The organism is Paenibacillus sp. 23TSA30-6 (assembly GCF_014858585.1).
Lineage (GTDB): Bacteria > Bacillota > Bacilli > Paenibacillales > Paenibacillaceae > Paenibacillus.
This window is the reverse complement of the sequence record NZ_SLTL01000012.1, coordinates 115,343-168,556: the sequence shown is the minus strand read 5'-3', so window position 1 is coordinate 168,556 and position 53,214 is coordinate 115,343. Positions and strand designations below refer to the sequence as shown.

Annotated in this window: 48 protein-coding genes, 1 other RNA gene and 2 pseudogenes (1 of these 51 running past the window's edge); 44 read left to right on the top strand and 7 right to left on the bottom strand. The window is 47.2% G+C overall.

The genetic code is table 11. The features are described from left to right. Positions 1-76: 76 nt before the first annotated feature. Both E0698_RS27480 and E0698_RS13625 read left to right on the top strand, forming a co-directional pair. Positions 77-1,564 (top strand): annotated as a pseudogene (locus tag E0698_RS27480) (SbcC/MukB-like Walker B domain-containing protein); the annotation flags it as partial. A 264-nt stretch (positions 1,565-1,828) separates the two neighbouring features. Beyond that, positions 1,829-2,227, top strand: a complete 399-nt coding sequence (locus tag E0698_RS13625; protein ID WP_149093279.1) for a hypothetical protein — start codon at positions 1,829-1,831, stop codon at positions 2,225-2,227. Between the two features lie 273 nt (positions 2,228-2,500). Here the strand turns inward: E0698_RS13625 and E0698_RS13620 are convergent, their stop codons facing one another. Then, on the bottom strand, positions 2,501-3,448 hold the full coding sequence (locus tag E0698_RS13620; protein ID WP_149093280.1) for a DMT family transporter: 948 nt from the start codon (positions 3,446-3,448) through the stop codon (positions 2,501-2,503). 226 nt (positions 3,449-3,674) lie between these two features. On the opposite strand from E0698_RS13620, the gene E0698_RS13615 reads away from it, so the two are divergent. From E0698_RS13615 to rnpB, 28 genes and pseudogenes are all read left to right on the top strand, one after another. Then, positions 3,675-5,024 carry an aminotransferase class I/II-fold pyridoxal phosphate-dependent enzyme gene (locus tag E0698_RS13615; protein ID WP_192511906.1) on the top strand — a complete coding sequence of 450 codons (1,350 nt, stop codon included), beginning with the start codon at positions 3,675-3,677 and terminating at the stop codon, positions 5,022-5,024. A 162-nt stretch (positions 5,025-5,186) separates the two neighbouring features. Then, the gene (locus tag E0698_RS13610; RefSeq protein WP_134913438.1) at positions 5,187-5,546 is read left to right on the top strand and encodes a histidine triad nucleotide-binding protein; all 360 of its coding nucleotides are present in this window, start codon (positions 5,187-5,189) and stop codon (positions 5,544-5,546) included. Positions 5,547-5,715: 169 nt separating this feature from the next. Next, positions 5,716-5,889: a 30S ribosomal protein S21 gene (gene rpsU / locus E0698_RS13605; protein ID WP_005547957.1), complete on the top strand. Its 174-nt coding sequence runs from the start codon at positions 5,716-5,718 to the stop codon at positions 5,887-5,889. Between the two features lie 16 nt (positions 5,890-5,905). Continuing rightward, on the top strand, positions 5,906-6,349 hold the full coding sequence (locus tag E0698_RS13600; protein ID WP_013311146.1) for a GatB/YqeY domain-containing protein: 444 nt from the start codon (positions 5,906-5,908) through the stop codon (positions 6,347-6,349). A gap of 279 nt (positions 6,350-6,628) precedes the next feature. Next, the gene (locus E0698_RS13595) at positions 6,629-7,996 is read left to right on the top strand and encodes an NfeD family protein (RefSeq protein WP_192511905.1); all 1,368 of its coding nucleotides are present in this window, start codon (positions 6,629-6,631) and stop codon (positions 7,994-7,996) included. Between the two features lie 45 nt (positions 7,997-8,041). Beyond that, complete coding sequence (gene floA, locus E0698_RS13590; RefSeq protein ID WP_192511904.1) at positions 8,042-9,043, top strand: flotillin-like protein FloA; 1,002 nt, start codon at positions 8,042-8,044, stop codon at positions 9,041-9,043. A gap of 44 nt (positions 9,044-9,087) precedes the next feature. Continuing rightward, positions 9,088-9,678, top strand: a complete 591-nt coding sequence (locus tag E0698_RS13585) for a hypothetical protein (RefSeq protein ID WP_192511903.1) — start codon at positions 9,088-9,090, stop codon at positions 9,676-9,678. 453 nt (positions 9,679-10,131) lie between these two features. Beyond that, on the top strand, positions 10,132-11,541 hold the full coding sequence (locus tag E0698_RS13580; protein ID WP_192511902.1) for an amino acid permease: 1,410 nt from the start codon (positions 10,132-10,134) through the stop codon (positions 11,539-11,541). Positions 11,542-11,923: 382 nt separating this feature from the next. Then, positions 11,924-12,217, top strand: coding sequence for a sporulation protein YqfC (gene yqfC, locus E0698_RS13575; RefSeq protein ID WP_192511901.1), 294 nt, complete (start codon positions 11,924-11,926; stop codon positions 12,215-12,217). Continuing rightward, a complete protein-coding gene (gene yqfD / locus E0698_RS13570; RefSeq protein WP_192511900.1) occupies positions 12,214-13,407 on the top strand; it encodes a sporulation protein YqfD in 1,194 nt (397 codons plus the stop codon). Before yqfC ends, yqfD begins: the two co-directional genes overlap by 4 nt. Before the next feature lie 6 nt (positions 13,408-13,413). After that, positions 13,414-14,385 (top strand): PhoH family protein, encoded by a 972-nt coding sequence (locus E0698_RS13565; protein ID WP_134913443.1) that lies wholly within the window; start codon positions 13,414-13,416, stop codon positions 14,383-14,385. Between the two features lie 90 nt (positions 14,386-14,475). Continuing rightward, positions 14,476-16,722 (top strand): HD family phosphohydrolase, encoded by a 2,247-nt coding sequence (locus E0698_RS13560; RefSeq protein WP_192511899.1) that lies wholly within the window; start codon positions 14,476-14,478, stop codon positions 16,720-16,722. Positions 16,723-16,776: 54 nt separating this feature from the next. Continuing rightward, positions 16,777-17,274, top strand: coding sequence for an rRNA maturation RNase YbeY (ybeY, locus tag E0698_RS13555; protein WP_192511898.1), 498 nt, complete (start codon positions 16,777-16,779; stop codon positions 17,272-17,274). Then, positions 17,274-17,648 carry a diacylglycerol kinase family protein gene (locus E0698_RS13550; RefSeq protein ID WP_192511897.1) on the top strand — a complete coding sequence of 125 codons (375 nt, stop codon included), beginning with the start codon at positions 17,274-17,276 and terminating at the stop codon, positions 17,646-17,648. Before ybeY ends, E0698_RS13550 begins: the two co-directional genes overlap by 1 nt. A 92-nt stretch (positions 17,649-17,740) precedes the next feature. Beyond that, positions 17,741-18,643: a GTPase Era gene (gene era, locus E0698_RS13545; protein WP_192511896.1), complete on the top strand. Its 903-nt coding sequence runs from the start codon at positions 17,741-17,743 to the stop codon at positions 18,641-18,643. Between the two features lie 536 nt (positions 18,644-19,179). Continuing rightward, positions 19,180-19,317 (top strand): YqzL family protein, encoded by a 138-nt coding sequence (locus E0698_RS13540; RefSeq protein ID WP_134913448.1) that lies wholly within the window; start codon positions 19,180-19,182, stop codon positions 19,315-19,317. 42 nt (positions 19,318-19,359) lie between these two features. Beyond that, a complete protein-coding gene (gene recO, locus E0698_RS13535; protein ID WP_192511895.1) occupies positions 19,360-20,112 on the top strand; it encodes a DNA repair protein RecO in 753 nt (250 codons plus the stop codon). A gap of 129 nt (positions 20,113-20,241) precedes the next feature. After that, the gene (locus E0698_RS13530) at positions 20,242-20,397 is read left to right on the top strand and encodes a hypothetical protein (RefSeq protein WP_161797151.1); all 156 of its coding nucleotides are present in this window, start codon (positions 20,242-20,244) and stop codon (positions 20,395-20,397) included. Positions 20,398-20,516: 119 nt separating this feature from the next. After that, entirely contained in the window at positions 20,517-21,404 is an 888-nt protein-coding gene (glyQ, locus tag E0698_RS13525) for a glycine--tRNA ligase subunit alpha (protein WP_014282485.1), read from the top strand. Then, complete coding sequence (glyS, locus tag E0698_RS13520) at positions 21,397-23,472, top strand: glycine--tRNA ligase subunit beta (protein WP_192511894.1); 2,076 nt, start codon at positions 21,397-21,399, stop codon at positions 23,470-23,472. Before glyQ ends, glyS begins: the two co-directional genes overlap by 8 nt. A 114-nt stretch (positions 23,473-23,586) precedes the next feature. Then, positions 23,587-24,069 (top strand): YaiI/YqxD family protein, encoded by a 483-nt coding sequence (locus E0698_RS13515; RefSeq protein ID WP_149093292.1) that lies wholly within the window; start codon positions 23,587-23,589, stop codon positions 24,067-24,069. Next, on the top strand, positions 24,062-25,933 hold the full coding sequence (dnaG, locus tag E0698_RS13510) for a DNA primase (protein ID WP_025683257.1): 1,872 nt from the start codon (positions 24,062-24,064) through the stop codon (positions 25,931-25,933). The genes E0698_RS13515 and dnaG overlap by 8 nt, the downstream gene beginning before the upstream one ends. A 43-nt stretch (positions 25,934-25,976) precedes the next feature. Beyond that, positions 25,977-27,110 carry an RNA polymerase sigma factor RpoD gene (gene rpoD / locus E0698_RS13505; protein ID WP_134913454.1) on the top strand — a complete coding sequence of 378 codons (1,134 nt, stop codon included), beginning with the start codon at positions 25,977-25,979 and terminating at the stop codon, positions 27,108-27,110. A gap of 86 nt (positions 27,111-27,196) precedes the next feature. Then, positions 27,197-28,036 carry a hypothetical protein gene (locus E0698_RS13500; protein WP_192511893.1) on the top strand — a complete coding sequence of 280 codons (840 nt, stop codon included), beginning with the start codon at positions 27,197-27,199 and terminating at the stop codon, positions 28,034-28,036. Then, the gene (locus E0698_RS13495; protein WP_192511892.1) at positions 28,033-28,794 is read left to right on the top strand and encodes a tRNA (adenine(22)-N(1))-methyltransferase; all 762 of its coding nucleotides are present in this window, start codon (positions 28,033-28,035) and stop codon (positions 28,792-28,794) included. The genes E0698_RS13500 and E0698_RS13495 overlap by 4 nt, the downstream gene beginning before the upstream one ends. Next, a complete protein-coding gene (locus E0698_RS13490; RefSeq protein ID WP_192511891.1) occupies positions 28,770-29,885 on the top strand; it encodes a Nif3-like dinuclear metal center hexameric protein in 1,116 nt (371 codons plus the stop codon). Before E0698_RS13495 ends, E0698_RS13490 begins: the two co-directional genes overlap by 25 nt. Before the next feature lie 64 nt (positions 29,886-29,949). Beyond that, positions 29,950-30,112: pseudogene (locus E0698_RS27680) on the top strand (flavin oxidoreductase); the annotation flags it as partial. 185 nt (positions 30,113-30,297) lie between these two features. Next, an RNA gene (gene rnpB / locus E0698_RS13480) (RNase P RNA component class A) lies at positions 30,298-30,696 on the top strand. Between the two features lie 341 nt (positions 30,697-31,037). Here the strand turns inward: rnpB and E0698_RS13475 are convergent. Next, on the bottom strand, positions 31,038-32,258 hold the full coding sequence (locus tag E0698_RS13475; protein WP_192511890.1) for an aminotransferase-like domain-containing protein: 1,221 nt from the start codon (positions 32,256-32,258) through the stop codon (positions 31,038-31,040). Positions 32,259-32,315: 57 nt separating this feature from the next. On the opposite strand from E0698_RS13475, the gene E0698_RS13470 reads away from it, so the two are divergent. Continuing rightward, positions 32,316-32,735 carry a hypothetical protein gene (locus E0698_RS13470; protein WP_192511889.1) on the top strand — a complete coding sequence of 140 codons (420 nt, stop codon included), beginning with the start codon at positions 32,316-32,318 and terminating at the stop codon, positions 32,733-32,735. A gap of 53 nt (positions 32,736-32,788) precedes the next feature. On the opposite strand, the gene E0698_RS13465 is transcribed toward E0698_RS13470, so the two are convergent. The 3 genes from E0698_RS13465 to E0698_RS13455 form a co-directional block, all read right to left on the bottom strand. After that, positions 32,789-34,639 carry an ABC transporter ATP-binding protein gene (locus E0698_RS13465; protein WP_192511888.1) on the bottom strand — a complete coding sequence of 617 codons (1,851 nt, stop codon included), beginning with the start codon at positions 34,637-34,639 and terminating at the stop codon, positions 32,789-32,791. Continuing rightward, a complete protein-coding gene (locus tag E0698_RS13460) occupies positions 34,632-36,395 on the bottom strand; it encodes an ABC transporter ATP-binding protein (protein ID WP_149093300.1) in 1,764 nt (587 codons plus the stop codon). The genes E0698_RS13465 and E0698_RS13460 overlap by 8 nt, the downstream gene beginning before the upstream one ends. A gap of 79 nt (positions 36,396-36,474) precedes the next feature. Further along, a complete protein-coding gene (locus E0698_RS13455; RefSeq protein ID WP_134913462.1) occupies positions 36,475-36,885 on the bottom strand; it encodes a MarR family winged helix-turn-helix transcriptional regulator in 411 nt (136 codons plus the stop codon). Between the two features lie 328 nt (positions 36,886-37,213). Here E0698_RS13455 and pdxR point away from each other — a divergent pair, with 328 nt between their 5' ends. Next, a complete protein-coding gene (gene pdxR / locus E0698_RS13450; RefSeq protein ID WP_192511887.1) occupies positions 37,214-38,689 on the top strand; it encodes a MocR-like pyridoxine biosynthesis transcription factor PdxR in 1,476 nt (491 codons plus the stop codon). Between the two features lie 87 nt (positions 38,690-38,776). Next, positions 38,777-39,019, top strand: coding sequence for a hypothetical protein (locus E0698_RS13445; RefSeq protein ID WP_192511886.1), 243 nt, complete (start codon positions 38,777-38,779; stop codon positions 39,017-39,019). A 58-nt stretch (positions 39,020-39,077) separates the two neighbouring features. Here E0698_RS13445 and E0698_RS13440 read toward each other — a convergent pair whose 3' ends face one another. Further along, on the bottom strand, positions 39,078-40,961 hold the full coding sequence (locus tag E0698_RS13440) for a S8 family peptidase (protein ID WP_192511885.1): 1,884 nt from the start codon (positions 40,959-40,961) through the stop codon (positions 39,078-39,080). A gap of 184 nt (positions 40,962-41,145) precedes the next feature. Here E0698_RS13440 and E0698_RS13435 point away from each other — a divergent pair, with 184 nt between their 5' ends. The 6 genes from E0698_RS13435 (at position 41,146) to thiI (ending at position 45,954) form a co-directional block, all read left to right on the top strand. After that, positions 41,146-41,652 carry a YpuI family protein gene (locus E0698_RS13435; RefSeq protein ID WP_149093303.1) on the top strand — a complete coding sequence of 169 codons (507 nt, stop codon included), beginning with the start codon at positions 41,146-41,148 and terminating at the stop codon, positions 41,650-41,652. A 181-nt stretch (positions 41,653-41,833) separates the two neighbouring features. Next, on the top strand, positions 41,834-42,061 hold the full coding sequence (locus E0698_RS13430) for a DUF1540 domain-containing protein (protein WP_149093304.1): 228 nt from the start codon (positions 41,834-41,836) through the stop codon (positions 42,059-42,061). A 45-nt stretch (positions 42,062-42,106) separates the two neighbouring features. After that, positions 42,107-42,502, top strand: coding sequence for a hypothetical protein (locus tag E0698_RS13425; RefSeq protein WP_134913466.1), 396 nt, complete (start codon positions 42,107-42,109; stop codon positions 42,500-42,502). Positions 42,503-42,728: 226 nt separating this feature from the next. Beyond that, the gene (locus E0698_RS13420) at positions 42,729-43,424 is read left to right on the top strand and encodes a lytic transglycosylase domain-containing protein (RefSeq protein ID WP_192511884.1); all 696 of its coding nucleotides are present in this window, start codon (positions 42,729-42,731) and stop codon (positions 43,422-43,424) included. A 153-nt stretch (positions 43,425-43,577) separates the two neighbouring features. Then, positions 43,578-44,726, top strand: coding sequence for a cysteine desulfurase family protein (locus E0698_RS13415; RefSeq protein ID WP_192511883.1), 1,149 nt, complete (start codon positions 43,578-43,580; stop codon positions 44,724-44,726). 1 nt (position 44,727) lies between these two features. Continuing rightward, the gene (thiI, locus tag E0698_RS13410; protein WP_134913469.1) at positions 44,728-45,954 is read left to right on the top strand and encodes a tRNA uracil 4-sulfurtransferase ThiI; all 1,227 of its coding nucleotides are present in this window, start codon (positions 44,728-44,730) and stop codon (positions 45,952-45,954) included. Between the two features lie 112 nt (positions 45,955-46,066). Here the strand turns inward: thiI and E0698_RS13405 are convergent, their stop codons facing one another. Further along, entirely contained in the window at positions 46,067-46,753 is a 687-nt protein-coding gene (locus E0698_RS13405; RefSeq protein ID WP_223264089.1) for a TerC family protein, read from the bottom strand. Between the two features lie 253 nt (positions 46,754-47,006). Between E0698_RS13405 and E0698_RS13400 the strand changes: the two genes are divergently transcribed. From E0698_RS13400 to E0698_RS13380, 5 genes are all read left to right on the top strand, one after another. Next, positions 47,007-47,666, top strand: a complete 660-nt coding sequence (locus E0698_RS13400; protein ID WP_192511882.1) for a TerC family protein — start codon at positions 47,007-47,009, stop codon at positions 47,664-47,666. 163 nt (positions 47,667-47,829) lie between these two features. Further along, a complete protein-coding gene (locus tag E0698_RS13395; RefSeq protein ID WP_192511881.1) occupies positions 47,830-48,321 on the top strand; it encodes a hypothetical protein in 492 nt (163 codons plus the stop codon). 294 nt (positions 48,322-48,615) lie between these two features. Then, positions 48,616-50,457: a translational GTPase TypA gene (gene typA, locus E0698_RS13390; RefSeq protein ID WP_134913473.1), complete on the top strand. Its 1,842-nt coding sequence runs from the start codon at positions 48,616-48,618 to the stop codon at positions 50,455-50,457. A 124-nt stretch (positions 50,458-50,581) separates the two neighbouring features. Beyond that, on the top strand, positions 50,582-51,646 hold the full coding sequence (locus E0698_RS13385) for an LCP family protein (protein ID WP_192511880.1): 1,065 nt from the start codon (positions 50,582-50,584) through the stop codon (positions 51,644-51,646). A 380-nt stretch (positions 51,647-52,026) separates the two neighbouring features. Then, positions 52,027-53,214 carry the 5' portion of a PhoH family protein gene (locus E0698_RS13380; protein WP_134913475.1) on the top strand. Its footprint extends 144 nt past the window's final position, so 1,188 of the gene's 1,332 nt are visible here — the first part of the coding sequence; the start codon lies at positions 52,027-52,029; the stop codon falls past the right edge of the window.

The window sequence follows — 53,214 nt, the reverse complement described above, 5'->3', positions numbered from 1 at the left end:
CTGGAGGCCGAAATTGCCCATAAGGGTGAGGAAGCAGAGCGTCATCTAGAGCAATATGGCGAGCTGATGGATGAGTATTGCCGCCCGTGCGCGTGCGCTGCCTGCAGAGGCGCACGCGTTACGCGAGGCGGACGCCGCCGGACAGCAGCGGCGTATTCGCGCAGCCGCCGAGCAAGAGGCGGCTGTTGCAGCGCTAACGCATGCGCGGAGCAAGCGCGAGGCGTGCACCACGCGCAGCGGGGCATTGCGCGCCGAATGGGCGGCGCAGCTGCCGGACGTCGCTCCGGGCGAAGCCGCGGAGCGCTACCGCGCCATGCAGGAGCGCGACGCGCGCGCGGAAGAGCTGCGGTCCCGGCTGGAGACGAGCGTGACTTTCCTCGAAGAGAAGGCGGCACGTGTTCAGCAGATTCAGCAGAACATCATCGAGGAAGACAAAGTTATCATCGCCCGCCGTACCGGACTCCAAAACAAAGATGATTCGCTGCGTGAAAAAATGGATCGCCTCCGGCAGTGGGTTGGAGAAGGCCATGCGTCTTCCTTGCTGGAAGAAGCAAACTCGCGTCTTCTGGGGCTGAAAAACGGAGCCGAGACCGCCGCACGCCGCCGCGCTGAAGCGGAGGAACGCAAGCAGCAAGCCGTTCATGCTTCGCTGATTGCCCGGCAGGCATCCGATTCGGCAGAAGAAAGACGGCAGGTATCGGAGTCCCGCTGGAGTAGTCGTTTGGAAGCCTCCCTCTTTGCTACGGAAGCAGAGGTCGTGGAATGCTGTCTCGGACCCGATGAATTGGCACGTTATGAACGTGAAGTGAGCCTGCATCGGGAACGTGAAAAAGAGCTGTCCTCCCGTTTAAAACATGTGGAAGAACAGCTGGATGGAGCAACAGTGACCGAGGAACAGTGGGAATCGGCCGCCGCGCAGCTGCGTGATTGCCGTGCACGCGACGAAGAGGCACTCCAGAATCGTGCCAAGGCTGAGCGTGATTTGGAGGATTTGCAGCATCGGCATGTCCGCTGGATGGAGCTGGAGTCCAATCGCGCTCATTTGCGCAGCGAGGCAGAAAAGATGTCCAAGCTCCAGTCCGTTTTCCGGGGCAACGCCTTCGTCGAATACATTGCCGAGGAACAGCTAATGCAGGTCAGTCAGTCGGCCTCACGCCGTTTACGTTTTCTGACCAAGCAGCGTTATGCGCTAGAGGTAGACTCCAGCGGTGGCTTTGTCATTAGTGACGATGCCAACGGCGGAGTCAAGCGTCCGGTATCGACCTTGTCCGGTGGCGAGACGTTCCTGACCTCCTTGTCGCTTGCGCTCGCGCTGTCGGCCCAGATTCAATTGCGCGGCCAATACCCGCTGCAATTTTTCTTTCTGGATGAAGGCTTTGGAACGTTGGACCCTGAACTGCTGGACACCGTCATCACCTCGCTGGAAAAACTGCATCACGATCAACTGTCAGTCGGCGTGATCAGCCATGTACCCGAGCTACGGGCTCGTCTGCCGCGTAAGCTGGTCGTTCTTCCCGCAGAGCAGGCCGGAGGCGGCTCCCGCGTGGTTATGGAAACATTTTGAAGCGACGTGATACAGATCACAGATACAGTTTCAAAGTATTGTTATAATACAGTTAAGCCGACAAGTTAATCATACAGCACCCCGGCGGACGTATGCTGCGGAAGGAAACTTCCCGTCATACGTCCGTTCAGAGGGGCTCTGCCAAGAGCCTCCGGGGTGCTTCTTTTTTTGTTTGCAAGCCGGAATTCGCCCAATTTGATGTAACACATAGCCCATTTTTGAATAACATACGGTATACATGCAAGAGCCTAGGAGGAAACAACCATGGAAAAAAGCCTGACGAACGTAAAAGGAATAGCACCGGAAAAAACGGATGCCAAAACGCTATGTCAACAGCATATGCACCGCTACGTATGCGTATGGGTGAAGGATGGAACGATGTATGACGGAATTGTGGAGCATGTGGATGATGAAAAAATATATTTGGCAGTTCCAATGGGCGAAGCGGAGAACGTAAATCTCCCTTATCCGCCTAACAATTGCGGCTGTGGTTCCCGTGCTTATGGCGGCTTTGCATCCTACCCACCATATCCGTACCCTGCTCCGGTACCAGGCTATGGATATGGATATGGATATGGATTCCCTTATAGACGTCGGCGCTTTAACCGTCTGATTCTGCCGCTTGCTGCGCTGACCGCGATCAGCCTACTGCCTTATTATTAAACCCCATTTCTTTAATCGCCCTAGTGTGTATCCTCTCAGTCCTCTTCTAACCATCCATAGTCACTTTCTTAGATGTGCAGCTATAGCACAAGCGGCTTACTGAAGCATTCATACATCATGACATACTTAAGGCTGCTTCTTCCGGTGAGAAGAAACAGCCTCTTTTTTTTACCTATGCCATTCCAAATCTAATCTCAACATGCGATCTACCTCATAACATGCTCTCTGCTATCTCGACAATCATTCTTTTCCAGCTCACTTCTCTAAGAGTGATTACGTCTTAAGCGTGTCTGCACGAAGCGGTACTGTCTTTTTCCGGCCCAAATAATTGGTTCCGATCACCCCGGCTATAATCAGTAGTGAGCCAATCAGATGATACACTGTTATCTTTTCTCCAATAAACAAAGCCCCGGCTGCGATAGACACGATGGTCGACAGATTGGTAAATACGCTCATTTTTGACGCCTCTATTTTCGACAAAGCATAATTTGCAGTCAGTGAAGTGATAAGCGAGGCCACCACGCCAAGATATATAATGGACAGTACGAAGGTACCGTTGCTGGACAAGGCTACAAATGTGCCCAGTGTCCCATTTTGAATATGGTTAGTGAGCGATATGGTCAGAAATGTAATAAATCCGATACCCATCATAAAATAACTGATTTCCGCCGGACTAAAATGCTTCGAAAGAGAGCGTGCCAAAACGCTGTATCCGGCAAACGCTACACACGTCAGGAAAAGCATGGAGAGCCCGCCCAAATTGGACAAGTTAAAGCTGCTTCCTTTCATGATAAAGATGAACACAACGCCGAAAACAGATAAAAAGATCGACAGCTTCTGTAAAAGGGTCGTTGTTTCTTTTAAAAATAGGGAAGCAATGATCATTGTTACAACGGGTGTGAAGGCATACATAATACCTCCCTCGGCGGAAGTTGCGTGCTGTAATCCAAATGCTTGTAGGGTGAAAAAACCCAATGGGTACATTAGAGCCAGCAGCAGTGCTTTAAATAAGGGTTTGCCCCGATAAGACAGCTTGATCCACCCCAAGGCCACCGGAATGGACAGGACTATAAAAGAAGCTGCAAATCGATAGGTCAGCGTATCGATGGGATGAGCATGCACTAACGCCATTTTAGTAAATAAAAACGAAAATCCAATAATTGCAGCATTCAGCACCGCAAAGAAATAAGCCAGTTTTAATCCTTTGGTTTGGGTGTCCATAAGTTGCCTACCTCTCTTTCATCCTTCGGGACCATGTTTGCGAACGTCCCCTCCGATGAACTAAAGGTACAACAATGGACGAGCCTGCGGGATATCAAATTATCGTAACTGTATCGGTACAATTTTATAAATTGGGGCATTCTGCTTACATATAAAGCATGTTAACATCAACCGTATAAAGAAGTAGCAGAAATAGAAAGTGAAATAAGCAGGCAGGAGGATCATTGTGAAAAAATATATTTCGATTCTATTGGATATAGAGCTTAAAATCTGTGAGGGGCAATACAGCTCGGGTCAAAAGCTGCCTTCTATCCGGGATGCTTCAGAATTGTACCAGTGCAGCAAAAGCACGATTTTGCGGGCATATGCCGAGCTTGAAAAGAAGCACGCCATCTATTCCATTCCGCAAAGCGGATATTATGTGGTGGAGAACTCCGGAGATTTGCGTCATAGCCGTAGCCATATTCAGGCCTCGATTGATTTTGCTTCGGCCTCCCCGGATTTAAACGTATTTCCGTATCTGGACTTTCAGCACTGTCTGAATCAGGCCATTGATACGTACAAATATCATCTGTTCACCTACGGAGATTCTCAAGGACTGGAGACATTGCGTCATACGCTTGTTTCTCACTTGGCCGATAATCAGGTATTTGCCAAAATGGAGCGGATTATCGTCACTTCTGGTGTTCAGCAGGCACTGGAAATCCTTGCAAAAATGCCGTTTCCAAACGGCAAAAAGACGGTTTTGGTGGAGCAGCCGAGCTACGATATTTATTTGCGTTTTCTGGAGGGAGAGAGTATACCCGTCAGCACTATCGCCAGAACAGCGGCAGGTATGGATTTGCAGGAATTGGAGCATCAATTTAAGAACGGTAGCATCAAGTTTTTTTATACCATGTCAAGATATCATAATCCCCTGGGGACCTCATACAACACAGAGGAACGCAAGGCTATAGCCGCATTAGCTGCCAAATACGATGTGTTCATCGTGGAGGATGATTACATGGCTGATTTGGGGATCGACCACCTGTTTGATCCTATATATGCGTACGATCAGACAGACCATGTTATTTATTTAAAAAGCTTCTCGAAAATCATTTTCCCAGGCTTGCGCTTAGGCGTGGTGGTTTTGCCGGAAATCCTGTTAAAGACGTTCAGCGCATACAAAAGATACGTCGATACCTCCATTTTATCTCAGGCCGCACTCGATATTTATATTAAAAATGGAATGTATGAACGCCACAAGCACACGATATGCAGCCTGTATGCGGAACGCATTCGCATTTTAAACCAGGCAGTAGAGCGATATAATCAGGACGGCGTGATTGAAGTGTCGGCTGTAAGCTCGGGAGTGTATATGCAGTTGAAGCTACCCCGGACGGTGAATATGGAGCGTTTGGTACAGCGTCTTGCCGTGAGGAAGGTGCTGGTGTTATCCGGTAAAGGATTTTATTTATCCGATTATAAGGAACACGAAAAGTTTTTACGCATCAGTATTTCGCGTGCCCAGCCGGATCAAATTGATGAAGGGGTAAAAGCTATTATAGAGGAAGCGGGGAGAGGGAACTGGTATTAAGCCCCTTTTTCCGTTATGATACATATAGAAACATAGGTATAACAAACCATAACTGTATATGTTCAATTCGGTTGTGGGGAAATACATAACTTTGAATGCCGAGAGCATGGGTTCTACACTTTCGAACCTGATGATCGGCTCACTGCCAAAGGAGGGTTTTGAATGGACGATCTGTTTTTGAAAATTGTGGATGGAACCATCCCCAGCAAAAAAGTGCTGGAAACCGACAATGTGCTCGCATTTCATGACATCCAGCCTGCGGCGCCAGTACACGTGCTCATTATTCCGAAGAAATATATTCCTTCAATGAATGCTGTGACAGAGGAGGATCTGCCTTTGATTGCGGAGATTCATCGTGTTGCGGTTGAGGTGGCGAAAAAACTGGGTGTTGCTGAATCGGGTTACCGGTTGATTAACAACTGCGGTCCGGATAGCGGGCAAGCGGTTGGACATCTACATTATCATCTGTTGGGCGGTGCCCCATTGGGTGCCTTGACGGGTATTTCGGACTCACATTCTTAAAAATGACAGTGCTTGTCTTTCAGTAATACGGCGTGAATGGAGAAATATGTATCCATTATTTATTCATTTTTTCTTATAGGTTGACACCCGGTTTCCGTTTCACCTATAATAAAATTTGATGAACCGTGTTATTGCTCTTGGACGGTCTGGTCGGAGGGAGGGAAAACTGGTGTCTGAAACTAAAGTTCGCAAAAACGAGACAATTGATGCTGCACTTCGTCGCTTTAAACGTTCCATTGCTAAGGATGGCGTATTGGCTGAGGTGAAGAAACGCAAGCATTATGAAAAGCCAAGCGTAAAGCGCAAGAAAAAGTCCGAGGCTGCTCGTAAGAGAAAGTTCTAGGAGGATCTAAGCAATCATGAATTTGAGCGAACGATTGAACGAAGATATGAAGCAAGCAATGAAGAGTAAGGACAAGTTCAAACTCTCCACCATTCGAATGGTTCGTTCTACGATTAAAAATCTTGAAATAGATTTGAAACGGGATTTGGACGACAACGAAGTGCTTGATATTCTGAGTCGTGAGATCAAACAGCGAAAAGATGCCCTCCATGAATTTGAAAAAGCCGGTCGTGATGAACTTGCGACAAGCACTAAAGCAGAAATAGAGATCATCGCTCAGTACCTTCCCGAACAACTTTCTGAAGAAGAAATTAAAGTTATTGTACAGCAGACCATCCAGGAAACCGGTGCTTCTTCGAAAGCCGAGATGGGGAAAGTAATGACGGCCTTGATGCCTAAGGTAAAAGGCCGCGCTGACGGTAAGCTCGTGAACCAAGCGGTTCAGCAATTTCTGCAATAAACCTGCGACAAACAGGAAAGCGCAACACCCTCTGTTTACAGAGGGTGTTATTTCTGTATCTGCCTCGTTTGTCATAGGCTGATAGTATAAGGAGAACTTTTTTTGTAAGCGTTATCTATAATCATTTGAAACGTGATGTCCATCGGGTGCGTAAAGTACATGACAGCCATCAGGATAGAAGCATACTCAAGAATTTCACAATAAATCCTGAAAATTGTATGGTTTACCTGACAAAATTTGATATGCTGTAACATAGAAAGATCGAAAGGGGGGAGAGTAATGCATAGAGAACATCACCACTCCAGCCGCAAAATGATCTTTTGGACCATGTGGATCATGATATCCGTTTTGCTGTTGCCATTATTCCATTCGGGATCAGCGGCGGCCGCTGTGAAAGGCGGTGCTGTGTTCGTTATACCGGTGGATCAGGAAATTGAACAGGGACTGGGCAGCTTTATGGAACGCGGCTTTGCAGAAGCGGCGGAGTCCAAAGCGGGCCTCATTGTGCTGGATATTAATACGCCAGGCGGACGGGTAGACACAGCGGAAAAGCTGGGCAAGCTGATTAAAGACAGCACGATTCCGACGGTTGCCTATGTAAGAGGCGAAGCGGCCTCTGCGGGAAGCTATATTGCGTTAAGCGCAGACAAAATTGTCATGAAGCCGGGCAGCATTATTGGAGCAGCAGCGCTGGTAGACGGCAGTGGGCAGGCTATCACTGACCCGAAAACAGTGGCTTGGTGGAAGAGCAGCATGGCATCTGCCGCAGAATCCGGCGGACGTAACCCGGATATTGCGAGAGGTATGGTAGACTCCAAAATTGCTGTAGCTATACCGGAGCTGAACTTTAATAAAGAAAAAGGTCAGATCATTTCTTTAACCAGTGAGGAAGCGCTTAAGCTGGGTTATGCGGATCACATTGCCTCTTCAGAACAAGAAGTTATTCAATGGATGGGTTATAGCACGGATGATGTATTTCATGTGGAGCGGACATGGGCTGAAAAAGCAGCCGAGATATTGACCAACCCGATTGTGCAGACATTGCTTTTATTTATCGGTATCGCGGGGGTTGTCATTGAACTAATCGTACCGGGCTTTGGAGTGCCGGGAATTTTAGGCGTGCTCGGATTTGGATTGTACTTTTTCGGCAATTATATTGCTGGCTTTGCAGGCTCCGAGACGTGGCTGTTGTTTATCATCGGTCTGGCTTTGCTTATACTTGAAATGTTCATTCCAAGCTTTGGTATTTTGGGTATTTTGGGTTCCATCAGTCTTGTCGCCGGAGTTGTTCGCGCGGCCTACAACATGCAGCATGCTTTTATATCATTGGGTATAGCCTTTGCTGCTGCCGTTGCTGTGGTGGCGATCATAGGGATTGCTTTCAAGGATCGGGGAATATGGAACCGTTTTATACTTAAAGAAAGCTTGACGGCTGACCAGGGCTTTTCTTCGGTAGTGAATCGGGAATTGCTATTGGGACAAAGAGGTGTGAGTCTGACACCGCTTCGTCCAGCAGGAACCGTGCTTATCGCTGACGAACGTGTGGACGTCGTGACGAACGGCGAGTTTATCGCTACGGATATGCCCATTATCGTATCCAAAGTAGAAGGTGGACGCATTGTGGTCAAGGCGGACACCAGCGTCTAAAACGCGAAAACAAACGAAGAATTAGATTAATGGAGGATGATGTGAGTGTTCGAATCGGGTATTGTCAGCGTTTTGCTGATTGCCGTTGTAGTGATTATTGTGTTAAGCGTATTTTTCAGTTTTTTCCCGGTGATGCTGTGGATTTCAGCGTTGGCGTCAGGGGTGCGGATTAGTATCATTACACTGGTAGCTATGCGGTTACGTCGTGTAACGCCAAGCCGGATTGTGAATCCGCTGATTAAGGCAACCAAGGCTGGTCTGGGCTTAAATATCAACCAACTGGAAAGTCATTTTCTGGCGGGTGGTAATGTAGACCGAGTGATCAATGCGCTGATTGCTGCGCAGCGTGCCAACATTCCGCTTGAATTTGAACGCGCTGCTGCGATTGATCTTGCGGGTCGGGATGTTCTGCAAGCGGTCCAAATGAGCGTTAATCCGCGTGTCATCGAGACACCTACTGTCGCTGCGGTAGCCAAGGATGGTATCGAAGTAAAGGTTAAGGCTCGTGTTACAGTGCGTGCCAACATTGATCGACTCGTCGGGGGTGCCGGAGAAGAAACGATTATTGCGCGGGTCGGTGAAGGTATCGTTACGACTGTCGGCTCCAGTAATTCGCATAAGGATGTGCTGGAGAACCCGGATTCCATTTCGAAAACGGTGCTGTCCAAAGGTCTGGATGCCGGAACGGCGTTTGAAATCTTGTCCATCGATATTGCGGACATTGATGTAGGCAAGAATATTGGTGCCTTCCTGCAAACCGAGCAGGCGGAAGCCGATAAACGGATTGCGCAGGCGAAAGCGGAAGAACGCCGTGCAATGGCCGTGGCGCAGGAGCAGGAAATGAAGGCGCGTGTCGTAGAGATGAGAGCGCGCGTTGTGGAATCCGAATCCGAAGTGCCGCTGGCGATGGCTGAGGCGCTGCGTGGCGGAAAACTTGGCGTTATGGACTATATGAATTTGAAAAATATTGAGGCAGATACGCAAATGCGCGGCTCCTTGGGCAAACCAAATGAAAACTCGGGAAATGACAACAAAAACCGGGACTAACAACGGGATATAGCCGATGAATTACGGCAGCAAGGCGGTGAGTTATGAACTTTATGAGCTGGATTTTTGAGCATTTGTATATCCTGATTGTGATCGGCTTTGCGTTGGTGTCTTTTTTGGGCAAAAGCATGAAAAGCACAGAGAGAAAAGCGCCGCCGGGAAAGGGTATGCCTACGTTTGGTGGCGACCACGGCTCTCGCGGTCCTTCATCACCCTCCGGACCTTTCTCTACGGAACACAGACAGGAGCAACGTCAGCCGCAAAGGCAAGATACTGCTGGAGAATTGCAGCGTCAGTTTCCTGATGAACGGCGTGTAGTTATGGAAGCTCGGCGTATGGAAGAACAAATGAATGATTGGACGGAAACAGAGCAACAGACGAATCGGGATTCCCTGGATAACGGTTCTACTCTGGAGGATCGAATCCGGGCCATGGAAGAAGAGCGTAGATCGGTTTTGGCACGTCTCGACCGCATATCCAATGCGAGGGAGTCGGGAGAGATTACAGATGCCTCAGAGGGAGCTTCGCAGGAGCGTAGTACAGTAACTGCGGCTGACCTGCGCAGAGGCGTGATCTGGGCAGAAATACTGGGTCCTCCGCGTTCCAAGCGTTATATGGGTGGAGGAAGACGTTAAAAAGACAAGAGCTGTTATCGTTCTATTTGAGCAGTTTGCATGAATGGTTTAGTCCGCCCTGGCTTTAGCTGGTGGCGGACTATTTTTTTGCTAATACATAGGCCAGTCCAGAATAGAAATCAGTTTAGCAGAAAATACCCTTATGAACTTACATAAGATGTCATAAACCCAGTAGTAGCAAGGTTTTCTTACGTCATTTGTAAGCAAAAAATCTGCCATTGTGTCTAGTTTAATACTGAACTTTCGAAAAAAATACAGAGGCAAAATGATCAAATGTAAGAAAATGAATGGAACTTTCCGAAAACAGTTTTCATTTTTTCGTTTTTATATATAATGTTATCAAAGATAGTGTTTCTGAAAATTTACTCCAAATTTAGAGAAAATAAACGTAATTTCGAGGTGAGGTGACCCAGGTATAAAAGTATATATTACATGTCTAGGGAGATGGGATGGATGAATAATAGCTTATTCAGAAAAAAGAGCATTGATCAGCTACTTGCTGCAACGCGGGGTGAAAAAGCACTTAAAAAAGAGCTTGGTGCCTTTGATTTAACGATGCTTGGCATTGGAGCTATTATCGGAACGGGGATTTTTGTGTTGACTGGCACGGGAGCGGTTACGGCTGGTCCGGGTTTGATTATTTCTTTTGTGGTTGCGGGGCTTGCCTGTCTATTTGCAGCACTGGCTTATGCAGAGTTTGCATCCACCGTTCCGGTATCCGGATCTGTTTATACTTTTACATATGCAACGATGGGAGAACTTCTGGCTTTTATTATCGGATGGGATTTGATTTTGGAATATATGCTTGCTGCAAGTGCAGTTTCCGCAGGCTGGTCGGGTTATTTTGTATCATTTTTGAATGGACTTGGTATCCATATCCCCCTTGAATTCACTGCGGCACCAGGCGCTTTAAAAGATCAAGCCACCTATTTTAATCTTCCTGCTTTTTTGATTTTGATGGGGATTACCTTCTTGCTCTACTTTGGAATCAAAGAATCGAAACGTATGAACAACATTATGGTTATTGTAAAAATTGCTGTGATTTTATTATTTATTTTCGTTGCTTTTCAATATGTAAAACCGGATAACTGGACACCTTTTATGCCATTTGGGTTCAGTGGAGTGCTTGGAGCCGCAGCGCTGGTATTCTTTGCTTTTATCGGCTTTGATGCTGTTTCGTCTGCCGCAGAAGAAACCAAAAATCCGGCTCGTGATTTACCGCGCGGCATTATTTTTTCACTGATTATATGTACGCTTCTATACGTCATTGTCAGCGGGATTATGACAGGGATTGTCCCGTTTATGCAGTTTGAAGGTATTTCCCATCCGGTGTCACTTGTCTTGCAGGTTGCAGGTCAGAACTGGGTTGCGGGGATTGTGGATGTGGGGGCCATTTTAGGGATGACCACAGTTATGCTGGTCATGCTTTATGGCCAAACCCGTATTATGTTTGCCATGTCACGTGATGGTCTGGTACCAAAAGTCTTGTCCAAGGTTCATCCTAAATACAAAACTCCGTATATTAACACATTGTTTTTTGGTACATTATCTGCATTAATGGGCGGGTTGATTTCACTGGATGAATTGGCGAGTTTGGTGAACATCGGCACCCTTTCAGCCTTTATACTGATTTCTGTCGCTGTGATTGTGATGCGAAGAACACAGCCGGATCTGCCCAGAGCCTTCCGATGTCCGGGTGTTCCGTATATTCCGATTTTGGCTATTATTTCGTGTGGGGCGCTCATCCTGAATTTACATAGCCAAACGTTTATCCGTTTTCTGATTTGGCTCGTTATAGGTCTGGCCGTTTATTTTCTATATTCCAGAAAAAACTCTCTTTTGAATCATGATTCCGAAAAATAACAGAATGACTCTATAAAATCAGGAAAAGACAATCTCGTTTCGATGCTTGAATCGGGGTTGTCTTTTTCATTTTGCATTGTGCAAGTATCCAGACTCTTGCTATGCAAAATCAGGGCTACGATGAATTGTTAGTTTCGTTTCATAAATATGGCGGCTGGATCATAAAGTATACAGTACAGATATCTGTGGCGCTGGTGTAATGACGCCCATATCTAAGCGGCATCGGCATTGGTTAAAAAAGCATCGTAGCTGCCATGAAAATGACTGTGATCCACCGGATGGTAATAACAGGAGACGAAAATCAGCAGCGTAGCTGCCATAAAAACAATTATTAGCCGTTGGATAACAATTGTTTTTATGACAGGAAAGGAGATTCCCTCGTATGAGCCGGATGAGCCGCAAACTGCGAAAGTGGGCCAGTGAGACGCTGGAACTTCCGCAGGACATTCTATTTGACCTGCCGCGGTTAACTCTCATTGGCAGCCGCCAGCTTTATGTGGAGAATCACCGGGGCGTCGTGGACTTCACGCCGGATCGGCTAGTACTTGCGCTGGCGCAAGGCAGGTTGCGGGTGACGGGGCATGGGCTTGTCATTACGTCTATTGTGCCTGAGCAGGTAAGTGTGGAAGGACACATTACGGATATCCAATTGGAAGGAACGGAGGAAGGCCCATGAAACATCCTGCTTTAACTAAGCTGCGTGGCACGGTTACCCTTGCCGTCAAGGGCGAGAGCGTGGAAGCGTTCATTAATCTGCTCACGGAGCATCATATACCTGTTTGGAACGTGCGGCCGATGGGTACAAGACATGCAGAAATGAACCTTCTGCTGCCGCACGTCTTCCTGCTGCGTCCGCTTCTGAGAAGGACAGGCTGCAAAATGCATATTTTAAAGCGCCAAGGGATTCCCTTTATCGCTGCGCGGCTGGCCAAACGTAAATTTTTTCTGGTTGGACTGGCTGTATTCTGGGTAGGCCTGTTCCTGATGTCCTCGCTCATCTGGGACGTTGAAGTAAAGGGGAATGACAAGCTCTCAACGGAAGTTGTACTCAAAGCTGCCCGTCAGGAGGGGCTGTATCCGTTTCAATGGAGCTTCCGTGTTTCCAGTCAGGACAAGCTTTCGCGTGCGCTCATGCAGAAGCTCCCTGAGGCATCCTGGATCGGTGTGGAGAAGCAGGGCACCTCAGTGACGATTCAGGTCGTTGAAGCCTCACAGCCTACCCCTCCGCCGCTCTACAGTCCACGTCACCTCATCAGCAACGCAGACGCGGTAGTCACTGAAATTTTTGCCGAGCAGGGTCGTCCTGTTGTGCATAAAAATACACGTGTCAAAAAAGGAGCCATACTTATCTCGGGAACGCTCGGGGATGAGGAAAATCAGCAGCTGGTCGTAGCCAAGGGGGAGATTAAGGGCCTCGTATGGCATGAGTACGAAATTAGTAGTCCCACGGTGCGACGCAGCAGCACATATACTGGAAACAGTCACGACCGCTTGTATCTGGTGTTGGGCAACCACGCAGTGCAGTTATGGGGATATGGAAAAATCCCTTATTCTGCGCATAAAACCACAGTTGAGCATGACCCGCTGACGTGGCGCTCCTTCCGTCTTCCCGTCGGTTGGATGACCGAAAGCGTAAGGGAGACAAAGATACATGAGGATAAGCTTACGGAAGCAGAAGCCCAAAATAGGGGAATAGAAGGGGCACGAGCCGATATTTTAGCCAAATATGGCAAAGGAACGAAAATAATGAGCCAAAAAATTTTGCATGAGAAGAGAGAGAATGGTAAAGTTTATATGAAAGTGCTTTTTGAAGTGGAACAGAATATTGCGGAAGAACTTCCACTAGTTCATAACCAAGGAGAATGAGGCTATTTGGCAGAACAACAACGCAGCATACAAATTGCATTGAACAATGCGGGAGAAGGACAGGCGCTGTTCGGCCCGCAGGATTCCTTTTTAAAATTGATTGAAGCGGCTGTTCCCGCAAAAATGGATTCCCGTGAGGCGGAAATCAATATTTTTGGCAACGCCCATGAGGTGGAAGTGCTCGAACAATTGTTCGATGTACTGCTCCAGTTAATTCGTAATGGATATATCCTGACCGAAAGAGACGTCCATTATGCGATTGAATTGGCAAAAGATTTACGTGCCGATCAATTGCTCGATCTGTTCAAGGGAGAAATCACGACCACCTTCCGTGGCAAGCCGATTCGTGTCAAAACGATTGGACAAAAGCACTATGTAACCACGATAAAAAAACGTGATATCGTATTTGGAATTGGCCCGGCGGGTACAGGTAAAACGTATTTGGCTGTGGTGCTGGCGGTAGCTGCCCTGAAGGAAGGCTCGGTCAAGCGAATTGTATTGACCCGTCCTGCGGTGGAAGCAGGCGAGAATCTGGGCTTTTTGCCAGGGGATTTGCAGGAAAAGGTTGATCCGTATCTGCGCCCGTTGTATGACGCGTTGTACGATGTTATGGGACCGGAGCAGACAGCAAAGGCACTGGAGCGCGGGTTGATTGAAATTGCGCCGCTGGCCTACATGCGGGGACGGACGCTGGACGATTCGTTCATTATTTTGGATGAAGCGCAAAACACCACGCCGGAGCAAATGAAAATGTTTTTGACCCGACTGGGCTTTGGCTCCAAAATGGTCATCACCGGTGATGTTACGCAAATTGATTTGCCTCGTGGCAAAAAATCCGGTCTGATTGAAGCGAATACGATTTTACAGGGAATTGAGGAAATAGGCTTCGTACATTTTGCACAAGAGGATGTTGTCCGTCATTCTCTGGTTCAGAAAATCATCGTGGCTTACGACCAGGTTGCCGAAAATCAGGGATAAGCCTTCATATCACGAATGTGGAGCTATCAGAAGTATGAAAATAAGCAGCGTAGCTGTCTTGAAAAAGATGATGGAGAGGGATTGTTTTAGATGACCTCGAAGGAATTGTCTAAGGGCAAAACGTTCCAGCATAGAATGAGTGGATGGAAGTATAGCGTGGCGACACGCTATCTTCTGTTTTTATTTTTAGTGGTTCTTTTTTACGTAGGTTTTGCGTCCAAGCTGCTTCCCGAGCGCTATGACATTCGGGTAAACCAGCCGAGTGAAAAGGAAATTGTGGCTCCCATGCAGCTCCCCAATAGCAAAGCGACGTTAAAGGCTCAGGAAGAGTCTGCTGAACGGGTACAGCCCATGTATACGATTGTACCGATTCGCAACGATAACCTGATTACGGGTATTCTGGACCGAATTGAACGGCTCAATCAGGACGATCAGGTTTCCAGATCCGATAAAATTTCCATTTACAAGGATGAAATTCCTCAGCGTGCGCGGGAATTTGTGCAAAATTTTGTAAACAATAGCCGTAACGCGGATGCTTACCCGGAAAAGCTGTTGGATGAAGTACTGCAAAAAACAAAAGAGCAAACATATCGGATTCCGGAGGAAACCTTTATCAAAATTCCGCGTCTCACGTCCGAGGATGTTGCCGAGATGCGGCCGGTAGCGCGTGAAATCGTGACCGGATTGATGAACGATCAGATTACGGATGCACAAACAGCCCGGGCCAAAGTGGCCGAGCGGGTCAGTACGAGTACGCTTACCAAGCGCACCTCCCGTGAAGTTGTTCAGGAGCTTGCAAGGCTTGTGATTACGGCCAACAAGTTTTATGATGATACAGCTACGAAGGATGCCAGGGTACAGGCTCGTGAAGATACACCAACAGTCTATATCAAACAGGGTGAAGTGCTCGTCAAGAAAGGCGAGATTATTACCCAGGAAATTTATACCTTACTGGATGAGAACGAGCTGCTAAAGGACAAGATCAACTATTGGCCGCAATTTGGCCTGTTGATGCTGTCTGCGATGCTGGCCTTGGGTCTGTTTATGTATATTCGCCAGTTCCAATCACGAACGCGCCGTTTCAAGTATAACAATGCACAATTGCTCATGCTAGTACTGATTTTTGTAATCACGGTGGGCGCAATGATGTTAACCGCCATATTGCAGGACAGTGAGCGGTCTTATCTCGGCTATCTTGCGCCTATCGCGCTTGGAGCCATGCTCGTAACGCTGTTGCTCGATATGTCGCTGGCGTTCGTTTGTGCCGTTATATTCAGTATATTGGCAAGTGTCATTTTGAATGTCCGGCAAGGACAAATTTTTGATTTTAACTTTGGCTTTTTTGCCCTTGTAGTTTGTCTTGCGGCGATTTTCTCAACGCATCGAGCCAGTCAGCGTTCCACGCTGTTCAAGGGAGCGATTATGGTATGCCTGTTCGGCTCTATGTCCGTCTTTACTCTGGCGCTGATCGACCAGAGCAACTGGACTCAAACAACGACGCTCTATGCGGTAGCTTTTGCTTTTGCGGGTGGTTTAATTACAGCGATACTTGTGATTGGGCTTATGCCATTTTTTGAGTCTACCTTTGGCATTTTGTCAGCGCTGAAACTGGTTGAGCTGTCTAACCCGAATCATCCGCTACTGCGCAAGCTGCTTACGGAGACACCGGGTACGTATCACCATAGCGTAATGGTAGGTAATCTGTCAGAGGCTGCGGCGGAAGCTATAGGCGCTAACGGCTTGTTGTGCAGGGTTGGTTCGTATTATCATGACATTGGTAAAACAAAGCGCCCTTCGTACTTCATTGAAAATCAGAATGGCATGGACAATCCGCATGATACAATAGAGCCAAAGCTGAGTAAGTCCATCATTATTGCCCATGCCCGTGACGGTGTGGAAATGCAATTGGATTACAAGCTGCCAAAGCCGATTCGTGATATTGCCGAGCAGCATCACGGAACGACATTTTTGCACTATTTTTATCACAAGGCGCTACGTGAGGCGGAGGAGCAGGGCGTAGAGCCTGATTTTACCGAGGATGATTTTCGTTATCCTGGGCCAAAAGCCCAGTCCAAGGAGGCTGCTGTAGTCGGGATTGCTGATAGTGTGGAAGCAGCAGTTCGTTCCCTGCGGAAGCCGACGGTGGATCAGGTGGAGTCGATGATTGAAAAAATTATCAAAAGTCGTCTGGATGATCACCAGTTCAACGATTGTGAGCTAACGATGCGGGAGCTTGATATTGTGGCTCAAACTCTTAAAGAAACCGTGATGGGAACTTTCCATTCCCGGATTGAATATCCCGAAGAAAGACCAAAGCCTGAGAACGGGAAAGCATAATAGGCTTGTGCATGAAGTGCGGCTGGAGCATTAGAATTAAAAGGAGCGGTTGGCATGAGCCTTCAATTAGCTTGGAATAATGAACAAAACGATATGGTAATCCATGAATCCTTGATTGGTTTGCTGAACACTCTATTGGAGGAAGCAGGCAAGGTGGAAGGGGTGACGGACGGTGAGGTTGCCCTCACTTTCGTGAATGACGAGCAAATCCATGAACTGAACAGGGATTATCGCGGAATCGATCGTCCAACCGATGTGCTGTCATTTGCCATGAAGGAAACACTGGATGAAGAGCTTGAAATCATCTATGAGCTGGATAACGAAGGACCGCTGGACGATGTGCCGGATGTGCTGGGGGATATTATTATTTCCGTGCAGACAGCTCAGGCTCAAAGTGAGGAGTACGGTCATTCCATTGAGCGTGAAATCGGATTTTTGTTTGTTCACGGCTTTCTGCATTTGCTGGGCTATGATCATCAGGATGAAGCCAGTGAAGCTGAAATGATGGGCAAGCAAGAGGCGGTACTGGCTCAAGTGGGGTTGACACGGTAATGAGACGTCAGTCTTGGAGAATGACCTTTCGTTATGCCGCAGAAGGCGTGATGTACGCACTGCGTACGCAAATAAATATGCGGATACATGTGGTCATGGCGTTTCTCGTCATCGCAGCAGGCTTAAGCCTGCGCATCTCCCGGCTCGATTGGTTATTTGTTTCTGTGGCTATTGCCATGGTGATTGTAGCCGAGCTGATCAATACTGCTGTTGAAGCGGCGATAGATTTAATCTCGCCTGATATCCATCCGCTGGCCAAAGCGGCTAAAGACACCGCCGCCGGAGCTGTGCTCCTGGCAGCGGTTTTTGCTGTAATTATTGGTATATTTGTGTTTTACAGGCCGTTGTTGACCTTGATTAGTCAGCTTTTTTAATGGAAAAACACATTTTTGTAATCATATACTATAGAAAAGACCTAACCCAAAAAACAAAAAAATAGGCGCTTAATAGTGCTGGAGGAAACGAAATGGCTAAGAAACACTTTAAATCAGGCTTTGTTGCGATTGTCGGCAGACCCAATGTAGGAAAATCAACTCTGATGAACCATGTCATCGGCCAGAAAATCGCCATCATGTCAGACAAGCCCCAAACCACACGTAACAAAATACATGGGGTATTCACTACAGAGGACACGCAAATTGTATTTTTGGACACACCGGGCATTCATAAGCGCCAGTCTAAACTGGGCGACTACATGAATCAGACAGCCTTTAATACGTTGGGCGAAGTTGAGGCTGTACTTTTTCTTATTGATGCCTCTGAAGGATTAGGCGGAGGCGATCGTTTTATTGCCGAACAGCTAAAACAGGTAAAAACGCCAGTTATTCTGGTTTTGAATAAAATTGACCGTATTGAGCCCGAAGCGTTGCTGCCCCTGATTGAGCAATACCGCAAGCTGTACGACTTTGCGGAAATCGTGCCGATCTCGGCTAAAATGGGCAACAATGTGAACCGTCTGCTGGAGCAGGTACAGAAATACTTGCCTGAAGGTCCACAATATTACCCGGATGACCAAATTACCGACCATCCTGAGCAGTTCGTTATTGCCGAGCTGGTACGGGAAAAGATTTTGCATATGACGCGTGAGGAAGTACCACATTCTATTGCAGTTATGATTGAAGACATGAAAGTGCAGGATAATGGTGTAGTGCATATTATGGCAGTCATTTTTGTAGAGCGGGATTCCCAGAAGGGAATTATTATCGGTAAGCAGGGAGCTATGCTCAAGGAAGTGGGCAAACAGGCACGCATAGATATCCAAAACCTGCTGGGTTCCAAAATTTTCCTGGAGCTGTGGGTAAAGGTCAAAAAAGACTGGCGTAACCAGGATCGTGTACTGCGTGACCTCGGCTTCCACCGCGACGCTTGAAAAACATGTTATTTTTCACAACCTTTTGTCCCCTAAAAGGGATCTTAAAATTGAGCGTTAAATTAGTTAGAACTATATGCTTGGTCATTAAGCACCATAAAAGCCGTTCCGACTACCCATTCACTACCACAGGCAGGAAGTAAAGTTTCTTTGTCTTGGGTAATTCTAAGCGTCGCGTCTTTGCGGCGCTTAACTCTTGCTCTTCCCATACCCTCATTTTCGGCCATGAAATAAGGAGTGCTTTTAAAAAGGCTGTGTAACTGTATGCAAGCTGAAGCGGAGCGAAGGATTTGAATCTGAAGAAGCGTCAGCGTTCGCCTTTACCCTGAATTTAAACCTTTTCATGTTTCAAATACAAATAAATTCAGGGGTAACAGCGATCGAAAGATCAAATCATTCGCGGAGCGTCTCAGCACCGCCTACAGCAACACACTTTTTTTAACGCAATCCATTTATTTCATCGCATACTTCACCTCTCTTCGCATCATCCTAATTTTGAGATGCAAACGTCATTTCCGAAGAAAGGATGAATACGATTGCGAGATTTTTCGTGGAAGTATTTTGCGATGACTGGGGATGTCGGTGCGTATCTGTTATACAGGGAGAGCGCCGTGACATGGGAACAAGACGCGGATGAAGGAGAGTCGGACGAGCATGAAGAAGCCCGTGAATAGTGCAAGCCACTGGCTTCTTCGCGAATGTTTGGGGGAAGAGGCATGCTTTACAGGGTGGAAGGAATCGTCATCCGCAGCATGGATTACGGTGAGGGGAACAAAATTATTACGCTTTGCACCGAAAGCGGCGGTAAGACAGGCGTGCTGGTCAGAGGAGCCAAGAAGCCCAAAAGCCGTCATGCCGCTTTAACGCAGCCGTTTACGTATGGTGAATTTGTGTTTTTTCGAAATACCGGCTTAGGCACGTTGAATGCCGGTGAAATTATCCAATCCCACCATACACTGCGCGAGGATATTACCAAGGCCGCTTACGCCTCATATGCCTGTGAGTTGCTTGACCGGGTACTACATGATGAGGAAACGGGCACCTTTTGGTTCAAGCAGCTTAAAGCATGTCTGGAAGCGCTGGAGAGCGGAAAAGATCCGGTGATCGTCATGAGCATTTATGAATTTAAAATATTACAGGCGGCCGGATATGCTCCCCAGCTTGATGCCTGTATTTCCAGCGGACAGCAGTGTGCTGATGAAGATATGTTTATCAGTCCGAGGCTGGGCGGGGTCTTGTGTCGAAGTTACAAGCATTTTGATCCTGCTGCATTGAGTGTCACACCGCGTACGTTGAAGCTGTTACGTTTGTTCGCAAGAATGGATCTAAACCGACTCGGCAACATTGACGTGAAGGACTCAACCAAGCTGGAAATCAAACATGTCATGCGCCAGTTCATGGACATGCAGCTGGAGGTCAAGCTGAAATCCCGTAACTTTCTGGATCAGCTCGACAAATATGATATGTGAAACATCTTGCTCCCTTGACTGTGCTGCTGAAAACGTGTAATATCCTACTATATATCTCCTTCTGGAGCAGAGGCATTGAACGAGAAAGTAGCGGAGTTTATTCTCTAGAGTAAGCGAGCCGGGGACGGTGTGAGCCTGGCGGGAAATCTTCGTGAACAAGGCACTCGGGAGCATCTGATTGGACACGGAAAAGAGGATTACGGTCTGGCTGGTGATGGAGGACTGCAATCAAGTAGGGTGGAACCGCGGGAGTCAGCTCTCGTCCCTACGTCTGTACAGGCGTAGAGGCGGGGGCTTTTTGCTGTCTCTGGCGAGGCTTGTTGGAAGTTGGCAGCCCTGTACATAGAAGCTTTACGAAGAATGATCACCACCATTTGAGGTAATTTGGAAGGGAAGGGTGTACCATGAATTTTCAGCAGATGATTTTGACACTGCAACAATTTTGGGCCGAGCACAACTGTATTATTGTACAGCCGTATGACACGGAAAAAGGGGCAGGCACAATGAACCCGATGACGTATTTACGTTCGATTGGACCTGAGCCGTGGAACGTAGCTTATGTTGAGCCATCCCGCCGTCCCGCAGATGGTCGTTATGGGGAGAACCCAAACCGTCTGTATCAGCATCACCAGTTTCAGGTTGTTTTGAAGCCATCGCCTGATAACATTCAGGAATTGTATCTGGAGAGCCTGAGCCGCCTTGGTATTAATCCTCTGGAACATGATATTCGCTTTGTTGAAGACAACTGGGAAGCGCCAACGCTGGGAGCATGGGGATTAGGTTGGGAAGTATGGCTGGACGGTATGGAAATTACCCAATTCACGTATTTTCAGCAAGTGGGCGGTATCGATGCCAGCCCGGTTGCGGTTGAAATTACGTATGGTATGGAGCGTCTTGCGTCCTACATTCAGGACAAGGAGAACGTATTCGATCTTGAGTGGGTTAATGGCATCACGTATGGTGATGTTTTCCACCAGCCTGAATTTGAGCATTCTAAATATACGTTTGAAGTATCTGATGTCAAAATGCTTTTCACCCTGTTTAATATGTATGAAGAAGAAGCGAATAAAGCCATGGCGCAGCATCTTGTATTTCCAGCCTACGATTATGTATTGAAATGCTCTCATGCGTTCAACTTGTTGGATGCCCGTGGTGCAATCAGTGTAACGGAACGAACCGGATTTATTATGCGTGTACGGAATTTGGCCCGTCAGGTGGCTGCAACTTATCTGGAGGAACGCGAGAAGCTGGGCTTCCCATTGTTGAAGAAAGGAGGTGCGGCACATGTCTAAGGATTTGCTGTTTGAAATCGGTTTGGAAGAAGTGCCCGCCCGTTTTATTCCTGCTGCGATTCAGCAGTTAAAGGAGCGTATGACGGCATGGCTGGACAGCTCACGTATTGCTCATGGTGATGTAGAAGCTTATGCTACTCCTCGTCGTCTGGCAGTGCTGGTTAAGGAAGTAGCCGAAAAGCAGGAGGATATTAACGAAGAAGTCAAAGGTCCTTCCCGCAAAATCGCACTTGACGAAGCCGGCAACTGGAGCAAGGCTGCTCTCGGCTTTGCCCGTAGCCAAGGTGTTGATCCTGAACAGTTTACGTTCAAGGAGCATGGAGGCGTGGAGTATATTTACGCGACCAAGAGCAGTATAGGCGTACCGACAGCGGAAGTGCTGTCCGAAGGCCTGTTGCATATTTTGCATGCCATGACCTTCCCTAAATTTATGCGTTGGGCCAGCTATGACTTTAAGTTTGTTCGTCCAATCCGTTGGTTGATCGCCTTGTTTGGCAACGATATTGTTAACCTGGAAATTGCCGGGGTTCAATCTGGAAATGTCACAAGAGGACATCGTTTTCTCGGACAGGATACTGTTGTAGAAAGCCCGGCTGACTATGTTGAGTTACTTCGCAAACAGCATGTTATCGTAGATATTGCGGAACGTCAGTCCATTATTGTGAAGCAGATTGAAGCGTTGGCTGCCGAAAAAGACTGGACGATCGCGGTTAAGGATGATCTGCTGGAGGAAGTGCTGTATCTGGTTGAAACGCCGACGGTGCTGTTCGGAGGTTTTGATCCTTCGTTCCTGAACATTCCCAAGGATGTGCTGATTACTTCCATGCGTGAGCATCAACGTTATTTCCCGGTGCTGGATCGTGCGGGAGAGCTGCTGCCATACTTTGTTACTGTACGTAACGGTGGAAGTCAATCGCTGGATGTCATTTCCAAAGGGAACGAAAAAGTATTGCGCGCACGGCTATCTGATGCCAAATTCTTTTATGAAGAAGATCAGAGACTGGAAATCAAGGATGCGCTCTCCAAGCTGGAAAGTATCGTTTTCCACGAGGAATTGGGTACGGTTGGAGACAAGGTACGGCGGATTCGCCGCATTGCCGATGCTTTAGCTGAGAAGCTGCGGGTTTCCCCCGATACACAGGAGTCGGTTAGCCGGGCAGCAGATATTTGTAAGTTTGATCTGGTAACGCAAATGGTATATGAATTCCCGGAACTGCAAGGTGTTATGGGTGAGGACTATGCTCGTAAGGCTGGAGAGAAGGAAGAAGTGGCGAGAGCGGTGTTTGAACATTATCAACCGCGTTTTGCCGGAGAAACGGTTCCTTCCACGAACGCAGGGGCTATTGTCAGCATCGCTGATAAAATTGACACGATTACCGGTTGCTTCTCCATCGGTATTATTCCGACAGGCTCACAGGACCCTTATGCGCTTCGTCGCCAGGCCGCAGGTATTGTGCAAATTTTATTGGACCGTAATCTTTCAGCAACTTTGTCTGATGTGTTCAATATTGCGCTTGACGTACACGACAACCTTGGAAATATGAAACGTTCTGCCGATGAAATTCGTAAAGAGTTACATGAATTCTTCGGTTTGCGGGTAAAAAAGCTGTTGTCCGAGACGCTTCGTTATGACGTCGTAGACGCTGTGCTTACCGCCGGATTTGATGATGTTGCTTCTGTCGTTAATCGCGGAGCTGCTCTGATGAATGCGGTACAAACGGGAGATGCCTTTAAAGCAACGGTAGAGTCGTTTAACCGCGTAGGCAATTTAGCTGCAAAAGCTGTTCATGCATCAGTTAATACGGATGAATTTACGGAACAGGGTGAAAAAGCGCTCTATGAAGCATGGTACGGCGTTTATGAATCTTATCTTACAGCATTGCAGGAAGGCGATGCCACGCGAGCTTTAGAACTTGCCTCGTCCATTACTCCTGCGATCACAGCGTTCTTTGATTCCGTAATGGTTATGGCTGAGGATGATGCGATTCGTAATAATCGTCTGGCATTGCTGGCCGCCATTGATACAGAGCTGAAGCATTTTGCTGATTTTTCCAAACTCGTGGGCTAATCGTAGCTGTAATAGTATGAACAACTTGAAAAAATGGGTATAAATATACGGAACGGTGTAAGAGCGATCTTGCAGCCGTTCCGTATTTTACTCGAATCCGGATGGAGATGGGGGATGCTTGTGGGAATATCCGGGGGTTTATCGGATGTGCGGATCGTTGTCGACGGAGACGCTTGTCCTGTCAAAAGCGAAATTGCGGATACAGCTTCCCGTTTTCAAGTTCAGGTTATTATGGTATCTTCGTATGATCATCTTATCCAGGGCAGCGGAGGCGTGACCATCGTAAAAGTGGACCGTAGCGACCAAAGCGCTGATCTCTATATTGCTAATCATATCCGTCGGGGAGACATTGTAACCACCAACGATTACGGTCTTGCGGCACTTGCTTTGGCTAAAGGCTGTGAGGTTATGTCATTTCGCGGAGCGATGTATCGAAACGATTCGATTGATTTTATGCTCGACCGCCGTCACACTTCTGCCAAGGAAAGGAAAAAAGGACGTTATGGAAAAGGTCCTAAACCGTTTACATCAGAGGATCGTGAAGTTTTTCAACATAAACTGACAAAACTTTTACTCTGCTTGCAGGAGAATGAATAACGGTATCGAATTATATTTACGTGCTAAAGAGATGAAGGTGGTTAACATGAGTGCTGGACAAGGCAACATACCGGACGATATCATTGAGTCGGTTTTACAGCATCATGATATCGTAGATACGGTAAGCAAGTACGTGCATTTGACCAAGCAGGGGAAGTATATGAAAGGGCTCTGTCCTTTTCATTCTGAAAAAACCCCTTCATTCACCGTGACACCGGATCGTCAGATTTTTTACTGCTACGGCTGCGGCGCGGGAGGCAATGCCATCAAATTTATGATGGAAATCGAAGGACTATCCTTTCCCGAAGCTGTCAGAACAATGGCGGAAGAAAGTCATATCCCTCTCGGCGAATGGCAGGGACGTGAGTCAACGCATCAGCATCCTGAGTTGGACAGGTTGTTGCAAGCGTACGAGCTAACATCTAAGATGTACCATTTTCTCCTTAAAAATACGGAGCATGGCAAACCGGCTATGGAGTATTTGCGGTCACGGGGATTTACTGACAAGATCATTGATCAATTTCAAATTGGCTATGCCCCTAACCGATGGGATACCATCGTCCAGTTTCTGGAGAAGCGTTCTTTCGATCCTGTTGAGATGGAAAAGGGCGGGCTTATTTCTCCCAGACATGAGGGGGATGGGTATGTGGATCGGTTCAGGGATCGCATTATGTTTCCCATTTGGAATCGAAATGGCAAAGTAATTGCCTTTGCGGGCCGTATACTGGGTGAAGGACAGCCCAAGTATTTGAATTCACCCGAAACCAAGCTGTTCAACAAGAGTCGGACCCTGTACAATCTCCACCATGCCAAGAATTCGATTCGCAAGCTTCGCCAGAGTGTTCTTTTTGAAGGATACGGTGATGTCATCTCGGCTTGGGAAGCAGGTGTGCAGAACGGGGTGGCCGCTATGGGCACAGCTTTGACGGAGCATCATGCCACAATGCTAAAGGGACTGTGCGACGAGGTCATTATTTGCTATGATGGTGACCGGGCAGGACAAGCTGCTGCGCTCAAAAATTTTCCGTTGCTGGAAAATGCGGGACTTCACGTTAAGGTAGCGCTGGTCAGCGACGGTATGGACCCGGATGATTTTATCCGGCAATACGGCGGGGAAAGGTTTCAGCGCCAAATTATCGAAAGTGCCGTTTCAACGGTGAAATTTAAGCTTATATATCTGAAAAAAAACCATATACTGCAAGAGGAAGAAGGAAGAATCGCTTATTCCCGCGAAGCATTAAATGTCATTGCACCTCTGTCATCCCCGACCGAGCGGGAAGTGTATTTGCGCGAAGTATCAGCTGAAGTCAAGGTGGATTTTGAAACCTTAAAGCAAGAATGCAATTTACTCCGACAGTCCCTGCAAAAAAAACAGGACTTTGGGGATAATAACGAAAATCGGTGGAATAATGGTAGGCATAAAAACGGGCAGATTGCAAAACCAAATGTCATGCCAGCTTATCATGTGGCGGAACGTAGATTACTCCACTGGATGATGCAGGATGCAGAAACTGCACAATATGTGGAGAAGCATCTGGGGGATGCCTTTAATATTGAGGATCATGCAGCAATTGCTGCTTATCTATACGCCTATTATGCACAAGGTAAATTACCGGATACGAGCCGATTTATTTCTTCTCTTCAAGATGACCGTCTGGAGAAAACCGTAAGCTCGATTATGATGATGGATGCTCCAGATGTATCGCCACACGTATTGGACGATTGTATTCAGCAGGTGTGCAAATTTCCATTGCAGAAGCAACTGGATTTGAAGAGAGAAGAAATGAGAGCCGCGGAGCGTTCTGGTGATGCTTTGCGCGCAGCACAAATTGTAATTGAGATTATAGCCCTAGAGAGACAATGAACACACAGAGGTCGGATGTTTCTAGGGAGGAGGGAGTCGAAAGATGGCGAATGATCAGCATACTGAACTGGAGACGGAACTGACACTGGATCAGGTTAAAGATCAATTGATTGAGTTGGGTAAAAAAAGTTCCTCTCTGAACTACAAAGATATCATGGAAAAACTATCGTCGTTTGATCAGGACCCCGAGCAAATGGATGAGTTTTATGAGCAACTGGGTGACTTGGGGATTGAGGTAGTAAATGACAACGACGAAGAAGTTACCAGATTGCGTCCAAACGACGACCCGGAAAACAACGACGGGGATGACTTTAACTACGATGACGATCTGAGCCTGCCTCCCGGTATTAAAATCAATGATCCGGTCCGGATGTACCTGAAAGAAATCGGCCGTGTACCGCTTCTTTCCGCCGATGATGAGGTGGGGCTGGCGAAACGGATCAACAACGGTGATGAAGAAGCCAAACGTCGACTCGCAGAGGCGAATTTGCGTCTGGTTGTAAGTATTGCCAAGCGTTATGTTGGCCGTGGAATGCTTTTCCTGGATCTGATTCAGGAAGGTAACATGGGTCTGATTAAGGCAGTAGAAAAATTTGATTACGAAAAAGGATTTAAATTCAGTACGTATGCGACCTGGTGGATTCGTCAGGCCATTACGCGTGCCATAGCCGATCAGGCGAGAACGATTCGTATTCCCGTGCATATGGTGGAAACGATCAACAAGTTGATTCGCGTATCGCGTCAACTGTTGCAAGAGCTGGGGCGTGAACCTACGCCGGAAGAAGTAGCTGCAGAGATGGAGCTGAGTGTGGAGAAAGTTCGGGAAATTATGAAAATTGCCCAAGAACCGGTTTCATTGGAAACGCCAATTGGTGAAGAAGATGATTCACATTTGGGGGATTTCATTGAGGATCAGGAAGCGCTGGCGCCTGCGGATGCGGCTGCCTATGAACTTCTGAAGGAACAGCTTGAGGATGTACTGGATACGTTGACCGAACGGGAAGAGAACGTATTGCGTCTCCGTTTTGGTTTGGACGACGGTAGAACCAGAACCCTTGAGGAAGTGGGTAAAGTATTCGGTGTTACACGCGAACGTATTCGTCAGATTGAGGCTAAAGCGCTGCGCAAGCTGCGCCATCCAAGCCGCAGTAAGCGACTGAAGGATTTCCTCGAATAGAAGCGTAACATTGCGGACCTTCTGCGGCTTGGAGCGCGCAGAGGGTCTTTTTTTATCCCATGGCAGCCTTGGTGGAGGGGAAAAGCTTGGACCAAGAGAAAAAACGGGCAATACTGTTACATGAAATTGAGCATTGGCGGCGAAGTCGGCTGCTCCCTGAGCAATATTGTGATTTTTTGTCTAATCTCTATCGAGAGGACGAAAATCCGTCACAGAGCCAAAGCCACAGTAGCACCGGGCTGCTTACATATCTTAGAAACGGGCATGGAATCGCCTGGCTTCTTGGTTTTGTCATTATTTCCTGCATTTGTTTGATCGGTTTTTATTTTACCGCTTTTCCGTTGGCAATGCAAATATTCTCGGCATGTGCAGTAACCGGGATCTGCTATGGAGTAGCTGCAGTTTGGCGTTCTTCAGAAAAGAGCATGAGCGCTATGCTGAGTATCTTGGGCAGTGTGATTATGCTGGGTTCAGGGGTATGGATTATTCAGCTTCATCAGGGTGAACCCAAGTTTTGGTTTCTGATTCTGGTCGGTCTGTGCGGGCTGGTATGGTGCCTTGTGGGCTTAACCTTGCGTATCATCTTGCTTCACTACTGTGGCTTTATTGCACTGCTTTTGGTATATGCAGTTCTTATAGGGCGTTACTGGCCTGCGGCCTCTCACGTGATGCTGGAGGGATTTTGGGTTTTGCATGCAGCATTGCTGGTATGGTTAAGCTGGTGGGTACATCGCCGCTTTTCACGTCTGGCTTCGGTCTATTTTGCTATCGGAATGACATTGGTTTTCATGCCTGAAGCAGACATGATCGTGCTGCGTCATCAAGCATCGGGTGATGTTGTATTGTACGGCTTATTGAAGTTGGCTATTGTTGTAGGAATTTTATTTTGGACTCGAAAAAAATGGATTACGTGGGTGACGTCATGAAGCTTTCTCAACGATTACAATATATTATGGAACAAATCCCTACCGGGAGTAGATTAGCGGATATTGGCTCTGACCACGGGCTGCTCCCTGTGGCCGCGGTACGTAGCGGTCTGGTAACCCAGGCTGTGGCAGGCGAAGTCAATGATGGGCCGTTGCGTGCGGCTCAAAAGCAGGTCGCTGAAGCGGGCCTGACTGATCGCATAACCGTTAGAAAAGGCGACGGCTTGGCCGTAATTACAGCCGGTGAGGTTGATGTTATTACGATAGCAGGCATGGGCGGTGCCTTAATTGCTTCCATTTTGGAGCAGGGGAAAGACAAGTTGGATTCAGTGAAGCGGCTTGTTTTACAACCAAACGTAGGCGAGGATATTTTGCGCCGATGGCTGATCGAGCATCAATGGGTATTGACAGGCGAGCATATTATGGAAGAAGACGGAAAAATATATGAAGTTTTGACGGCTGTACCCCTGTCGGATAGCCCTGTGAAGCAGGACGAGCTATACCGACCGTTAGCTCTTTCCGGCAGCTCGCTAGTATTGACGCAGGAGTGGCTGGAACAGCTTGGACCGTTACTGGTAAGAGAACCTAATGAAGTATTTTTCCGTAAATGGAAGCTGGAAATTCATAAGCTCCAGAACGTGCTTGCACAGTTGGCGCGGTCAGAGCAGGAATCGGCGCAGCAAAAGCAGGAGCAATTACGTAAGCAAATTGAACAGCTACAGGAGGTACTTACATGTTTGCCAAAGGACAAACGGTAATTAGCTATATGGAACAGTTGGCTCCAAAATATTTGGCAGTTCCGGACGACAGAATCGGGCTTCAGCTTGGCAGTCTGCAAAAAGAGATCAAAAACATACTGGTAGCTCTGGATGTCAATGATGAGGTTGTGGAAGAGGCGCTCCGTGTAAAGGCCGACCTGATTATTGCCCACCATGCTATCATATTCCGTCCACTCAAAGCATTGAGTACGGATCAGCCCGCAGGCAGATTGTATGAAAAGCTGATCAAGAACGATATTGCCGTCTACATCAGTCACACGAATCTGGATACGGCAGAGGACGGTATGAATGACTGGATGGCGGAAGCCTTGGGTATTGAAAGTGAAGGTACGCTGGAGGATGTCCACACGGAGCAATTGTTCAAGCTCGTCGTTTTCGTACCGAAAACACATCATCAACGGGTGTTGGATGCCGTACTGGGTGCGGGAGCCGGACATATCGGCAATTACAGCCATTGCAGCTTTAACATTGATGGCTACGGAACTTTCGTGCCGGGTGAAGGCACACAGCCGTTTTTGGGTGAGCCGGGTAAAATGGAACGCAGCGAAGAGGTACGCATAGAGACGGTTGTGCCACAGGGTGTGCGCAACAAAGTCGTTCAGGCGATGCTTAAAGCTCATCCTTATGAAGAGGTAGCCTATGACCTGTACCATATGGATTTGCAGGGCCGCACATTTGGCCTGGGACGGGTGGGAAAGCTCAAGGAAGCCCGCACGTTACGCGAGTTTGTCAATGATGTGAAAGAAGGCTTCAACGTTGAGCATGTACGTGTAGTGGGCGACCTGGACCGTACAATCAAAAAAGCAGCTGTACTCGGAGGCTCTGGCAGCCGCTATGTGAACAAGTCGATTTTTAAAGGGGCTGACGTATTAGTAACGGGTGATATCGACTATCACACGGCTCAGGATGCCCTTATGGCTGGCATTGCCATCGTTGACCCTGGTCATAACGCAGAGAAAATTATGAAGCCTAAAACCGCAGAATGGATGCGCAAACGGCTGGAAGAAGGCCGATACTCTACGGAAGTACATGTATCTGAGGTCAATACCGAGCCTTTTCAATTTTTGTAAAAGCTTAACTTCTATGAGAAGATGAAAGTGTTTTATAACTTTTAGCTCATAGAGGAGAGGTTGTATGCGAACTTTAATTGCTGATCCTGCGATCCATGCCTATCCGGGGATGTGGCTGTTGTTACTTCCCGCCATGACGGTGTACAGAATATAATGTCCTCTGGCTGGCATACATATATCGGATCATCACCGGGCATGTATGCATCTCGTTGCGGAAGGAAACATATGCGGATTTTAGTAAGCTTGATATTCCGTTATACGTGGGTCGTTCTACTTATTTTGTGGCAGATGATACGTTACAAAAGAAGGTACACCCGTTTTATTTGAACAAATAAAGGAAGCTCTCAAATTTACAATATTTTTAGGGTTGTGTCGAGCGTGCGTTCCCTGTATACTATGTAATGTTGTTCGGAAAGTTTAACAGACAATCGCTGGCGGTGTGAACCGCGAGAGGAAAGTCCGGGCTCCATAGGGCAGGATGCTGGATAACGTCCAGTCAGCGCGAGTTGAAGGATAGTGCCACAGAAATGGACCGCCGATGGCCGCTTGCGGCACAGGCAAGGATGGAACCGAGGTGTAAGAGACCCCGAGGAACGCTGGTGACTTCGTTCCTGGTAAACCCCATCTGGAGCAAGACCTAATGGGACACAGCTTCTTCGCGAAGCGGCCTTAGCCCGAGGCGTGTCTAGGTTGGTCGCTGGAGCCGGATAGCAATATTCGGCCTAGATAGATGATTGTCGCTTATAGTGGGAGGGTAGTTCCCGTCTGAACCACGAATAGCACAGAACCCGGCTTACGGAAAACTTTCCACACTGCAACACCTTAAAATGTATGATGTTAACCTTTTAAATGACTGTTTGCATGAAAACATGGAATCCAAATGTATTTAATGAATTACAAAAAAAGGTTCAAGCAATATTCCTTTGGGAATCAGGCTTGAACCTTTTTTGTATACCGTATTTTACGCAGCGTACGTGTATATTTAGGTCTATTTCATTCTGTTTTTTTATCTACTCATTCCCTCTATCGTAAAAACGTCCGGGGATGAGGCACGTAGTCAGCGTAGCGGAGCATTTGAATCCGGAGAAGCGCAGCGATCGTAAGACCAAATGATTCGCGAAGTGTTCTCGCGTGGGTGCCTGAAAACCTTCATCAGCGCACGCTTTTTTCCAATCTTTCCTCTGTATACATCTTCAATGCCCGATCCAAACGGTTAACCGCTTCAGGAAGCAGTGAAGGATCGGTATGTGTGAAGTTAACCCGCATATGGTTACTGCCGCTCAGATCAGCATAAAATACTTGTCCAGGCACAAATGCGACGCCTTCCTGAATGGCCAGTTCCAGCAAGCGATCGGAACGGAAGCCTTCGGGTAAAGTGAGCCACATAAACATGCCGCCAAGTGCATCATTCCACGTAATTCCTTCCCATTGACGTTCTTTCATCAGTGTTGTGAGGCGTAGCATACGAGAGTGATATTCGCTGGATACGGTCCGAATATGTCCATCCAAATCAAAAAAGTCCAAGAGCTCATTTAAAGCACGTTGATCGATACTGCTGGAGTGCAGATCAGCAGATTGTTTGGCCTTCGAGACTTTATTGACAATCGCTTGATCAGCAACCAGCCATCCAGAACGAACACCAGGAGCAACGGTTTTGGAGAACGTAGAGGTGTACATGACATGACTGTCTCCACCTTGCTGCTGGTCAATGGATAAAAGGGTAGGGAAGTTAAGGTTTTCGTCAAATTTGAGACGTCCGTAAGGATCATCCTCAAAAATCAAAGTTCCGTATTTACGGCAAAGCTCAACAACGCCTACTCTGCGGTCCATGCTCCATACACTCCCCGCCGGGTTGGAGAAAGTTGGGATGACATACACGAATTTAGGCTGATATTCCTTGAGCTTGGCTTCAAGATCATCTAATTGCATACCGTTGGAGTCTGTGTTTACACTTACAATGTTGGCGCCATAGGACTTAAACACCTGAAGAGCTGCCAAATAAGTAGGGGACTCCACCAATACAGTATTCTGCGGATCAAGCAGCACACGCGAAACCAGATCGATAGTCTGCTGTGAGCCCGTCGTCATGATGATGTTATCTCTGGTGACGGAGATGCCTTGGGATGCCATTATGGTTGTAAGGCGTTCCCGTAGAGGAATATATCCATCGGTTAGACCGTATTGAAGCGCAGTAGTACCGCCGAGACGGAATACCCGCTCATAGGCTTTAGCAACGGCTTCGATGGGAAAAAAGGCATCGGCCGGAAGACCACCTGCCAGGGATAACACTTCTGTTCCCTGTGTCAGCTTCAAAATGTCCCTAACGATGGACGAGCCCTGAGTACGAGCCATACCCGAAAATTTGTATTCCAATCCAATCATCTCCTGTGTTCTATACTGTACTATGAAATTTATTGTATTATAACAATAATGAAGTATAACAGTAAACGTCCGAATATAACAGTTGATTGGTCTAATGGAAAGCCGAAAAATCCTGATCCCAAGAAAAAATTCGACCATACAAATCACTATCACGTAAATCTTGCTATTATTCAGCGCAAGATTGAAATTGGTTTCTCGCTAGAAGGTTACACTGGTAATGATCCAGTTATTCACATGTGCATAAAAATCAGCAAAGCAAAGTTACCCACAATTCTACATGGAGCTTTCTTACAAAACCTAACACTTTATCGCATAGACGATAATATGGCTTTGGAAATTCTAGCAGCTATGAAAAAACATAATAAACAAGCTGATCCGCCAAACATCGGACAGCTTTTGAGCACACCAAAAACGTGTCTGGATCGCCCTTCGCAGCGATCATCCAGACACGTCTCTCTTTTACCCTGATATGCTATTAGTGACTACTATCATGTTTTTTCAAATAGGGACTGGTTATTTTTTTAGGATGCATGTTCAAACTGACTGTTGTATAGATCGGCATAGAAGCCGCCTTTAGCCAGCAATTCCTCATGGTTACCCGTTTCGATAATGTCACCGTCCTTCATGACCAGAATCAGATCGGCGTTCTTGATCGTCGAGAGGCGGTGGGCAATCACAAAGGAGGTTTTCCCTACAGTCAGCTGGTCCATCGCTTGTTGAATTAGCAATTCCGTACGCGTATCGACCGAGCTTGTGGCCTCATCCAGAATGAGCATGGGTGCATCTTCAATCATGGCTCTTGCAATGGTAATCAATTGCTTTTGACCGGCAGAGAGATTGGCTTTGTCGTCCAGCATCGTATCATAGCCCTGCGGCAGTGTTTTAAGGAAGCTGTGCAGCCCCACCGCTCTACATGCGGCTTCCACCTGTTTATCGGTAACATGTTCTTTGGAAAAGGCAATATTCTCACGGATCGTTCCTTCAAACAGCCAGGTATCCTGCAGCACCATACAGAATAATCGATGAATATTCTCACGTGTTAATTGGCTGATCGGGGTTCCGTCAATATAGATTTCCCCACCGTTCAGCTCATAGAACCGCATGAGCAAATTCACGAGCGTGGTCTTACCGGCGCCTGTCGGACCGACAATGGCAATTTTCTGACCGGCTTCAGCTTTCATGGAGAAGTCCTTGATAATCATACGGTCTTCGTTATAACCGAAACGGACATGTTTGAATTCGACATCCCCTTTGGCGTTGTCCAGCTTCTTGGTCTTGTCGCTCTCATCTGCCAATTCTTCTTCACCCAGAAATTCGAATACACGTTCACTCGCGGCAGCCGCCGATTGCAGATTGGTTGCGGCCTGTGCCAGCTGTGACAAGGGCTGTGTAAACAGACGAATATACACCATGAAGGCCACAATGGTTCCGATCGTTATAGCATGTTGGTTCACCAGCAAAGCGCCCACGACACAGACCGCAACATAACCGAAATTCCCAATGAACATCATGACTGGCATCATTAGGCCAGACATGAACTGGGATTTCCATGCATTTGTATATAAGCGGCTGTTAATGCCATGGAACACTTCCTTGGCTGCTTTTTCTCCGTTATATACCTTGACTACGTTATGACCGGCATAGGTTTCTTCGATATGACCGTTGATCTGGCCAAGTTCCGCTTGCTGTGCTACAAAATATTTCTGTGAATGCTTCATAATCACGGTCATCAGGGAAAAACCGATCAGCGTAGCTACAATCCCGGTAACGGTCATGATCCAGTTCGTATACAGCATCATAATCAAGGCGCCCACGAAGGTTGCCAGCGCGCTGACAAGCGTACCGAGACTGTTGTTTAACGTTTGCCCGATGGTATCGACATCGTTGGTCACACGGCTGAGCACATTACCGTAGCTCGTAGCGTCAAAATACTTCAAAGGCATATGATTGATTTTTCGGGAGAGCTCTGTCCGCATCTTCTTTGTAAGACGCTGTGACACGGTTGCCGTAATGAAGCCTTGGAAATAGTTAAAGATAAGACCAAGACCATACAAAAGCGCCAATACAAGAACAATCTTCTGGACAGCACCCACATCAATCCCTGTTACGATTCCTTTCTGGATCAGATTGGCAATATCGCTGAGCTTATCCGGGCCAATTACGTTGAAGATGGAACCTGCCAGAGCAAGCACCATAGAGAGCATAACCATAGGTATATAGGACTTGCTATAGGATAAGAGCTGTTTGAGGGTCTTTTTAAAATGATTCGCTTTTTTATCAGCATCCATGTTGCCCGCAGGATCTCCACGCAGGGGACCTCGTTGTTTCATTTTCATGCTCTGGTTGCCTTCGGTGTGTTCATTCTTATCCATGTACGAGTTCCTCCTTTGAAAGCTGCGAATAAGCGATCTCCTGATAGGTGCTGCAGTTCGCCATCAGCTCATCATGTGTGCCGCTCCCTACAATCTCACCCTGTTCCAGTACGATAATTTGGTCAGCGTCCTTAATGGTGCCTATGCGCTGAGCAACAATGAGTGTCGTAGCATGGTCGGTTTCTTTTTTGAGAGCCGAGCGCAGAATTCGGTCTGTTTTATAGTCCAGTGCTGAAAAGGAATCATCAAAGATATAAATCTCCGGCTGACGGTAGATGGCACGCGCAATGGACAGACGCTGCTTTTGACCGCCTGATACGTTCGTTCCACCTTGTGAAATCCGTCCCTGATACTGACCGTCCATTTTTTCGACAAATTCCGTGCCTTGGGCAATCCCTACGGCTGCCTGGATGAGTTTCTCCGAAGCCTCTGCTCTTCCGTTATCGCCGTACGAAACGTTGGATGCCACTGTACCGCTGAAAAGCACGGCTTTCTGAGGGACATACCCGATTTTGTTATGAAGTGCATGCTGGTTATAGTTTTTGACATTGACACCATTCACGAGCACTTCTCCCTCGGTCACATCATAGAAACGGGGAATCAGATTGATTACGCTAGTTTTACCGCTGCCAGTCGCGCCGATGAAGGCAACTGTCTCACCCCGTTTCGCCGTAAAGCTAATATCGCGGAGCACGGGCTCCTCGGCGTCCGGATATTTGAAGCTGACATTACGAAATTCCACCTGTCCCATAACGCCTTTTTCTCCAGCCGTCTCATGCCCGTTCATGATGCTGGATTGGGTGTTCAATACCTCCATGATCCGTTTGGCAGAAATCGAAGCGCGAGGCATCAGGAAGAAAATCATACTAACCATCATAAAGGCCATGACCACCTGCATCGCATAAGAGGAGAATACGACCATATTGGAGAACAGCGCAATGCGGTCCGGCACGGCCGCCCCGTTAATCAGGTAAGCGCCGATCCAATAGATAGAGACACTCAGACCCGACATAATAAAGGTCATACCCGGGCCAATCATTGCCATTAACCGGTTCGCAAACAGGTTTGTATTCGTCAATTCAATGTTGGCCTGCTCAAACTTTTCCTCCTGATACTGATCTGCATTATAAGCGCGCACCACCCGAAGTCCAGTCAGATGCTCACGTGTTACCCTGTTCAGATTATCGGTGAGACGCTGGATTCGCTGGAAACTGGGGAGGGCGAAAATAACAATAACACTTAGCATCAGGATCAAAACAGCCACGGCCGCTCCTGTAGAGGCGGTCCACTGCCAGTTTTTGTCCGCAATCTTCACAATAGCCCACACGGCCAAAATCGGTGCCTTGACGATCACCTGCAGTCCCAACGCAACGATCGTTTGAATCTGGGTAACATCGTTCGTGGTGCGGGTGATGAGGCTTGCCGTCGAAAAGCTGTTCATCTCTTCCATTGAAAAGGACAAGGTCTTATCAAACACCATCGCACGCAGACGCATGGCCAGCCCTGCCGCCACCTTCGCCGCGAAATAGCCAACAATAATAGATGCAATCATACTGCCGACTGCACACAACAGCATGTAACTGCCGGGAATCAGCAGTTCCGACATAGGCGTTCCTTCCCTTTGCAGCTTGGTCGTAATTTCTGCCATATAATCAGGCAGCTTCAGATCAAGCCAAACCTGCACAACGATGAAAGCCAGGCTGCAAAGCACGAGCATCCATTCATTTTTCTTGAGATATTTGAATATCTTTAGCATTCTGTTGCTCTCCTTTTATCTGAAAATCTTAGGTGTTTGGTGCAATTTGATGCACCCTGCATGCGACCTGCTTAGGAATTCAACTTTTAGAGACAATAAGCTTAATGAGTCGGATAAATTCTTTGGCATCCTGTTCGTCCAGCTTGCGAAGAATGCTCTCGGTCCATGCGATTCCTTCATTATACTTATCAATCATAAATTGCTTGCCTGAATCCGTAATGAATACAATCACCTTACGTTTGTCGGTGACATCGGTACGGCGTACAACCAAACCTTTCTTCTCCAGGCTCTTCAGCGCCGTTGCTACCCGCCCTGTACTGACGGACAAGTATTCGCTCAAGTGGCCCGAAGTAACCCCACCCTTATTGAAATTCAGACAGATGAGAATCCCCATTTCACCACGTGAGTAGTGCCCTTGCTCCTCTAATGACGGTTTGTGCTTTTTGACAATATACTCGAATAGTTCTGTCGCTAATGTCTTATAATCCAATGGTCACAACACCTTCTGGCTTTTATCTTATACTATAAGATAATAATGACGCCCGGATAAAAAGTCAATTCGAGAAAATATGGAATACAAGAAGCATCCATGACCATTTTCACGGGAATACATTGAATACAAAGCTTTAAATGTCATACTTGTACTTCCATCAATTTTGCCCATACAAAAACCCGCAGCCTTCCGAAGCGACAGGTTACGGTTGTGTTGTGGATAGGAAACAGATAAAATCACAGGAACGTTATCATGCTTATTTTGAAAATAACTGCTCTGCGTCATCAATGGAGGCCGATGGTCAGATCCTGAAGGGACGATTCCGATGCATATTGAACTCAGCCGCAATAGCAGTGTCAAATTATATCTACAGATTGCCAAAACATTGGCGGACCGTATCCAATCCGGACTGCTGCCTCAGGGTACAAAGCTTCCCTCTGTCCGCCATTTGTCTAGTCTGCTTTCGGTTAGCCCTGTAACTGTAAGCAAGGCGTATGCGGAGCTGGAATCCATACATCTTGTGGTGTGTACACAGGGAAAGGGATGCTATGTAGCCGAGCCTTCTGTATCTTCGCATCGTGAGGAAGCGCTGGATTTATCTTGGCAAATGTCGCTGATAGATTACTTGCCGCGTGCACAGTTGTGGAGAAACTTCAACCATAGCCGACAGGTTCCCTATTCCTTTCATATTGCCGCAGTTCAGCCAGAGCTTCTTCCCACTCGTGAAATCATTGATGATACCCAACGTTTATCCTCCGAAGATCCCGATGCGATGGCTGTTTACGGCACCTTCAAAGGGGATGTAGAACTGAGGGAAGTATTTGCAACTCACCTGAGCGAACGTGGAATCCGTACTGCAGCGGAACATCTACTTGTGACAAGCGGTGCCCAGCAGGGGATTGATCTTGTGGCGCGTACGTTCGTTGGCCCCGGTGACATCGTCTATATGGAGGCTCCTACATATACGGGTGCGATTGATGTATTTACCAGCCGTGGTGCTAAGGTGGTCATGATTCCGATGGATGAGCAGGGCATGCGCATGGATATCCTGACACGCCTCTGTGACACTCATCCTCCCAAGCTGATCTATACGATACCTACCTTTCATAATCCCACTGGAATAACCTTAACGACGGTCAGACGCATGCAACTTCTGGATCTGGCGCAAAGTTATCATTGTCTGATCGTCGAAGATGATCCGTTTTCTGATCTGTACTACAAAACAAAGCCACCGTTTCCCATTAAGGCGCATGATCTGTCCGGACATGTGATTTATATTAAAAGCTTCAGTAAAACCGTCGCTCCCGGCTGTCGTATCGCTTGTGTAGTGGCTACAGGAAGTGTGCTGGACCGCCTTGTGGCAGCCAAGTCAACTACGGATCTGGGAAGCCCTTTGTTGACGCAAAAAGCATTGTTACCTTTCATCAGGCATCGGCTGGATAACCATTTCGTCTCGTTAAGAGATCAAATGCAGGACCGTCTGATCACTGCTTTGCACACACTCCAGCGCTTTGCCCCTGCAGAAGTCACCTGGCAAGCACCTGAGGGTGGTCTTAATATATGGATAAAACTCCCGCCTGCTGTTGATATCGCAGAGCTGGGACGATTAGCTGATCGTGAAGGCATATCCTTTTTACCAGGAGGGGTATGTTATGCAGGTGGTATGGAAAGTAATCATATTCGCATTTCCTTTTCATACACGGCCAAGGACACACTCGAAGCAGGATTGCGCAAGTTATGCCGCTTGCTGGGAGAACTGCTTGACCGCTCGGTCATCATGGAACGAAGGCCTATTCTGTAAGGATATTTGCAATAGGGGTTAATCATCCAATCACAGGGAACTCCTTTGTAATATGCTGTACTAATTCACCGAAAGGAGTTGCACATTATGAGTCATTGCCCTAACGAACCGATCGTGTGCCCGCCGATCCAATTTGTAAATCATCAATTTTTCCCACAAGTGGTGCCTGTAGTTCATCCGATTGAAATTATCAACCAAGCGCACATTATACCTGTACCACACCATGTATTCCCAGTGACTGTAAAAGACCCTTCTGATCCTTGCTGTCATACCCTCAGTCATACTCGCAGTAATGGCAAGCGTCAGGTACGTAGCAGCTCTAAACGCTAAGGGATTACAAAAAAAGCAGCCATGAACCGTACATGGCTGCTTTTACAAACGGAATCTTTTACGTTTCCAGCATCTTCAAAAGGGATTTGATCTTGTTACTCAAATGCTGTGGATAGAACTGCAAAGGAACATACGGACGTTGAGCTGCTTTCAACGCCTTATATACGTCGATTTGGCCATATCCAAAATATTTGTCATGCCCTGGTGTACCCAAATCAATCACACTGTGTCTCATTAAATCCATAACCTCTTTGTTCGTCAGGTCGGGGTTGATGGAACGGACAAGGGCCGCGAGCGCTGATACATGCGGACTGGCCATCGAAGTGCCTGAGAGGGCGGCGTATTGGTTCCCCGGATACGTGCTTGCTATGCTTGCGCCGGGGGCCATAACATCAACATAATCTCCATAGTTGGAAAAAGAAGCCCGGTGCATAGACGCATCTGTGGCAGATACGGCAAATACTTCCGGATAGGCTGCGGGATAGCCTGGCCGTTCCGTATTATCATTTCCCGTGGCTGCGACTAATACAACATCCTTGTCATAGGCATATTTAATCGCATCGTGTAAAAATTCAGCTTGCGCATAATTACCGAGGCTCAAATTAATGACCTTGGCTCCATGGTCTGCAGCCCATATAATACCCTCTGCCACGGAATAAGTGGTCCCGGACCCGGATTGATCGAGTACCTTGACAGGCATGACCTTGTTATACCATGTCATGCCGGCAACTCCCTCTCCGTTGTTCACGAGCGCGGATATGATGCCGGCAACATGCGTTCCGTGACCAACGTCATCGTAAGGTTTTTCTTTCGGGCTAACTACGTTGTGTCCCGGGAGGATTTGGCCCTTCAAATCAGGATGGTCCATATCCACTCCCGTATCCACGACGGCTACGACGACATTTTTGCTGCCTTTGGATAATGCCCAGCCCCGGTTGGTTTCGGTGGCTGGCAGATTCCACTGATAGCGGGAAAAGAGCAGGTCATTCGGAATAGAGACATCCGACGCTTTTACGGGTTTCTTTTCATTCGTCAGATACATGTAGTGAGGTTCTGCATATACCGGGTTCCACTTCTGCGAGAAATATTGCTTTAGCTCTTTGAAGTTCATGTTATTCGAATGAAACACATACGTATAACCGAGCTTTCGGCCTGGCTCACAGTTCAAATCTGCTGCGATCTCGCGCAATTGCCGTTGATCAGGATTGTGGCGGAAGCGAACGACGATTTCATTCTCAAAATAATGGCTCGCATTTTCATTGTCATGACCCGTCTTGACGGTAATATCATGCAGTGTGTCGGGATGTACCGATTCGATTTTGTAGCTGCCTTCCTTCGGATAGGGGATCAAGCGCAGGTTTTTGCGCTGATGCTTTTCCACGTCATGAAGCACTTGCTGGCTGACCAGTGCGGCAACGCCGTATGTTCCGTCAGTCGCTGGTTCTGCCATAACAAAATATTTTCGACCCTCGACCTGAAAGGCTGCGGATTCGTAAGATTTGTTTTGCAGGACGGAACGGCGAGCCACTGTCAGACTGTTTTTGACTTGAGCGTCATTAAGCAGACGGGATTGTGTCTTTCTGCCTGTGTAGGTTGTGCTCTTCGCGTCACGTGTATTGATCCACTGTAGCGTGTGAAGATGACTGTGTGACTGCTGAAACTTGCGAGCAAAATGCTTTTTCTGATCATTGGTTTTACCATTCAGTTCACGCATTACGTATTCAATATCCTGTCTGGCGTCCATGCGAGTGATGGTGTCTGTAGCGGACAAGTCCAAAGCCAACATTCCTTTTTTGAGCTGCTTTTCCTGCTGTGGTACCATTTTTGCCGTATATTCGGGCTGTGGTGTGTGGCGGTGATCTCGGGAAGGCAGCATCAGGGTGATGACAAGCACCCCTGCGGCTGCTCCGATCAGGGGTTTTAACCATTTTTGCCGAGACATGGGACCGTCCTCCTTGGGAGTTTATGATTTATGGTTAGCGTGAGAAGGTTGGCATGTTTTTATACCTTTCAATCCTTATTTGTGGTAGGATAAATACTGAAAATTACAGCTCTTTCGGTTAGAAGGATCTATTTTCGGGTAACCAAATTGATGAACAAGCAACAAATAAGGGGGAGCTGCATTGATGTCAGCAGTCAACGTACAAAAATTATGTGAGTCGGCGCAGGAGAAACTGAAATCTGCCGTGGAACGGGTGGAAGCATTTCTTAATGAGCATGCACTGCCGGAGCTGGCTATGGATCGCAGTGAGGAGTCCGTACTCTTTTACAAAGGCTTTTTGTCAGATCTCCGCCATGTCCTTGTTTTTTCCGAAGTATCTTATGAAAAGCTGGGTGTGGCTTTGCGCCGTGCCAACTTTGACGTCGATTTTGCGGAAAAGGCATTGTATAACGTTTACCATGACTGCGTGAACAGCTTTTTTTATCCCAAAAATGAATCTTACGCAGAGGACGGTCGCTACGCTTATACGGGACAAGATGCTATACGCTTCCGTAAAACGCCAGTGAATCCCGCCCGCGAAGTGATCATGGACATTACGAAAAATTTTGAAGAATTGCGCGATGATCTTGCTTATTATGAAAGTGATTATTTGACCCAGCGCCGGATGCAGACTCGTCGCACACATGCATAAGTATCTAGCCCGTTGATTTTTTCAATTAAAAACAAATGAGACAAGCAAGTCGTTTCCTGTTTGCTTCCTGCCAGTGTGGAGGAGGTGCCGGAAACGGCTTTTTTCGTATGTCACCAACTGCCATATGCCGTGGCGCATAGGTGAACGATACCGGGGGGACAATGAATTCGAGGTGATGATCATGAGCCAAGAGGCCAAGCCAATAGTCAAATGCAGCGTAGCCAATTGTCATTATTGGGGAGAAAACAACTTGTGCAAGGCAGATTTGATCATGATAGAAATTGACAGTCACGCCGGGAAAAAATTTGATGAAGAATATGCGGGCGAAAGCTTCAGCTCAGTCGAACGTGACCAGGCTGCAACTTCTGCAGCAACCTGTTGTCACACCTTTAAACCAAAGTCTCTGTAACAATCCATCCCGCGAATCATTACGTAATTGGAGGTGCAGTGTATTATGGAAGATCATGAAACTGATAAGCATCGAGACGAAGAGAATTTTAGCCGCAAGCGTGTGGATTATCCCCGTCGTATTCAAGAACGCTCTGCCAAGCGTCGCAACCATCAAGAGGAATATGCGGCTGAGGTAGCTCCCGGCTCACCAGCCGTGACTCGGCATAAGGACAAGGATGAGCAGCATGTCATAAGCAAAAGTGGACGTATCTCAGGCTATATCGGTTTAGCCGCAGGTATTGCCGCACTGTTTATGTGGTCTATTGTGCTGGGGCCTATTGCTGCAGTGTTGGGTTTTTTTGCTTATGTAAATGGGAACAAAACAACAGGTATTTGGTCGATCGGGCTGGGTGCGCTGGCGACATTAAGCTACTTTGCTTTTATTCCGTTTGTACGTTGATTCCATGAAGGTTCGAAAAACCGGGTAATCGCTTGCCTGTCCAAGTAGAAATGATTAAAGCGATCTGTCTGCATCAAGTCAGTACCATGAAGCTCCGCTGTCATTTCGACAGATACGGAGCTTTTTTTCGTTAAAAAGTATGGCAGTACATAACAAAACGTTGTATCATAAGCAGTAATGATAGGCTGTTTGGGATATAACAACTAAAGAAAGTTGGGAATACCACATGCAAATAGATCCGCGCGTGTCCAAATCCATAATCGATACGCAATTGTTGAATAATATAAGTGCTACAGCACAAACGGGAACAACGGATGCTTTTTCCGGATTGCTCGAGCAGACAGGCCAGTTGGAGACAGATGATGCTGCAGCTCGTGTCAATTCAGGGGATGTTACAAGGGATGAAAATGGTTTGCTCTGGCTCCAATTGGGACCATCGAGAGGGGCAGCTTCGCCATTGGCGGTATATCCTTCTTCCAGCACAGCAACCGATGGGCCAACCAAACCTACGGCTTATGATGATCTAATTAACGAGGCCAGCAATAAATACGGGGTTCCGGTGTCGCTGATTAAAGCGGTCATTGATACGGAATCTTCGTTTAACCCGCTGGTCACTTCTTCAGCCGGAGCCAAAGGACTTATGCAGCTTATGGATGCTACGGCCCAAGGATTGGGAGTTAGCGATTCGTATGACCCTGCACAAAATATTGATGCCGGAGTTCGTTATTTGTCTTACCAGATCAAACGTTTTAACGGACAGGAAAATATGGCCTTGGCAGCTTATAATGCGGGTCCCGGACGGGTACAGCGACTGGGCGTGAATAGTGACGAGCAGTTGATGGCTGTCCTGGACAAGCTTCCAGTAGAAACGCAAAAGTATATTACCAAAATTCAGAACGCACGTGAAAAATATACGATTTAAGCCCTGTAGCTTATAAAGAAAAACAAAATTTTAATCAGACAGGTCCGCAGGCAGGATCAATATGGGGAAAGGGTGTCACTGTGTAATGCAGTGACCTTTCCCTGTTTTGGTCTTTTTTTGTTGTAGAGGTTGCAGGGCAGAAAGGGGAGTTCCATGAAATATTTTGATTATGCAGCGACAACTCCGCCTTTTGAAGAGGTGATTACGACGATTGCAGAGGTGATGAGACGCCACTATGGCAACCCGTCCTCAATGCATCGGTACGGGGAAGATGCGGATAAGCTGCTTAAACGTTCCCGGGAGGTTTGTGCTACAGCTTTGGACGTACATCCGGCGGAGATTGTGTTCACATCCGGGGCAACGGAAAGCAATAATCTCGCTATTAAGGGAGTGGCCTTGCAGTATCAGGCCAGAGGCAAGCATATCGTTACAGTATCCACGGAGCATCCGTCTGTGTATGAGGCTTGCAAACAGTTGGCAAAAGTGGGATTTGAGGTCACATTTCTGCCCGTTGATGCGGAAGGGCATGTCAGTGCAGAGCAGGTTTGTGCAGCTATCCGCAAAGACACGATTTTAGTCAGCATTATGCATGTCAATAATGAGACGGGAAGGGTGCAGCCGCTACATGATATCGGAGCCGCGCTGAAGGAACAGTTCCCGCGTGTACTGTTTCATGTTGATGGTGTGCAGGGCTATGGAAAGCTTCCGGTAGATATCCGGGGCTGGAAGGCTGATTTGTACAGCCTGTCCGCACATAAGCTGCGCGGTCCCAAAGGAGCCGGACTGCTTGTGGTTCGGGAAGGTGTGGAGCTTTTCCCACTGCTTAGCGGAGGCTCTCAGGAGCAGGGATTTCGTGCCGGTACGGAAAATGTTCCGCTGCTTGTCGGCATGTCCAAGGCAGTGCGGCTGGCGGGCGAATGGCAAGCAGAGGCGGCGCAGCGTATGACTGTTTGGAGAGATCGGGTAGCCGCGGAAGTGAAGACGATCCCCCAATTGCGACTGAATAGCGGGGAGGAAGCACCGCACATTGTCCATTTTTCGTATCCGGGTATGAAGGCAGAGGTGCTGCTGCATACGCTGGAGCAATTGGGCTTTGCGGTATCGACCCAATCGGCTTGTTCCTCCAAATTAGCCGAGCCTAGCCGGATTTTGCTGGCGATGGGTCGAAATGATGCGGAAGCGTCTGGCGGCATTCGGATCAGCTTCGGGGATGAACATACGGAACAGGATATTGACGAGCTTATTCTCGCGCTCCGCCAGGCTGTGGCGCAGTTGGAATCCCTTGAAAGGTGGAAACGTTAAAATGAATTATGATATGTTGTTGCTTCGCTTTGGCGAATTTACATTAAAAGGGAAAAACCGCGCCCGTTTTGAAAAGGCGGTACTGAATCATGTGAAGCTGTTGCTCAAGCCGTTTCCCGGCGCTTCTTTGCGTAAGGAATTTGGACGGATTTATGTAGTTCTCGGAGGAGAGCCTTATGAGCAGATCATTCAGGTGCTACAAAAAGTCTTTGGTATCACCACCATCAGTCCTGTTAAAATGGCTCCTGTTGAGCTTGACACGATTATTGAGACCTCTGTAGCCTTGATGCGTGAGTTGAACCCAACGGAAGGAACGACTTTCAAGGTAAATGCCCGCAGGGTGTGGAAGGGATTTGCCCATTCCTCTCATGAGATGAATCATTTGATCGGTTCGCCGGTACTGCGCGAGTTTCCAGTGTTAAAGGTCGATGTCCGCCAACCGGATATCGAGCTACGGGTGGAAGTCAGAGAGCAGGCGGCTTATATATTTAGCGATATTATTACGGCTGTAGGAGGCTATCCGTTAGGTACAAACGGCAAAGCTATGCTGCTACTCTCGGGCGGAATCGACAGTCCGGTAGCGGGATGGTCCTCCATGCGCAGAGGATTGGAAATCGAATGCGTCCATTTTTACAGCTATCCATTTACGAGTGAGCGTGCGAAAGAAAAGGTTATTGACTTGGCGAGGGTATTGGCAGGTTACGCGGGACGCATCAAGATTCATCTTGTACCCTTTACTGAGGTGCAGACGGCTTTTACACGTACCGGACAGGATAATTTGATCATCACACTGATGAGACGGTCTATGCTGCGTATTGCAACGATGCTGGCGGAGCGTGAAGGGGCGCTGGCGCTAGTGACGGGGGACAGTCTCGGCCAGGTAGCCAGCCAAACTTTATCGAGCATGAATGTGATAGGGCGTTCGACGGAGTTACCGCTGCTGCGACCTCTTGTGATGATGGATAAACAGGAAATTACGGAAATAGCCAAGCAAATTGGCACATACGATTTATCTATCCTGCCGTATGAGGATTGCTGCACGTTGTTTGTTCCCAAATCTCCAACGACCAATCCTAATTTATGGGTTGTTCAAAAGATCGAAGCCTCTATTCGGGATTTAAATACGTTGATTGAGCAGGCCGTGGCTACAACGGAGACTGTTGTTCTTGAGGCAGATGGAGCTATAGAGGGACGTAAAGAGGAAGTTGTGCAAGAGGATTGGTTTTAAAATCTTTTAAGATGCCACGTTTAGCGGTATACAAAAAGGCAGATCCATCGACTATTGTCGGGTCTGCCTCTTTTTAGATTAGAGATAAGATATACGAGGTTTTTCTTAGGAATTATTTCAAAACAGCTTTTTTTCGACTGGATATGGCTCTGCGGTTTTGAAGATAGCCTGTGAGCAAAATACCAACCATCACTGAGGCAATAAACAGGACACGCAGCGCGGGGTGTGCGGTAAAGTATGGCTCCAGCTTGCGTTCTTCGGTAATCATATTGGAGGCGGTATAGCCAAGCACAGCCGAGCCCAAATAGATGATCCAGGGGAATTTGTTAATAAGCTTGATGAAAAGAGTGCTTCCCCATACGACAATCGGCACGCTGATCAGCAGACCGAGCACCACCAGTATCAAATGCTGCTGGGCAGCGCCTGCGACGGCGATCACATTGTCCAGTCCCATGGCTGCATCAGCTATAACGATGGTGCGTATAGCGCCCCATAAACTCGTGCCGGCTTTGACTTCGGCGTGATCCTCCTGATCTACCAGCAGCTTGTATGCAATCCAGATCAGCATTATTCCTCCGACGAGTAGCAGCCACGGCACTTGAAGCAGCCAAAGCACGACAATCGTGGCGGCTATACGAATGAGTAGAGCACCTCCGGTACCGTACAGTATCGCTTTTTTTTGCGTTTCGGGCGGTAGCTTTCGGGCGGCAAGCCCAATTACAATAGCGTTATCTCCTGCAAGCAGAAGGTCAATAAATATCACATTAAGCAGTAGCCAAAAAAACTGAAATCCGGACATGTCAATCGTTCTCATCTCCCTGATTAAACAACCTACTAAGTTCAGTATGCTCTGTTTATGATTAATACCCGTTTCCCGGAAATACGATTCATTATATTGCTGTTTGCTAATCATTTCAAGGATTATGCTCAACAAATCAGGTGTTGATTTTTAATAAATTATGGATATGTTTAATAAAATTATTAGATTCCTCGGTGTACAAGCATACCCTCGTCCTATTTCGCATACAAGTAGGATGGGGGTGTTTGTACACATGGAGCATATCATTTTGCTGTTGAAAATATTAATGATCAATTTGGTGTTAAGCGGTGATAATGCGGTTGTTATAGCCATGGCGAGCAAAAACTTGCCTGCAAGACAGCGGAGCCAAGCAATATGGTGGGGGGCGCTCGGCGCAGTTGCCCTGCGCTGTGTGTTGACTTTTGCAGCTGTCATTTTGCTAGGCATACCCTTCATTCAGGCAGCAGGTGGTCTGCTCTTGTTATGGATTGCGTTTAAGCTGCTTTATGAGAATAACGATAATATGGGAGTAAGAGCAGAAACGACCATATGGAAGGCTATACAAGTGATTCTGGTAGCGGATTTTGTGATGAGTCTGGATAACGTATTGGCTATTGCAGCACTTGCAAATGGGGACATTGCGATCATTGTCATCGGTATTGCGATTAGCATTCCAATTGTGGTGTGGGGAAGCAACGTTATTGCAGTCTGGCTTCACCGTTTCCCTGTACTTGTTCTACTCGGATCTGCAATACTGGCCTTCACAGCAGGTGAAATGCTACTGCGTGATCCCAAACTGGGAGCATGGTTAGCCGGGTCTGGGGAAGTTTTACATTCATGGTTACCGGGATTACTGGTCATCGTAGTTGTAATAGCAGGATTATATCAGCAGTTGCGAGCCCGCCGCATTTGAACGTAGTTTTTTTGGAAAACATCGGCTAAACTATACATAGGGCTTTTGCAAATGCCGGGGAATCTACTCGTTTTTTGTAAAAACACTATACTTACAAAAATACACTTGAAAACATTCTTATTAAGAGACCAAAAAACAAATCCAGCAAATAAAGGAGACCACGATGAATTCCGGAAAAGAGCGTATGATCGGATTGGGCATCATTGCCGTAGGACTGATTATTTTGTTAGGAAAACTGGGGGTCTTCTCCTTTTTGGGACAATACTTCTGGCCCTTGCTGATTCTAGTACCTGGTATTATACTGCATGCGTTGAACATGATGCGTAAGATTTCTCCCATTATGCTGCTGCCGGCCGGGATTTTGTCGGTGTACGGTTTTTTATTTTTTCTCTGTAATACATGGGGCTGGCATTTGATGGTCTATCTATGGCCTATGCTACTACTGGGTGTGGCGGTTGGATTATGGGAATACGCCATTAATGATATAACGCTACCTCGCACCTTATATACAGGGAGCATGATTTTGGGGCTCGTTTCGATATTTCTGCTGATTATCAGCATGTTAGGGACCGGAATTATTTATGTGGTTGCAGTTATACTGATCGGTGCGGGAATATGGTTGATGGTTAACAATCGCACCAAACGTAAATGGTGAAACGACAAGGTGTGCAAAATTTATGGCGGTAAATTACGGAACAGCCAATAATGTCTTGCTTTATGACATATTTCAACTATAATATAATGGATATGATAAGAGCGTCGGAACGTTTTCTGACGCTTATTTTAAGGTTTTCACGCGAATCGGAAAGAGAAGTTGCCTGCACAAAGCCTGAAATATACAGAGGGCTGGCAGGGAGCGGGCCTGAAGAACGATTGTTAGCCTTGGATAAGCATTACTTTCAGGATAGAGACACTATTTTGATATACGGAAAGGATATGGATACAAACCATGCATGCAAGAGAGAACATTCGCAATATTGCTATTATTGCCCACGTCGACCACGGCAAAACGACGCTTGTCGACAAGCTTCTACAACAGTCCGGAACATTTAGAGACCACGAGGCTGTTCAGGAGCGCGCCATGGACTCCAACGATCTGGAGCGTGAACGCGGTATTACGATTTTGGCTAAAAATACAGCTATTACGTACAAAGATTACCTGATCAACATTGTGGATACACCGGGACACGCCGACTTTGGCGGCGAAGTGGAACGGATTATGAAAATGGTTGACGGTGTTTTGCTCGTCGTTGATGCTTACGAAGGTTGTATGCCGCAGACTAAATTTGTACTGCGTAAAGCGTTGGAGCAAAACCTCACGCCAATCGTTGTTGTTAACAAAATTGACCGTCCGGCAGCTCGTCCGGCCGAAGTTATTGATGAAGTACTTGATCTGTTCATCGAGTTGGGTGCGAATGATGAGCAGTTGGAATTCCCTGTTGTTTATGCTTCAGCGCTGAACGGAACATCCAGTCTGGATGCCGAAAAGCAAGACGATAACATGCAGGCATTGTACGAAACCGTTGTGGATCACATCCCCGCTCCAACGGAGAAAGTAGATGAGCCTCTTCAATTCCTCGTAACACTGATGGACTATAACGAATATCTTGGCCGCATTGCAGTTGGCCGTGTAAACCGTGGTATTATCAAGCAAGGACAAGCGGTTACGGTTATGCAGCGTGACGGCAGCAGCAAATCAGCGCGTATTGAGAAGCTGTTTGGTTTCCAAGGTCTGAAACGGATCGAAACCGATCAAGCGGGCGCTGGTGACATTGTGGCTATTGCAGGGATCAAGGATATTAACATTGGCGAAACGATTGCCGATCCAAATCATCCTGAAGCTTTACCTGTACTGAAGATTGATGAGCCAACGCTGCAAATGACCTTCCTGGTTAATAACAGCCCATTCGCAGGTCGCGAAGGTAAGTGGATCACATCCCGTAAACTGCGCGAGCGTCTTCTGAAAGAACTTGAAACGGATGTCAGCTTGCGTGTTGATGAAACCGACAGCCCGGACGCATTTATCGTATCTGGACGTGGTGAGTTGCATCTGGGTATCCTGATTGAAAACATGCGTCGTGAAGGTTATGAGTTGCAAGTGTCCAAACCGGAAGTAATCGTGAAGGAAATTGATGGCAAGAAAATGGAGCCTATCGAACGTCTCCTCATTGATATTCCTGAAGAAAGCATGGGCGCAGTTATGGAAAGTCTCGGCTCCCGTAAAGCTGAAATGGTCAACATGATTAACAACGGCACCGGACAGGTTCGTTTGGAATTCCTGATCCCTGCACGTGGTCTGATTGGTTACACTACGAACTTCCTGACTTTGACTCGTGGTTATGGCGTAATGAACCATGCGTTTGACAGCTATGGTCCATTTGTTGGCGGTCAAGTTGGTGGACGTCATCAAGGCGTACTCGTTTCGACTGAAAATGGAAGCACTACATTCTATGGAATGATGGGTGTAGAGGATCGCGGTATTCTGTTCCTGGAGCCGGGTACTGAGATTTATGAAGGTATGGTCGTCGGAGAGCATACACGTGATAACGACATCGTTGTTAACATTTGTAAAGAGAAGCAATTGACGAATGTTCGCTCTGCAACAAAAGACGATACTGTTAAACTTAAAACGCCTCGTATCTTCTCTTTGGAACAGGCGCTCGAATATTTGAATGATGATGAGTATTGTGAAGTTACACCGAATGCCATTCGTTTGCGCAAAAAGATTTTGAACAAAAGTGAGCGCGAGCGTGCAGAAAAACAGCGTAAAACAGCACAAGCAAATTCGTAATTGATTGGATTGGTTTGGGCCACAGCGGCGACGCCCGGCAACGGGATGCGCCGCTGTATCTGTTTTAGGATTGTAAACTTGGAGAAAGTTTTATTTCTCAAAACGCAGGAAAAGGTGTTGAAGCATGAGTAATCTTTCTAACGGATTGCCTCCCCGGACACAAAGCGGGAAAAAATCCGCCAAACCGAAAAAAACGAAAAAGAAAAAAAGCTTTTTCAGATCGTTTATGAAGTTTGTTCTGTTTCTGCTCATTATAGGTATCTTGGCGGCCGGCGGTTACGCCTACTATCTATACAATCAGGTAGAGGATGTTTTGGATACGGGGATTAATAAAGAGGTGCCAAAAACACAGTTGGCCGAGGCCAAGCCTTTGACCATTTTGTTGCTTGGAACGGATTACCGCCCTGATCATCCAACTTATTTGTCGGACGTTATTATGGTAGCTACCCTGAATCCGAATACCAAGTCATCTACAATCGTGTCGTTGCCGAGGGATACGCGGCTGGAACTGGATGGATATAAACCTCGTAAGCTGAATGAGTACTATCCGGTGTTCAAGGCCAGAGAGAAAGAGTCTGGTGAAGTCGCTGAAGAGCAAATGAAGAAGATGGTCGGCAAATATTTGAATATTGACATCGATTATGTGACGGTTATTAACTTCCAGGGCTTCAGAGATGTTGTAGATAATTTGGGTGGCGTAGATGTTACGGTCGACAAAAATATGTGTTACCGTGACAGTGCAGATGGTACTAACATTAACTTGAAGGCAGGAGCACAACATTTGGACGGTGATCAGGCCCTTGATTTTGTTCGTTACCGTAAATCAAACTGTCGCCCGAGAACAGCTGAATCTGATGATTTTGATCGCAACCGTCGACAAAATCAGGTGCTTCATTCCTTGATTGACCAAATGCAGTCCTTTAGTGCTCTAAGCAAATTTAGTGCAATTATTAAATCCGTTGATAAGAATATGATGACGGATATTGAGTCTCAGCAAATGAAAAATCTCGTACAGACCTATTGGAATATTTCCAAGCAAAATGTGAATTACAAACCGGTAGCGGGAACGTGGCGCAGTCCTTATGTCTATATTGATGAGCAGCAGCTTGATCTGGCCAAACAAGCACTGCAAGAGGAATTATCCAAAAAGGCGAGTGACAATAATACTGTCTCTTCTTCCAATTCTTGAGTTTGTATCTTACTTCCCTCTTATGTTATACTCGCAGCGAGTAAAAGCTCTTATATGGCATAAGGGGGTTGAGGTATGTCTGAATGTGTAGCACGCCAAGTCTATGGTTTTGACATTCATACCCGTTTGCTGTCTAATATCGTTTGCTTTTTTGGTAATGAAATGAATGGAATAAGTAAGGTCCAGTGAGTAATCACTGGGCCTTTTGTGTCTGATCCCAAGGTGTACAGGCTCTAACGGCTCTAATTACCTACCAACTTTTCGTTGTTTAACGCTGTCTCTGGGGTCTTTTTTCAGGTAATCAGCAAGTATTGGGTACCCGGTGAATAGGTATAGGTATGAAACACGAGATTGTCCACGCCGCTTTGGAGGGGATCTAAATGAAGAAAATTTTTGTGCTGGATACGAATGTGCTACTGCATGATCCGAAAGCCATCTTTACCTTCAAAGAACATGAAGTGGTTATTCCAGCTGTTGTTCTGGAAGAAATCGACTCCAAAAAACGCAACGCGGATGAGATTGGACGGAATGCACGCAACGTATCGCGATTGCTGGACGGATTGAGGGAAGTAGGGCATCTGCACAGTGGTGTTCCGCTTCCGCAAGGTGGGAGGCTCAAGGTTGAATTAAATCACCGGAGCTTTTTGAAAGTTCAGGAGATGTTCGGGGAGGTTTCGAACGATAACCGAATCTTGGCGGTCGCCTTGAATTATCAGTTGGAGGAGCAGGAGCTACCTGAACCGCGTTCGGTCGTGCTGGTCAGTAAAGATGTGCTGGTGAGAATCAAGGCAGATGTGTTAGGACTGCTGACCGAAGACTATTTATCCGACAGAACCGGTGATCTGAGTGAGCTATATCCCGGGTACTCGGCAATTCAGGTGCATCCGTCCATCATAGATGAGTTTTATTCCAATCGTTTTTTACCTATCAAACCACTGGAGCTGTCTTATACGCTATATCCTCATGAATTCGTTATTCTAAAGGATGAAATGGGAACTGGAAAATCGGCTTTGCTGAAAGTGAATCAGGAGGCAGATCGATTGGAGCCTCTGTATTTAAGCAATGAATCGGTGTGGGGGATCAGTGCGCGTAATGCCCAACAACGGATGGCGCTGGAGCTTTTGCTTAATGATGATATCCCGTTGGTGACGATTACCGGAAAAGCAGGTACAGGCAAAACGTTGCTGGCGCTCGCGGCGGGTCTGCTCAAGGTAGAGGATGAACATCGCTTCAAGAAGCTGCTCATTGCCCGTCCTGTCGTTCCTATGGGCAAGGATATCGGTTATTTACCAGGAGAAAAAGAAGAAAAGCTTCGCCCGTGGATGCAACCGATCTACGACAATCTGGAATATTTGTTTGATGCCAAAAAATCAGGTGATATCGATAAAATTTTGATGGGCTTGGGCAGCATTCAGGTGGAGGCGCTCACTTATATTCGTGGGCGTTCAATACCTGGACAATTTATTATTGTTGATGAGGCACAGAATTTGTCCCGACATGAGATCAAAACAATCGTATCTCGTGTAGGTGAGGGGAGTAAAATTATTTTGATGGGAGACCCGGAGCAA

Coding starts and splice junctions, on each gene's coding strand:
- E0698_RS13425 (WP_134913466.1), top strand. CDS start 42,107: ATGGAAGATCATGAAACTGATAAGCATCGAGACGAAGAGAATTTTAGC.
- recO (WP_192511895.1), top strand. CDS start 19,360: ATGCTTTACAGGGTGGAAGGAATCGTCATCCGCAGCATGGATTACGGT.
- E0698_RS13470 (WP_192511889.1), top strand. CDS start 32,316: ATGAAGTATAACAGTAAACGTCCGAATATAACAGTTGATTGGTCTAAT.
- E0698_RS13560 (WP_192511899.1), top strand. CDS start 14,476: ATGACCTCGAAGGAATTGTCTAAGGGCAAAACGTTCCAGCATAGAATG.
- glyS (WP_192511894.1), top strand. CDS start 21,397: ATGTCTAAGGATTTGCTGTTTGAAATCGGTTTGGAAGAAGTGCCCGCC.
- E0698_RS13445 (WP_192511886.1), top strand. CDS start 38,777: ATGAGTCATTGCCCTAACGAACCGATCGTGTGCCCGCCGATCCAATTT.
- E0698_RS13400 (WP_192511882.1), top strand. CDS start 47,007: ATGGAGCATATCATTTTGCTGTTGAAAATATTAATGATCAATTTGGTG.
- glyQ (WP_014282485.1), top strand. CDS start 20,517: ATGAATTTTCAGCAGATGATTTTGACACTGCAACAATTTTGGGCCGAG.
- E0698_RS13405 (WP_223264089.1), bottom strand. CDS start 46,753: ATGTCCGGATTTCAGTTTTTTTGGCTACTGCTTAATGTGATATTTATT.
- thiI (WP_134913469.1), top strand. CDS start 44,728: ATGAATTATGATATGTTGTTGCTTCGCTTTGGCGAATTTACATTAAAA.
- E0698_RS13585 (WP_192511903.1), top strand. CDS start 9,088: ATGAACTTTATGAGCTGGATTTTTGAGCATTTGTATATCCTGATTGTG.
- E0698_RS13460 (WP_149093300.1), bottom strand. CDS start 36,395: ATGCTAAAGATATTCAAATATCTCAAGAAAAATGAATGGATGCTCGTG.
- E0698_RS13625 (WP_149093279.1), top strand. CDS start 1,829: ATGGAAAAAAGCCTGACGAACGTAAAAGGAATAGCACCGGAAAAAACG.
- E0698_RS13420 (WP_192511884.1), top strand. CDS start 42,729: ATGCAAATAGATCCGCGCGTGTCCAAATCCATAATCGATACGCAATTG.
- ybeY (WP_192511898.1), top strand. CDS start 16,777: ATGAGCCTTCAATTAGCTTGGAATAATGAACAAAACGATATGGTAATC.
- yqfD (WP_192511900.1), top strand. CDS start 12,214: ATGAAACATCCTGCTTTAACTAAGCTGCGTGGCACGGTTACCCTTGCC.
- E0698_RS13385 (WP_192511880.1), top strand. CDS start 50,582: ATGAGTAATCTTTCTAACGGATTGCCTCCCCGGACACAAAGCGGGAAA.
- dnaG (WP_025683257.1), top strand. CDS start 24,062: ATGAATAACGGTATCGAATTATATTTACGTGCTAAAGAGATGAAGGTG.
- E0698_RS13550 (WP_192511897.1), top strand. CDS start 17,274: ATGAGACGTCAGTCTTGGAGAATGACCTTTCGTTATGCCGCAGAAGGC.
- E0698_RS13610 (WP_134913438.1), top strand. CDS start 5,187: ATGGACGATCTGTTTTTGAAAATTGTGGATGGAACCATCCCCAGCAAA.
- E0698_RS13465 (WP_192511888.1), bottom strand. CDS start 34,639: ATGGATAAGAATGAACACACCGAAGGCAACCAGAGCATGAAAATGAAA.
- typA (WP_134913473.1), top strand. CDS start 48,616: ATGCATGCAAGAGAGAACATTCGCAATATTGCTATTATTGCCCACGTC.
- rpoD (WP_134913454.1), top strand. CDS start 25,977: ATGGCGAATGATCAGCATACTGAACTGGAGACGGAACTGACACTGGAT.
- E0698_RS13620 (WP_149093280.1), bottom strand. CDS start 3,448: ATGGACACCCAAACCAAAGGATTAAAACTGGCTTATTTCTTTGCGGTG.
- E0698_RS13580 (WP_192511902.1), top strand. CDS start 10,132: ATGAATAATAGCTTATTCAGAAAAAAGAGCATTGATCAGCTACTTGCT.
- E0698_RS13600 (WP_013311146.1), top strand. CDS start 5,906: ATGAATTTGAGCGAACGATTGAACGAAGATATGAAGCAAGCAATGAAG.
- pdxR (WP_192511887.1), top strand. CDS start 37,214: ATGCATATTGAACTCAGCCGCAATAGCAGTGTCAAATTATATCTACAG.
- E0698_RS13395 (WP_192511881.1), top strand. CDS start 47,830: ATGAATTCCGGAAAAGAGCGTATGATCGGATTGGGCATCATTGCCGTA.
- E0698_RS13430 (WP_149093304.1), top strand. CDS start 41,834: ATGAGCCAAGAGGCCAAGCCAATAGTCAAATGCAGCGTAGCCAATTGT.
- E0698_RS13515 (WP_149093292.1), top strand. CDS start 23,587: ATGCTTGTGGGAATATCCGGGGGTTTATCGGATGTGCGGATCGTTGTC.
- era (WP_192511896.1), top strand. CDS start 17,741: ATGGCTAAGAAACACTTTAAATCAGGCTTTGTTGCGATTGTCGGCAGA.
- E0698_RS13495 (WP_192511892.1), top strand. CDS start 28,033: ATGAAGCTTTCTCAACGATTACAATATATTATGGAACAAATCCCTACC.
- E0698_RS13415 (WP_192511883.1), top strand. CDS start 43,578: ATGAAATATTTTGATTATGCAGCGACAACTCCGCCTTTTGAAGAGGTG.
- E0698_RS13595 (WP_192511905.1), top strand. CDS start 6,629: ATGCATAGAGAACATCACCACTCCAGCCGCAAAATGATCTTTTGGACC.
- E0698_RS13435 (WP_149093303.1), top strand. CDS start 41,146: ATGTCAGCAGTCAACGTACAAAAATTATGTGAGTCGGCGCAGGAGAAA.
- E0698_RS13490 (WP_192511891.1), top strand. CDS start 28,770: ATGTTTGCCAAAGGACAAACGGTAATTAGCTATATGGAACAGTTGGCT.
- E0698_RS13440 (WP_192511885.1), bottom strand. CDS start 40,961: ATGTCTCGGCAAAAATGGTTAAAACCCCTGATCGGAGCAGCCGCAGGG.
- yqfC (WP_192511901.1), top strand. CDS start 11,924: ATGAGCCGGATGAGCCGCAAACTGCGAAAGTGGGCCAGTGAGACGCTG.